Raw genomic sequence first — 57,671 nt, 5'->3', positions numbered from 1 at the left:
CGATCGCAAGGTGCAGATCGGGATTCTTGGGCCATTCGAGATCCGCTCGGAGGACGGCACTTTCGCTGAAGTGCCGGGTGCGCGGCTGCGCGGATTACTGGTCGCCCTCGCGCTGGATCCGGGACGAGTGGTATCGAAACCGGCTCTCGTCGACTGGATCTGGGGCGAGCATCCGCCCGCGGGAGCGGCAGGCGCCTTGCAGCGCTTGGTTTCCCGGCTGCGGAGGGTGCTGCCGGACGGATCGATCGAAGGGCGGGCGGGCGGCTACCGAATGCGGGTGGAGCCCGATGCGGTCGACGCGGTGCGGTTCGAACGCCTTGTCGCCGAGGCTCGCGGTGCGGAAGGCCCACGCGGAGTGCGTTTGCTGCGCGAGGCCCTCGGGCTGTGGCGTGGCGCGCCATTGCAGGACATCGGTGTGCAGGGGAGTGAGGCATTCGATGCGGTGGTCACCCGGCTCGAAAGACTGCGCCTGGCGGCCCTGGAGGACCGGTTCGAGGCGGAGATCGGCCTCGGCAACGGTGCGAAATCGGTCGCGGAGTTGACCGAACTGGTGGCCGCGCATCCGGTGCGGGAACGTCTGGTCGCCGCATTGATGCGGGTTCTCGCGGCCGATGGTCGTGACACCGAGGCGCTGCTGGTGTACGAGCGCACGCGCCGAATCCTCGCCGACACACTGGGTGTCGACCCGTCACCGGATCTGTCCGCTCTGCACGTGGCATTGCTGCGGGGCGAGGTGGGTCGCGGGAGGGAGGTCCGAACGACCAATCTGCGAGCCGAGCTGACCAGCTTCGTCGGCAGGGAGGCCGATATCGCTGCGGTTCGTGAACTCGTCGATGAGCATCGTCTCACCACCCTGATCGGCTCCGGTGGATCGGGGAAGACCAGGCTGGCCACGGAAATCGCGCACACGGTGCACGGCGATCTGCCCGATGGAGTGTGGGTGGTAGAGCTCGCGGGCATCGGCGCCGACGGTGAACCGGTGCAGGGGCGCGGAAACGCTGTGGCGCAGACGACGCTCGCCGCGCTCGAGCTACGGGATGCGCTGCTCGGTGAGGCATCGGCTGCGGAGCCGGCGGATCGAGTCATCGCGAGTCTCCGCGAGCGGTCGATGCTATTGGTTCTGGACAACTGTGAGCACGTCATCGAGTCGGCCGCGGCCTTCGCCCACCGCGTGCTCGGCGAATGCCGGCGGCTGCGGATCCTCGCGACCAGCCGCGAACCCCTCGGCATCACCGGCGAAGCACTCTGGCCCGTCGCACCGCTGGCCCTGCCGGGCGACGACGCCGCCCCGAGCGAGATCGAATCCGCGCCCGCCGTGCGGCTTTTGCGCGACCGCGCCGACGCGGTGCGCAAGGATCTCCCCGCCGACGACGCCACCCTGGCAACCCTGGCGCGAGTCTGCCGGGCCCTGGACGGCATGCCATTGGCCATCGAACTGGCCGCCGCCCGCTTGCGCACCATGTCCCTCGAACAGCTCGCCAATGGCCTCGACGACCGCTTCCGCCTGCTGACCGGCGGCAGCCGCACCGCCCTGCCGCGACACCGCACCTTGCGCGCGGTGGTCGACTGGAGCTGGGAACTGCTCACCGACGCCGAACGCGCGGTACTGCGCCGCCTGTCGGTGTTCTCCGGCGGCGCGAGCCTGGAAGCCACCGAACGAGTTTGCGGTGATCCGAATCAGGAGAACGCGCTGGTCGACGCTGATCAGGTGCTGGAGTTGCTGACCGCGCTGACCGAGAAATCACTGGTGCTCACCGAGGACGGCCCGGCCCCGCGCTACCGCATGCTCGGCACCATCAGGGAATACGCCCGGCGGCGTCTCACCGAAGCGGGGGAAGCGGATCGGGTGCGGCGTGCGCATCTCGGGTATTTCACCGACCTCGCCGAGATCGCCGACCCGCATCTGCGCCGCGCCGAGCAAATGGAATGGCTCGCCATCCTCGAGCCCGAGCACGACAATATCGCCGCCGCCATGCGCGGTGCGCTCGTGGCCGAGCACGCCGACGCCGCCATGCGGCTGGCCGCGGCCGCGGCCTGGTACTGGTGGCTCGGCGGTCACAAGGCGGAAGGCGGCGAGCTGATCTCGGCGGCCACCACCCTGCCCGGCGAAGTGTCCGACGCGAGCCGGGCCATTGTGTACGCGTTCGTCGTGCAGTTCGTGACGTCCGGGCGGCAGGGTGACGAATACCAAGTGGAGCAGTGGATCCGCAGGGCCGGCGCCATCGCCCGCCGTATCCGGGTCCGTCATCCGGCGGTGCGGTGTATTGCCCCGCTGGAGCGCATGCTGCAGGGCCCCGGCGCCTTCCTCCCCGCATGGGAATCCCTGCTGTGCGACGACGACCCCTGGGTGCGCGCGCTGGCACGCTTGCATATCGGCAGAATGCGGGTCCAGCTCGGTCACGGCGGCAGCGCTGCCGACGCTTGTCTCGAGCAGGCGCTCACCGAGTTTCGCGCCATCGGCGACCGATGGGGAATCTCTTTCGCCCTGACCGAGCTGGCCGATCGCATTGCCGTGCGCGGCGATTTCGCCGCCGCCTGCGAGTACTACGACGAGGCGATCGCGGTCGTCACCGAGGTCGGCGCCTTCGAGGACGTGGTGCCGATGCGCTCGCGGCAGGCCCAGTTGTACTGGCTGCTGGGCGATTCCGAGTCGAGTGCGGCGGCCATAGCCGAGGCGCAGCGCGCCGCGGAGCGAGTCGCCTGGCCGAACGTGCTGTCCGAGCTGGCGCTGGCGCGCGCGGAGCTCGCCCGCTGGCGCGGTGATTTCGAGCAGGCGCATCGGCAAATCGACGTCACGACAACACTATTGAGCGCCGGCGGCGAGCGGGCATACGTTCGCGCGATGACACAGGACCTGCTCGGCTACCTCGCCGAGGATCTCGACGAGGCTCGGGCGCACCGCATCGCCGCCTACCGCGCCGCAGCGGAGGCGGGGCACGCGCCGCTGATCGCCCAGGTGCTGGTAGGGACAGCGGATCTCGCACTGCGTGCGGAGCAGTTCGAGCAGGCCGCGCGGCTGCTCGCGGCGAGCGAGGACGTGCGCGGTCTGCCGGATCGTGCGCAACCCGATGTGGCCAGGATCGAGCACGCCCTGCGAAATAGATTGGGCGACAAAGCGTTCACGGACGCGTTTCAGGCAGCGGCGCGAATGAACCGGGCGGGGCTGGTCCAGGCCACGCTCGGATCCTGAATCCGCGTCTGCGGGATGTCTGCCCGGTGTCTGGGCGACGGTCGATCGTTGCTGCCATGAGAACGATCAGAGACAACGGAATCCGGGTGCCGCGGGCCTTCCGGCGGGTGGCGGTCACCGCCTTGGCGGCCGCACTGCTGACCGGAGCGGGTGCGACCGGGATGGCTGTCGCGGACGGCGCGGATCGCCCGCAGCTGCGAAAGGCCCTCCAGGACATCGTCGATGCGGGTATCACCGGAATACAGCTGCGCGTGCACGATCAGCACGGCGAGTGGGTGGGCAGCGCCGGAGCGAGCGAGCTGGGCGGGGCCGAGCAGCCATCGACCGACGGGCATTTCCGGATCGGCAGCACCACCAAGACCTTCTACTCGACCGTGGTGCTGCAACTGGTGGGCGAGGGCAGGATCGGACTGGACGCCCCGGCGGCCGACTACCTTCCCGAGTTCGATCTGGACCGGCAGATCACGGTGCGAATGCTGTTGCAGCACACCAGCGGCGTCTACGACCACACCGGCGAGTATTTCCCCGGCGGGAGGTACGAGCCGGGGATCCCCTGGCAGGGCAAGGAATGGGTGGACAACCGATTCCACACCTATACCCCGGAGGAGCTGGTGCGGCTGAGCCTGTCCAAAGGCCCGAAGTTCGTGCCGGGCACGGACTGGAGCTACTCCAACACCAACTACGTGCTGGCCAAGCTCATGATCGAGAAGGTCACCGGCCGCTCCTTCGCCGAGGAATTGGCGACGCGGATCCTGCGACCGCTCGGACTGCGGAACACCGTGACGCCGGAATACTCGCCGGAGATCGCCGAGCCGCACGCGCACGGCTACTACAAGTACGACGTCGGCGCTGGGCAGTGGACGACGGTCGACGTCACCCGCCAGAATCCCTCCTGGATCTCCGCCGGCGGTGACATGATCTCGACCACCGCGGACCTGCACACGTTCTTCTCCGCGCTCGTGGGCGGAAAACTCCTCCCGGCCGCGCTGCTGACCGAGATGACCAAGGCGCACCCGACACCCGATCCGAAGATGAGCTACGGCCTCGGGCTACAGGTGCGCGACGTGGGCTGTGGCACCGTTCTCTCCTCGGACGGCGGCGTCCAAGGCTACGGCACATTGGTGTACAGCACACCCGACGGCGGCACGACCATGGAAGCCTCGCTGACCTACGTGGACGCCGATCAGAAGAACGCTCCAGTGCAAGCGCAACTGATGGCGAAGGTGCGGCTGACCGGCGAGGTGCTCTGCGGCGAGCAAGCCTGATCCCGCCGGGACACCGCGAAATGCGTTGTGGGCGCGGAGCTCGATGCTCCGCGCCCGCAACGCGTTCGGATGGGGATCCGGGGTTACTTCTTCTCGCCGTCTCCGGTGAGGACGATGTCCATGCCCGGAGGGGCCGCCGTGAGGGTGGTGTCGGCGGGGAGGGCGCGGCCGCCGCGTTTGCGGGTGCGGAGCCAGCGTTCCAGGCGGGTGGCGAAGACGGTCAGGGCGTAGTTGAGGGCGATCATGATGACCGCGATCACCAGCAGGGCGGGGATGATGTTCTGTTCGGCGGCGCCCAGGCGTTGGCCGGAGCGGACGATTTCCAGGTAGGTGATCTGGTAGCCGAGGGCCGAATCCTTCAGGGCCACGACCATTTGGGAGACCAGGGCGGGGAGCATGGCGGTGATGGCCTGGGGGAGCAGGATGGTGGTCATCACCTGGGTCTTGCGCATGCCCAGGGCTACGGCCGCCTCGGTCTGGCCCTTGGGCAGCGAGCGGATGCCGGAGCGGACGATCTCGGCGATGACCGAGGCGTTGTAGATGGTCAGGGCCGTCACCACCGCGGCCAGCGCGAGCTGGGTGGAGGGGAAGACGTTGTAGTCGGAGAAGACGGCGAACAGGAAGATCATCAGGATCAGCACGGGGATGGCGCGTGCGAATTCCACGATGGTGCCCGCGACCAGGCGCACCCAGGCGTGATCGGAGAGGCGGAGGACGCCGAAGATCATGCCGAGAACGAGCGCGAAGACGATGGAGATGACCGCTGCCACGATGGTGCCGCGCAGGCCGGGCAGCAGGTAGGTGCTCCAGATTTCGCCTTCCACGAACGGCTTCCACTTGTCCGCGGTGAACTGGCCCTTGTCGGCCAGGCCCTTGTAGGCGACCCCGGCCAGCACCGCCAGCGCGACGACCACCAGCACCGAGTAGAGGCGGTAGCGCAGTTGCGCGCGGGGGCCGGGCGCGTCGTAGAGAACCGAAGCCGCGGTCATCGTGCCACCTCGTATCGTTTGGCCAGCCAGCCGAAGAACAGGCCGGTGGGCAGGGTCAGCACCACGAAGCCCAGCGCGAAGATGGCGCCGATGGACAGCAGCGCCGCCTCGTTCTCGGTCATCTCGGCCATGAGCAGTGCCGCCTCACCGACACCGATGGCGGCGGCGATGGTGGAGTTCTTGGTGAGCGCGATGAAGACCGAGCCCAGCGGCGCGATGACCGCCCGGAAAGCCTGCGGCAGCACGATGAGCCGCAGATTCTGGGTGAAGGTCAGCCCCAGCGAGCGGCCCGCCTCGGACTGCCCCAGCTGCACGGTATTGATGCCCGACCGCAGCGATTCGCAGACGAAAGCCGCGGTGTAGATGCTCAATCCGACGATCGCCCAGCGAAAGTTGTTGTCCGCGATATCGGTCGGCCCCTCCGGCGCGAGCTTGAACCCCAGGGTGGAGTACAGGCCCAGCGAGCAGAACACGATGATCAGCGTGAGCGGGGTATTGCGGAACACGGTCACATACGCGGTGCCCAGCCAGCGCGCCACCGGCACCGGCGACACCCGCATGGCGGCGACAAGCGTGCCGACGATCAACGCCCAGAACGCCGAATACAGCGTCAGTTTGATGGTCACCCAGAATGCGTCGAGCAACCGGTCGTCATACTCCGAGATCAAGTCGAACACGACTGTCGCGTCCCTCCGATCGAAATGCCATGCGGGCCGGACGGTGTCATCGGGATCGCCGTGACCTGCCGCCCAGCCCGCGTTGTCAACTCAGTACCGATCAACCTTCGGCGGCTCCGGAGCCGTGAATCCGGTGCCGGCGAAGTTCTTCTCGAGGGCCGACTTCCAGGCGCCGCTGGTGATCATGGCCTCGATCGCGTCGTTGATCTTGTTGCGCGATTCGGTATCGCCCTTCTTCAGGCCGATGCCGTACTTCTCGGTGGTGAACGGCGTGCCGACGACCTTCAGCACACCCGGCGACTGCGCCGCGAAACCGCGCAGAATCGTCTCATCGGTGGTGAGCGCATCCACCGAACCCGACTTCAGCGCCTCCACGCACAGCGAGTAGGTGTCGTACTCCTGCAGCTGAACGTCCTTGGCGTACTTCTCCTTGACGTTCTGCGCCGGGGTGGAGCCCTTCACCGAGCACAGCTTCTTGCCGCCGGTCAGCGACTCCACACCGGTGATGTCGGTGTTGTCCGAGCGCACCAGCAGCGACTGACCCGTGATGTAGTACGGGCCCGCGAAATCGACCTTCTCCTTGCGCTTGTCGGTGATCGAGTAGGTGCCGACCACATAGTCGACCTGCCCGTTCTCGATCAGCGTCTCGCGCTGCGGGGTCGGCGCCTCGACGAACTTGATGTTCTCCGGCTTCACACCCAGCTGCTCGGCGACGTACTTGGCGACATCGACGTCGAAACCGCTGTAGGAGCCGTCCTTGTTCTGCAGACCGAGGCCGGGCTGGTCGAACTTGATGCCGATGGTCAGCTTGCCGTCGGCGGCGTTCTGGCTCGCGGTCTTGTCGCTGCCGCCGCCGCACGCGGTGGCGGCCAGCGCCAGGGCGATCGCCCCGACAGCGACCCGGAGCGCTTTGTTGAACCTCATCGGGAGTCCTTATCTCTCGTGAAACGAACGGTCAGTGGCTGAGGATCTTGCCGAGGAAATCCTTGGCGCGATCGGATTTCGGTGCGGTGAAGAACGAGTCCGGATCGGTGTCCTCGACGATCTGGCCGTCGGCCATGAACAGCACCCGATTGCCGGCGCGGCGCGCGAAGCCCATCTCGTGGGTGACCACGACCATGGTCATGCCGTCCTTGGCCAGCTGCACCATCACCTCGAGCACCTCGGACACCATTTCCGGGTCGAGGGCGGAGGTGGGCTCGTCGAACAGCATCACCTTCGGATTCATGGCCAGCGCGCGGGCGATCGCCACGCGCTGCTGCTGACCACCGGACAACTGAGCCGGATACTTGTCCGCCTGATTGGCGATGCCGACCCGCTCCAGCAGTTCCATACCGCGCTTACGGGCTTCGTCCTTGCCCTGGCGGCGCACCTTCACCGGCGCCAGCATGACGTTCTCGATGATGGTCTTGTGCGCGAACAGATTGAACGACTGGAACACCATGCCCACGTCGGCGCGCAGCTTGGCGAGCAGCTTGCCTTCGTCGGGCAGCTTCACCCCGTCGATTGCGATATCGCCGGAGTCGATCGTCTCCAGTCGATTGATGGTGCGGCACAGTGTCGACTTGCCGGATCCGGATGGTCCCACCACGATCACGACCTGCCCCTTGGGCACTTCGAGATTGATGTCACGCAGAACGTGCAGCGAGCCGAAGTGCTTATCCACATTCCGCATCGAGATCATCGGCGCGGACTTGTCCACGGAAATGGCAGCGTCGGTCATGACCAGTGACCTTAGAGGGCTCATGCCCGAAATGCTCAACTTTCGCCTGTCGAACGAAACTGTGCCGCGACCCGACACTCGTCCGTAACCCCGGATTGACGCGGAAGTGATGGGAGAGACGCGGGTCACCTTCCGGTTAGGAGCGGGCGATGGTGGTTGAGGAGCACTCCGGCGCAGCCATTACCCTGGTTGGGTGAATTCGTTGGGGCAGGTTTCAGCACGTAGCGCGGTCGTCGACGCGGTGGTGGGCGCGCAGGATGCCCGGACCTACGAGGTCCGCACCTACGGCTGCCAGATGAACGTGCACGATTCCGAACGCCTCTCGGGTCTGCTCGAGGACGCCGGATACGTCAAGGCGGCTCCCGGCGATACCGCCGACCTGGTGGTTTTCAATACCTGCGCGGTGCGCGAGAACGCCGACAACAAGCTGTACGGGACGCTCGGGCACCTCGCGCCCATCAAGGCCGACCGGCCGGGCATGCAGATCGCCGTCGGCGGCTGCCTCGCGCAGAAGGACCGCGACACCGTCGTCAAGAAGGCGCCCTGGGTGGACGTCGTCTTCGGCACCCACAACATCGGCTCGCTGCCGGTGCTGCTGGAGCGGGCCCGCCACAATGAGCAGGCCCAGGTCGAGATCATCGAGGCCCTGGAAGCCTTCCCCTCCACCCTGCCCGCCAAGCGGGAATCCGCCTACGCCGGCTGGGTGTCGATCTCGGTGGGTTGCAACAACACCTGCACCTTCTGCATCGTGCCGTCGCTGCGCGGCAAGGAAGTCGACCGCCGCCCCGGCGATGTGCTCGCCGAAGTGCAGGCCCTCGTCGACCAGGGCGTCATGGAGGTGACCCTGCTCGGCCAGAACGTCAACTCCTACGGCGTCTCCTTCGCCGACCCCACCGAGGAGCGCGACCGCGGCGCCTTCGCCAAACTGCTGCGCGCCTGCGGCGGCATCGAGGGCCTCGAGCGTGTCCGCTTCACCTCCCCGCACCCGGCCGAGTTCACCGATGACGTCATCGAGGCCATGGCCGAGACCCCCAACGTCTGCCCGCAACTGCACATGCCGCTGCAGTCCGGCTCCGACCGCGTGCTCAAGGCCATGCGGCGTTCCTACCGCAGCGCGAAGTTCCTCGGCATCATCGAGAAGGTCCGCGCCGCCATGCCGCACGCGGCGATCACCACCGACATCATCGTCGGCTTCCCCGGCGAGACCGAGGAAGACTTCCAGGCGACCCTGGATGTGGTCCGGCAGGCGCGGTTCACCAGCGCCTTCACCTTCCAGTACTCGATTCGCCCCGGCACGCCCGCCGCGACCATGCCCGATCAGCTGCCCAAAGCGGTTGTGCAGGAACGCTACGACCGGCTCATCGCGCTGCAGGAGCAGATCTCGCTGGAAGGCAATCAGGCGCTCATCGGCACCGAGGTGGAACTGCTGGTCGCCGAGGGCGCGGGCAAGAAGAACGCCGCCACCGCCCGCATGAGCGGTCGCGCCCGCGACGGCCGCCTGGTGCACTTCCGCCCGCCCGCCGATTTGGCTCCCGGCTCGGAGATCCGCCCCGGCGACATCGTCACCGTCACCGTGACGGGCGCGGCCCCGCACCACCTCATCGCCGACAGCGAGGTCCACACCCACCGCCGCACCCGCGCCGGCGACGCCCACGAACGCGGCGTCACTCCGAAGACGGCCCCCATCGGCGTCGGCCTCGGCCTCCCGCGCATCGGCGCCCCCGCCCCCGAACCCGTGTCCTCCGGCTGCGGCTCGGAATGCGGAGCATGATGAGACCCGCCCCCCGGGCATGACCATGCGACTCCAGCTGGACAGGCGATCACCGGGAACTGGTGGCGGCATTGTGCGAGTAGGGTCCGCCACCAGTGCCCGGTCGATGATGTTTCAGATGGTGCCCGCCCCGTTGCAGGATTCCTGCCCGACTCAGGAACACGCCCTATGACCGAGCAACACCCCAATGGCCCGGACGACGCGCGCCGAAAGGACGATCCGGTGACAGGCAACGACGACGCCCCGGCTCAGGAGACCGGCGGATCGCCGAAACAGCCGGAGGACAAGGCGGTTCGATCCGGTGGATCCGGCCCGGCATCGGACCGGCCGGGTGGGGCCGAGGCGGGGGAGGGGCCGGGAGAACCGGCGGGACAATCCGATTCGGCGTCCGAACAGGCGCCCGAGGCGAACGAGGAGAGTATGAAGGCGGCCGAGAGCAGTCAGGACTTCGACCAGTTCCGTGCGGATCTCGAAGCCGTGGAACGCAGGATCGCGGGGGAGATCGATCCCGGCGTGCGGGCCATGGTGGTCGCGGGGGCGGTGTTCGTGCTGCTGCTGTCGCTGGTGCTGCCGCATACGGGGGAGGCGCGGGGGTTCGATGTGCTGCTGTACGACGCGGCGGCGATCAAGGAGCACATCGGGTTGCCGTCGCGGGTGTTCGAGTGGTTCGTGACCGTGTTCGGGATCGGGTTCTCGCTGGCGGCGCTGCTGACCCGGCGGTGGGTGCTGGCGTGGATTGCGGTGGCGGGGACTGCGATTGCGAGTGTGTTCGGGGTGTTGTCGATCTGGCATCGGCAGACTCCTGGGCTGGGGAACTATGAAGGAGCGGGGCCGGGGATCGGGCTCATTCTGGCGACTGTTGCGGCGATGGTGCTGACATTCCACTGGGTGCGCGTGGTTTGGAGTCGGACGGCGGTGCATCTCGCTGCTGAGGAGCAGCGCCGGATTGCGGCGGCGCAGGCGGAGGAGCACGATCACCGGAAGCTCTTCGGCGAGAAGTAGTCTTGTGTGAACAGGCCCGGCGGCACCGGATTCGGTTGCCGCCGGGCCTGTTTCATGGTCAGCCTCGGGTGAGGATGTATTCGCCGAGCAGGTCGTACTGTCTCTCGGCGATGCCGTCGTCGAGGGGGACGGCCACGGCGACGGTGCCCTCGTCCTCGCCGGCGAACAAGGCGGGGTCATTGCAGTCGGCGAAACCTATGGCGTCGAGACCGGCTTGGGCTGCGCCGCCGCACCAACCGTGATCGGCGACAACGAGATCCGGCATGGGGGCGCCGCGGGCGGCTAGGTCGGACAGGACGAGTTGGATGGGGAGAGGGGAGTGGGTGTGGATCGGGGCGCCGCCGTCGGCCAGGATTCCCACGCCCATGAAGGACTCGACTTGTACCCGGCGGACCGTGCCGTAACGGTTCTCGGCGGCGTAGCCCAGGCCCTCGGGGAGCGGGACGACGGTGCCGCCTGCCTCGGTCAGGGCGGTTGCGAGTTGCTGGTAGAGGCGGGCGAGGGTGCGGGGGTGGCCGGTGGCGAACAGGACTCGCTGCTTGGCTTGCAGGGCTTTTCCGAATCGGGCGGCGTAGCGGTCTAGTGCGTCGGCCGTGAGTTCTGGATCTATGGTGTCCTGGCCCCGGCGGTGGTTGAGGCGGGGGTCTACGCCTGCTTTGCGGACCATCAGGTCGAGGACTGTGTCGGGGGTCCAGATGCCGAGCTCTAACCCGAACTGGTAGTGCGGATCTCGGCGCGCCATGCGGGCGTAGTGCTCGAGATTGTTCTCGCGTGGGGTGGCTACGGTTCCCGCCATGCCCGTCGCCAGCAGGTGCGCGATGAGCTGTTCGCGATTCGGTGCCATGGAACCGAGACTAATCGGGCGGTGGGGCGGCCTGTCTCTATCTGGCCCACAGCTACTCGAACTCCGAAATGCCGTCAGGGCCTTCGCCTATCCGAGCCCCGTCCGACGCAGGTGAACTCCGATTTGCCGTGGCGGGTTTGGTCTATCCGAGCCCGTCCGCCGAAGGCGAACTGTCAATTAACGGCAGGGATGACAGTTGGTGCACTCGCTGTGTGGGTTCGGGGCCGTCTCGATTTTGGACTGAGTGGAGCGTGCGTCGGAGCGGGGGAGCGAAGCGGAGGAGCTCCGGCGTGCGCGGAGGGAGGGAAAAATCGAGACCGTCAGGCCCCGAACCCCGCCGGAGCGAAGCGGAGGCAAATTAAACACAGCCACGAGCGGTCCTGGTTGGAATGCCTTCACCACAAGCGGTCCCGCCGACCACCGGTTCGCTGCGGGACCGCGCAATTCAGCGTTGACCGCGCAATTCAGCGTTGGCTGACCGCGCCCTCAGCCGCTTCGGCCCATTCCCGCCATTGCTTGGCTTGTTCCCGAGCCTTTTCAGCATCCCGGGTCTTGCCCGCAGCCTCGGCCTTGGCCGCTTGTTCCTCGAATTGCGCGACCCGTTCCCGGAATTGGGCGGCGCGGGCCATGGCCTCGGGGTCGGTGCGGCGCCATTGGGCGTCTACGGCGTCGCGGACGCGCTTTTCTACGGCGCGGAGGCGGGCTTCCAGGTCGTGGATGCGTTCGCGGGGGACCTTGCCGATGGCGTCCCACTTCTCCTGGAGATCACGCAGCGCAGCCCGAGCGGCGTCGAGGCCGGCTTCCGGGTCGATGTGCTCGCAGTGCTTCAGCAGTTCTTCCTTGGCCGCCGCGTTGTGCTCGAATTCGGCGTCGCGTTCCGAGGCGTGGGCATTGCGTGCCGCGAAGAAGATGTCCTGGGCGGCCTTGAAGCGCTTCCAGAGTTGTTCGTCGGCCTCGCGGGGGGCGCGGCCGGCGGCTTTCCATTCGGCGAGCAGGTCGCGGAAGACGGCGGCGGTGCCGGACCAGTCGGTGGAGCTGGAGAGGTCTTCGGCGCGGACGCAGAGTTCTTCTTTGCGGGTTTTGGCGGCGGCGCGTTCGCGGTCGAGTTCGGCGAAGTGGGCGCCGCGGCGGCGGTTGAAGGCCTCGCGGGCCTTGGAGAAGCGGCGCCAGAGGGCGTCGTCCACCTTGCGGTCGACGCCGCGGATGGTCTTCCACTCGTCGAGGATTTCGCGCAGGCGGTCGCCGGCGACCTTCCACTGGGTGGATTCGGCGGCGATCTGCTCGGCCTCGGCGGCCAGGGCTTCTTTGCGCTCGGTTTGCTCGTGCCGGGTGCGTTCCTTCTCCTCCTTGGCGTGCGCGGCCGCCTCGTCGGAGTGTTCGATGATGGCCTGCAGCCGCTGGGCCAGACCCTCGATATCGCCGATGACGGCGGCGGTCGGCAATGTTTCGGCAAGCGCGGTGGCGGCGGCCTTGGTCTTGCGGGCGTCGGTGCCGGCGGCGAGGCGGGCCTCCAGCAGGGCGACCTCGGTGGCCAGGTCGTCGAAGCGGCGGCCGAAGTGGGCGAGACCCTCGGCGGTGTCGCCGGCCTGCCAAGAGCCGATGACGCGTTCCCCGTCGGTGGTCTTGACCCAGGCGGTGCCGTCCTCGTCGACCCGTCCCCACTGGCTGGGGTCGCTCACGGTGGGGACCACGACCGGGTGTGGATGCGGGGTCGCCGGGCCGGGAGTGGGCTTGACGGCATGTGGTTTCGGAGATTCCGGTTTCGGACCCGGGGCGCCCGGGCGGGGGCCGGCGGCGGCTGCCGGGGAGGGTCGCTTGGCGGCGCCGGGCTGCGGCGCGGGGGCGGACTCCGGGTGGGTCGCCTTCTCGTTTCCGCTGTTGTCGGTCATTGCTCCTCGTCCCTGCCGCGCGTCACGGCTGCCTGGTTACGCCCTAGCTCATCGGTCTAGCTCATCCCATTCAACCAGGCTGAGATGGGAAATGCTGTCTTTGAGCACACCTCGGCGGCGCGGTGTTCGGGCGGGGTGGGGCTGGTGAGGTGCGTTAGCGCTACGGTTGACGGCGTGTTCTGTGTTGCGTCGCTGGTTCCCTCGCCGCCCGTGCTGGTACCCGAACTCGGGGGCGCGGCCGGCGACGGCGAGGTGGCGGAGTTGCGGGCGGCCGTGTTGCGTGCGGCGACAGAACTGCGGGCGGCCCCGACCAGGTGGTTTGTTCTAGGCGCGGATGACAGCGTGGCTGCGGGGCTGCACGCGTTCCCCCCGCATACGGTGGGCACATTTCAGGGATACGGAGCCGATATCCGGGTCGGTTTGGCTCCCAGGTTGCGATCCGGCGACATTGGCAACGATTTGGTCACCACCGCGGCCGATCCCGTCGCGGCGCCCGAGCCGGCCCTCGTACCGTTACCCCTCTTGATCGCCGGTTGGTTGCGCGAGCAGGTCGCCCCGGACGCCGTCGCGGTGGCCTGGGTGGTCGCCCCCACGGCCACCGCCGACGAATGCCTCCTCTTCGGGTCGAAGCTGCGGGCCTGGTTCGATGCGGACCCCGAGCCATATGGCGTGCTCATCGTCGGCGACGGCGCGGCGACCCTGTCCACGAAGGCCCCGCGCTACTTCGACGAACGTGCCGCGGACGTGCAGGCGGAGATCGATCGAGCCCTGACGGCGGGGGACCGGAAGGCCCTGATGGCTCTGGATCCGCAATTGTGCGCCGAACTCGGCGTCGCGGGCCGCCCGGCCTTTCAGCTGCTGGCCGCCCTCTTCGACGCCGACGCCGCCGACCCGCAGGTCGAAACCCTCTACGCCGCAGCCCCGTTCGGCGTCGGCTACCACGTGAGCGTATGGCGTCCGGGAGGCGCGGCGTGATCACCCCCGTCGCGGTGGTCGGCCCCACCGCCACCGGAAAATCGGATCTGGCCCTGGATCTGGCCGAACGCCTGCACGGCGAGATCGTCAATATCGACGCCATGCAGCTGTATCGCGGCATGGATATCGGCACCGCGAAACTCCCGCTCTCCGAACGCCGCGGCATCCCGCATCACCAGCTCGACGTCCTCGACGTCACCGAGACCGCCACCGTCGCCGCGTATCAGACCGCCGCCCGCGCCGATGTGGAGGCCATCATGGCGCGCGGCCACACTCCGGTCATCGTCGGCGGCTCCATGATGTACGTGCAAGCGCTGCTGGATGATTGGGATTTCCCGGCCACCGATCCCGGGGTGCGCGCCAAGTGGGAGGCGGTCCTCGAGGAACGCGGTGTGGTGATCGTCCACGAAGCCCTGAAGCAGGCCGACCCGGTCGCCGCCGCCACCATCCTCCCCACCGACGGCCGCCGCATGGTGCGCGCCCTCGAAGTGGTCGAGCTGACCGGCAAGCCCTTCGCCGCCTCCGCACCCCAGATCGGCGAACCCCGGTGGGGCACGGTCATTATCGGCGTCGACCGCGAGACCGCCGAACTCGATGCCCGCATCGAACTGCGCACCGCGAAAATGTTCGAATCCGGCCTGCTCGACGAGGTGCGCACGCTCATCGGCCAGGGCCTGCTGGAAGGCCAAACCGCCCGCCGCGCTATCGGTTACGCACAAGTCCTCGCCCACTTCGATAACGAATACGACCTGAACGAAGCACAGGAGCGCACCTTCATCGGCACGCGGCGCTATGTTCGACGACAGCGCTCGTGGTTCCGCCGGGATCAGCGGGTGCGATGGGTGGACGGCGCCGATCCCGAGCTGGCGGCGACGGCGCTGGCGCTCATCGGCTCCTCGACGACGAGGGACGAATAGGACATCCGCGCAGTGGCACGCCGCTCGAACACCGCCTCGGTCCAGGTTTGGCAGGCATATCTGAACAGCCGGGCCAAACGCCTGCGCGATCAACGCTTCCTGGTGCACGGCCGGCGGCCCATCACCCGGGCGCTGGAATACCGGTGGCCGCTGGAAACCCTCGTCTACCGGCTGGGCACGCCCGAACCGTCCGGGTGGGCGCGGGAGATCCTGGACTCCAGCGGCGTGCCCGGCGTCGGGCTGGTGCCCGAGGTCATGGCCGAACTGGCCGAACCCGCCGAGCCGGTGCCGGAACTGGTGGCCGTGGCCATGACCCGGCGCGCGGAACTCGACGACTTCGCGCCCGGCGCATCGGATGAGCCGCCCACGGTGGTGGTCATCGACCGGCCCGCCTCGGCCGCGGGCCTGGGCGCGCTCATTCGTTCCGCGGTCGCCTTCGGCGCGGGCGGGGTGATCATCACCGGCGCGGGCGCCGACCATTACGACCCGCAATGCGTGCGCGTCTCCGAGGGCGCGCTGTTCGCCGTCCCCATCCTGCGCGCCTCGGGTCCCGCGCAGGTGAGCGCGTTCCGGGACCGCCAGCGCGCCCGCGGCATCGACACCCGTATCGTCGGCAGTGACGACCACGGCGGGATCGCCCTCGATGATTTCGAATTCGGCGGCGCCACCGTCCTGGTCCTCGGTGACGACAGTGAGACGCTCGCCCCCGCCTGGCAGCAGGCGTGCGACGAGCTGGTGTGCATCCCGACCGATGGCACGCTGGGCGCGCCGTCCGCGGCGGCGGTGGCGCTCTACGAGATTTCCCGGCAGCGCCGGGCGATACGGTGAGGACTATGGAGAACGAGCGCGCGGCGGATATCGAATTCACCAAGGGGCACGGCACCCAGAACGATTTCGTGATCCTGCCGGATCCGGATGCGTGGCTGGAGCTGACCGAGTCGCGGGTGGCGGCGCTGTGCGATCGCCAGCGCGGGCTCGGCGCCGACGGCGTGCTGCGGGTGGCCCGCGCCGGGGCGCTGTTCGAAAACGGTGCGATCGCAGCGCTTCCCGAGGGCGTGAGCGCCTCCGACTGGTTCATGGACTACCGCAATGCCGACGGCTCCATTGCCGAGATGTGCGGCAATGGGCTGCGCGTGTTCGCGCACTATCTGGTGGCGAACGGGTTCGAACAGCGCACGGAGTTCGTGGTCGGCAGCCGCGCCGGGGCCCGCCCGGTGGTCGTCCACCACGCCGATCCGGTGCACGGTGAGGTCACCAACACCATGGGCACGGTCAAGGTCCTGGGTGATTCCACCGCCGCCGTCGACGGCCGGCAGTTCACCGGCGTCGGCATCGATGTCGGCAACCCGCACCTGGCCTGCGTCGATCCCACTCTCACCCCGCAGGATCTGGCGGCGCTGGACCTGACCCGTATGCCCGGCTTCGACCACAGCCTGTTCCCGCACGGCGTGAACGTCGAGATCCTCACCGCCCTGACCGTCGGCTCCGATGGCCGCAAGGGCGTGGATATGCGCGTCTACGAGCGCGGCGTCGGCGAAACCCGTTCCTGCGGAACCGGAACCGTCGCCGCGGCGGCGGCCGCACTGCTGCGCGACGGCTTCGACCTGGCGAGCGATACCGGGCATGTGGAAGTCCGCATCCCCGGCGGCGAAGTCACCGTGAGCATCGAGAACGGCGTCGCCTTCCTGCGCGGTCCCTCGGTGCTGGTGGCCACCGGCCGCATTGCCGCCAAGTGGTGGCAGGACGCCTGAGCAGGCACGCCCAGAAATAACCGAATGCGGCTTCTCGTTGGTCCGTGGGACCATGGAGGCGTATGAGTAAATCAGAAACGTACGAGTTCACTCCCGCCGAGGAGATCAAGGACGACGCCGCGACCGGTTGGTCCGCGGCGCCCACTCGCGGTGAAATGCAGCTCGAGGAGCGCAGTTCGCTGCGCCGTGTGGCCGGGCTGTCCACCGAACTCACCGACATCACCGAGGTCGAGTACCGGCAGCTGCGACTGGAACGAGTCGTGCTGGTCGGCGTCTGGACCGAAGGCAGCGCCGCACAGGCCGAAGCGAGCATGTCCGAGTTGGCCGCGCTCGCCGAGACCGCCGGTTCCCAGGTCCTGGACGCCCTGATCCAGCGCCGCGACAAGCCGGATCCGGCCACCTACATCGGCTCCGGCAAGGCCGACGAGCTGCGCGGCGTGGTCCTCGACACCGAAGCCGACACCGTCATCTGTGACGGTGAACTGACCCCCGCCCAGCTCAACGCGCTGGAAAAGGTCGTCAAGGTCAAGGTCATCGACCGCACCGCCCTGATCCTGGACATCTTCGCCCAGCACGCCACCTCGCGTGAGGGCAAGGCCCAGGTCTCGCTGGCCCAGATGGAATACATGCTGCCGCGCCTGCGCGGCTGGGGTGAGTCCATGTCCCGCCAGGCCGGCGGCCGCGCCGGCAGCAATGGCGGTGTGGGCCTCCGCGGCCCCGGTGAAACCAAGATCGAAACCGACCGCCGCCGCATCCGCGAGCGAATGGCCAAGCTGCGCCGCGAAATCCGCGAGATGAAAACCGCCCGCGACACCAAGCGCGCCCGCCGCACCTCCAGCGGTATTCCCCAGGTCGCCATTGTCGGCTACACCAACGCCGGCAAGTCGAGCCTGATGAACACCCTGACCAATGCCGGAATCCTGGTGCAGGACGCCCTGTTCGCCACCCTCGATCCCACCACCCGCAAGTCCGCCCTGGAGGACGGCCGCGAAGTAGTCTTCACCGACACCGTCGGCTTCGTCCGCCACCTCCCCACCCAACTCGTCGAAGCCTTCCGCTCCACCCTGGAAGAGGTCACCGGCGCCGACCTGCTCCTGCACGTCGTCGACGGCTCCGACCCCCTCCCCGGCGAGCAGATCAAGGCCGTCCGCGAGGTCATCACCGACGTCCTCCGCGAAACCAAGACCCAGGCCCCGCCGGAACTGCTGGTAGTCAACAAGATCGACGCCCTGGACCCCATGGAGCTCACCGAGATCCGCGGCTGGCTCCCCGACGCAGTCTTCGTCTCGGCCCGCACCGGTCAGGGCATAGACGAACTCCGCGACCGCCTGGACCACGTCCTCGGCGGCCTGGACGTCGAGGTCAGCGTCCTGCTGCCCTACACCCGCGGCGACCTGCTGGCCCGAATCCACGCCGACGGCCGCATCATCAGCTCCGACCACGACGAGTCCGGAACCCTGGTCCGCGCCCGCGTCCCCCGCTCCCTGGCGGGCCCGCTGGCCGAATACGCCCACGCGGGCGCGGATCCGGTCGAGTAAGCAACACACGAGGCGGAGGCCCCAGCCTGCCGGTCCGATCATCGGCCGGTCCGATGGCCGACTGATGCGGGCACCGGCCGGTCCGGTCGCCAGCCGGTGCGGTCACGAGCTGGTGCGGTCGTCTGCCCGTCCGATTGCCAGCCGGGGTGGTTGTCAGCCGGTGCGATTGTCGGCTGGTCCGGGCTCCGGCTGGTCCGGTCGCCAGCCTATGCGGTCGCCAGCTGGTGCGGTTGTCAGCCGGTGCGATTGTCGGCTGGTCCGGTCGCCAGCCGGTGCGGTCGCCAGCTGGTGCTGTCACGAGCTGGTGCGATTGTCGGCCGGTCCGTGGCACCAGCCCGTCTGGTCCCCAGCCCGTGTGCCTGGGTGTTTGTCCGCCGTAGGCGAACTGTCAATTAACGGCAGGGATGACAGTTGGTGGACTCGCTGTGTGGGTTCGGGGCCGTCTCGATTTTGGACTGAGTGGAGCGTGCGTCGGAGCGGGGGAGCGAAGCGGAGGAGCTCCGGCGTGCGCGGAGGGAGGGAAAAATCGAGACCGTCAGGCCCCGAACCCCGCCGGAGCGAAGCGGAGGCAAATTAAACACAGCCACGAGCGGGCCTAATCAGATTCCCGTGGTGTGTCACTGTCCCCCCACCCGCAAATATCGCGTAACACTCGCCTAATGGCTGACCCCGCATTGTCTGCTCGGCTCTTGGCGGCACTGCGCGCCGCCGAAACCGCCGTGCGCCCGAACTACTTCGGCCTGCTGGTAGCGGCCATCTTCTTCGCATGGTCCGTCTCCCCGTCGCTGCTGCCACGCAGCTGGATCTTCCAGGGCTTGGTCAGCGGCGTCACCGCCGCCATCGGCTACGGCGTCGGCTGTGTACTCGAATGGGCATTCCGCCGCTGGATCCGCCCACGCCTACCCGAAACGCCCGCCCGCATAGCGGCTCTGGAGAACCAGCCCCAAGCCGTGCGCGATGCCATCAAGGCCGTCATCGTCCTAGTCTGCATTGTCGGCGCCGCAATCATCCTGGCGCGCTCCGCCCGCTGGCAGCGTGATCTCGAAGTCCTCATGGGCATGGACCCCACCACCACATCCGGATATCTCCGCACCGAACTGGTCGCGGCAGCGACGGTCGCCTTCGTGGTCGGGCTATTCCGCTTGGTGCGCTGGGCATTACGGTCGGCGATCCGAATCCTGAATATCCGCTGGCGCCTCCCGCGCGTGGTCGCGGTGCCCACCGCCGTCGCCATTGTGGCCGTGGCCGCCGTCCTGCTGTTCCAGGGCGTCCTGGTGAAACTGTTCTTCGACGCGGCCAATTCAGCGTTCAGCCTGCGAAACGGTCACACCTCGGCGGCGGCGCAGCAGCCACAGCTGCCCGAACGGTCGGGCAGTCCCGAGTCACTCGCCCCCTGGGACACCCTGGGCTCAGAGGGCCGCTGGTTCGTCTCCTTCGTCCCAACAAAGGACCGAATCGCGCAGGTCACCGGCAAACCCGCACTCGACCCGATCCGCGTCTACGCCGGTCTGCAATCCGCCCCGACCCCCGAGGACATCGCCAATCTCGTAGTCCGCGAATTGGACCGCACCAAGGCATTCGAACGCGAAGTCCTGGTAGTCGTGACCACCACCGGCACCGGCTGGGTCGACTCGACCACCGCCGAGGCCATCGAATTCATGTACGGCGGCAATACCGCGATCGCCGCCACCCAGTATTCGTACCTCCCGAGCGTCCTGTCGTTCCTCTCCGACAAGAACAAGGCGACGGAAGCCGGCCGACTACTGGTGCACGCGGTGCACGCCCGCTGGGCGCAACTACCTCCGGACGCCCGCCCGAAGCTGCTCGTCTACGGCGAAAGCCTCGGATCCCAGGGCTCGGAGGGCGCTTTCACCGGCCTCGATGACATCCGCTCCCTGGTCGACGGCGTCCTGTGGGTCGGCCCGCCGAATTCCAATCGCATCTGGAGTTCTCTCGAAATCCGCCGCGATCCCGGCACCCCGGAGATCCTCCCCATCTATGCCGACGGCCTCATCGTCCGTTTCGCCGCCGACGCCGCGGATCTCGAGCGCCCGCCCAGCACGTGGCTGCAACCGCGCATCGTCTATTTGCAGCACGCTTCGGACCCCATCGTCTGGTGGTCCCCGGATCTCCTGTTCGAACAACCCGATTGGCTGGCCGAACCCCGCGGCCCCGATGTGTCGAAATCCATGCGCTGGTGGCCCATCGTCACCTTCTGGCAGGTGAGCGCCGACCTCGCCCACGCCCAGAAGGTCCCCTCCGGCCACGGCCACCGCTACGGCACCCTGGTCCTGGACGGCTGGGAGGCGGTCGCCCCGCCACCGGAATGGACCCCGGACCTGGAAGACCGGATTCGCCAGGCCCTCAACGAGGATTCGGAGTGGGAGATAGCCCACAAGTAGGCTGCGCCACCCACAGTCGGTGCCCCGCACTGAATTTCGTTACGATGCCGTTATCGAATTCAGTGCAGGGAGGGTGTCTTGACTCGAACCGACAATCAGTCGTCCGCAAATGAGACTCCGCAGCGGCTCACCGATGGCGCGCCGCTGCACGTCGAGTTGTCCGCTACCGATCGGCGCATCATCGATGTGCTGACCGCGCCCTCGCGCGCCTGGTTCAGCCCGCGCTTCTACGGCATGGACAACATCCCGGACGACGGCCCGGTGCTGCTGGTCGGCAACCACACCCTCGCCGGCGGCACCGACGCACCGCTGCTCGCGGCCGAGGTGCTCGCCAAGCGTGACCGGCTGGTGCGGGGGCTGGCCGAGAACGTGCTCATCGATGTGCCGGGTCTGCGAGATGCCCTGCACCGCTTGGGAATCGTGCGCGGCAACCGGCACAACTGCACGACCTTGTTGCGGCAGGGCGAGGCCGTGGCGGTCTTCCCCGGCGGCGGCCGAGAAGCCATGCGCGGCAAGGGGCAGAAGTACAAGCTGCTGTGGGAGGGCCGCACCGGCTTCGCGCGCATGGCCATCGACACCGGTGCGCCCATCGTGCCCACCGCCATGATCGGCGGCGACGACATCTACGACATCATCTTCGACGGCGACGATCCGGTCATGCGCCCGCTGCGCAGCCTGGTCGTCGGCCTGGGCCTGCGCGCCAACCTCACGCCCCCGCTCATTCGCGGCGTCGGCCCCACCCTGCTGCCCAAGCCCGAACGCTTCTACTTCTCCCTCGGCACGCCCATCGACACCAGCCCGTGGCGCGATGCGGCCGATCCGGAAGAGGCCGCGCTCGAACTGCAATCGGTGGTCCGCAAGGCCCTGGAAGGCGAACTCGACTTCCTGCTCGCCGAGCGCGACAAGGACCGCGGGCGCAGCCTGCTGGGCCGCACCCTGTCCGCCGTCGGCTGGTAGGACCCGCCGCCCGATCACATGGTGACGCGCAGGTCCGGGGCCAGATACATACGGTCGGCGGGCTGGACTCCGAACGCGGTGTGGAACTCGGGCATATTGCGGGCCACCTGGTTGACGCGGAACTCGGCGGGGGAGTGCGAATCCAGCGCCACCATGCTGGCGGTGTATTCGCCGGTCGCGGCGTGCCGCCACATGCGGGCGTAGGCGAGGAAGAGCGGGCGGTAGTCGGGATCGGTCACGCCGCGCCGCTGTTCGGCCAGCCGGAACGCGGCCAGTGCGGTGGTGAGTCCGCGCAGGTCGGCGAGGTTCTCGGTGACGGTGAGTTCGCCGTCGACGTGCTGTTCGGGCGTCAGCCCTTCCGGGACGAGCGGATTGTATTGCTCGATAACGAGTTTGGTCTTGGCCTCGAACGCGGCCTTGTCCTGCGGTGTCCACCAGTCGCGCAGGGTGCCGTCGGCATCGTATTTCGAACCGCCGCTGTCGAATCCGTGGCCCATTTCGTGGGCGATGACCATGCCGATGCCGCCGTAGTTGACGGCCGGTTCGGCCTCGGGATCGAAGAACGGCGATTGCAGAATGCCCGCGGGCAGCAGAATCCGGTTGAGTTCCCAACTGTAGCTGGCGTTCACATCCGAGGGCGTCAACATCGACCATTCGGTGCGGTCGGCGGGGCGCGTGAGTTTGCCCAGCTCCCAACGGAATTCGTGGCTGTCGACGGCGCGCAGGGCGGCGATGAGCGAGTCGCGCGGCACCGTCAGGCCGGAGTAGTCGCGCCACCGCTCCGGATAACCGGTCACCGCGACCACCTTGTCCACCTTGGCGACCGCGGCCCGGCGGGTGGCCTCGGACATCCACGGGGTCTCCGACAGCGCTGTCCGATAGGCGGCGAGCAGATCCCGCACCAGCTCCTCGACGAGCTTCTTGGTGCCGGCCGGGAAGTACTTGTCCACGTACTGGCGGCCGAGGGCGTCGCCGAGCCGCTCCCGCACGATCCGGACCGCCCCGCGCCAGCGCTCCGGCTGCTCCCGGGTGCCTTGTATGGCCTTGTCGTAGCAGTCGAAGTGGGCGTCGGCGAAGGGTTTCGCCAGCGCGGGCGCGTAGCGCGCGATGAGCCGCAGCCGCAGGTAGTCCCGCCAGACGGCGACATCGGTCTCGGCCCAGACGCGGGCGAGGGCGGTGGCATAACCGGGCTGATCCACGAGCACGGTGCCGAAATCCCCTGGGCGGTCGGTCAATCCGGACAGCCAGGCATCCCATTCGAATCCCGGCGCCAGCTCGGCCAGCTGCCGCCATTCGTACGGGTGATACGACGACAGCGATTCGATCAAGCGCGGCAGATCCACGTGCCCGGCGGCGATCCGGGTCTCCAGCTCCAGCGTCCGGGCGGCGACCTCGCCCGCGGCGGGTACCCCGGCCGCCTGGGCGATGCGCTCGAGATAGGTGCGGTAGGCGTCGCGCAGCTCGGCGTACTGCGGTTCCCGGTAGTAGGACTCGTCCGGCAGGCCGAGTCCGGACTGCATCAGATACGGTCGATGCCGGGTCGAATCCATGCGATCGGGCCAGATCCACAGCTGGAAGAGCGCGGGAACCCCGAGCGTGGTCAGCCTGCCGGCAATGCGCGCGAGGTCGGTGCGGGTGCCGGCCTGTTCGATCTCTCCCAGTAGATCGGCCAGCGGCGCGATGCCCGCCCGATCGAGCGCGGCGGTGTCCAGGAAGCCCTCGTAGAGAGCGCGCAACCGCTGCTGATCGGTGCCGGGCGCGGCATCGGAGAGGGATTCGAGCACGGTCTTCAACCGCTCCTCGTTGCGGTCGATGAGTTCCTCGAAGGCCCCGTAGGAGGGTTTGTCCGCGGGCAGCTGGAAGTCCCGCAACCAGGCGCCGTTGACATGGCGGTACAGGTCGTCCTGCGGGCGGATGGCCGGGTCCATGCCCGTCAGATCGGGGCCGGTGGCAGGTGTGGGCGCGCTGTCCTTCGTGCACGCGGCCAGCGCGACGACCAGCGGGATCGCCGCGGTTCCGGCCAGGAACCGCCGCCGGCCGAACCGGCCGTGGGCAGTGCGTTCGTCTCCCGTATTGCGTTCGCTCCCAGTCATATTCGCGACGCTACGGGACCGGGAGCGGCGCGTGATCGGGCTGCGTGATGATCATCGATGCGCCTGCGGGGGTACCCGGCCCCTGAACATCACCCTGACGCGTCCCTGAGCCATCGGCCGCGCGAGTCGGCGCGGCCGCCTCCGCCGATACTTCCCGACTATCGAGTAGGTTTACTCGGGTTCAGAGGGTCCCCTGGAGGAATGATCCAAGAAAATTCCCAGTTCGAGGCGGTTTCCAGTGATTCGAAGTGAACGACCATTCGGGTTCCGTGTACGGTATGGGGCATAGGCGATGTGCCGATGTGGTCACTTCAGGAGGTTGGCGTGGAGCGCACTCTTTTCGAACCCGAACACGATCTTTTCCGGGAGTCGTTCCGAAAGTTTCTCGATCAGCATGTGGCGCCCCACCACGAGGAGTGGGAGAAGGCGGGCATCGTCGATCGCGCGGTGTGGCTGGAGGCCGGTAAGCAGGGCTTCCTCGGCATGGCCGTGCCGGAGGAGTTCGGCGGCGGCGGGGTGAAGGACTTCCGCTACAACGCCGTGGTCACCGAGGAGACCACCAAGGGCCAGTATTCCGGCCTGGGCTTCGGTCTGCACAACGATGTCATCGCGCCGTACCTGCTGGAGCTGGCGAACGAGGAGCAGAAGGCGCGCTGGCTGCCCGGCTTCTGTTCCGGCGAGATCATTACCGCCATCGCTATGACCGAGCCCGGCACCGGCTCGGACCTGCAGGGCATCAAGACCCGCGCGGTTCGCGACGGCGACGACTGGATTCTCAACGGCGCCAAGACCTTCATCACCAATGGCATCAATGCCGATATCGTCATCGTGGTCGCCCAGACCGATCCCGAGAAGGGCGCGATGGGCTTCTCCCTGCTCGTCGTCGAACGCGGCATGCCCGGCTTCGAGCGCGGCCGCAATCTGGACAAGATCGGCCTCAAGGCGCAGGACACCGCGGAGCTGTCCTTCACCGATGTCCGCGTCCCCGGCAAGAACCTGCTCGGCACCGAGGGCCAGGGCTTCATCCACCTGATGCAGAACCTGCCGCAGGAGCGCCTGTCCATCGCCGTCATGGCCGCCGCCGCCATGGAGGGCTGCCTGGAGACCACCATCCAGTACGTCCGCGACCGCAAGGCCTTCGGCAAACCCATTGGCGCCCAGCAGAACACCCGCTTCGTGCTGGCCGAGCTGGCCACCAAGACCACCGCCGTCCGCGTCTTCACCGACCGCTGCATCGAGCTGCTCAACCAGGAGAAGCTCACCGCCGAGGAAGCCGCCATGGCCAAGATGTGGAGCACCGAGGAACAACTCGACCTCATCACCAAGTGCCTGCAGCTGCACGGCGGCTACGGCTACATGCGCGAATACCCGATCGCCAAGGCGTACATGGACGCCCGCGTCCAGACCATCTACGGCGGCACCACCGAGATCATGAAGGAGATCATCGGCCGCAGCCTGAAACTGTCCTGACAGAAGGCGGCTTTCCCGCTCGGAGGCGGCCGGATTCGTTCCGGCCGCCTCCGGGTTTTCGGCGACCGGGATGGGTTGGCGCAGAGCCTATGTCGCGCGAAGCCGGGTGGGTGGGCAGACTCGACGGCATGGATCGTAGTTTTTATGCGGGCGGTATCGCGGTTGTCACCGGGGCGGGGGCCGGGATCGGGCGTGAGCTCGCGGTGCGGCTGGCTCGGGCGGGGGCCGCGGTGGCGCTGGTGGATATCGACGAGGCGGCGTTGGGGGAGACGGTGGAGGTGGTGCGGCGCGGCGGCGGGGAGGGCGTCGGGTTGGTCGCCGATGCCGCCGATGCCGCGCGGATGGGCGAGGTGGCGGGGGAGGTCGGTGGACGGTTCGGCGGGGTCGATTTTCTGATCAACAATGCGGGACGGCTGTACTACGGTGGTGTGGCCGAGTCCGCGCCGGCCGATTTCGATGCGGTGATGCGGGCGAATTTCGGTGCGACAGTGGCGAGTACGAAGGCGTTCCTGCCGGCGGTCGTGCAGTCGTCGCGGGGGCGGATCGCGAATCTTTCCTCCGCGTACGGGCTGATCGGGCTGGGCGGGGCGGCCCCGTATACCGCGGCCAAGTTCGCGATCCGGGGGTTCACCGAGTCGCTGCGATCGGAACTGCGCGAGCATCCCCAGGTGGCTGTGACCTGTGTGTATCCGGGCGGGGTGAAGACCGGGATCGCGTGGTCGGCGCTGTCGGCCGCGGGGGTCGACGCGCATCGGGCGGCGGTTCGTTTCGACCGCCATGTCGCTCGCACCCACCCGGAGCAGGCCGCGCGAATCATTCTGCGCGGTATCGCACAGGGTAGGAGTCGTGTTCTGATAGGACCCGACGCGATCCTCGCCGATACCGCCGCCCGGATGGCAGGCGGCCAGTACGAGCGGCTGATTCGGCTTGTGGTCAGGGGATAAAAGGGGAATACGGCGATGGCTGGCACGCGGTGGCTGCTGATCGAAACCTTCGGCGGCGGCGAACCCACGGTGATCGGACTCGGCAGTGCGCCAAGGAAATTCATTTCGCTGGCGCAGCTCTTCCGGCATCGTGAGACGCTGGCGACGATTCGCGGGGCGATAGCGGCGACCGCCGGCACGCTGGCGCCGGTGGAGATGATCAGCGACGATGGGCGCCGCCGCACCGTGACGGTGCCGAGGCTGATCACGCCCGAGCGAATGCACGCGGTCCTGGTGTGGTCGGGGCCGGTCGAGGAGCAGGTTCCGCCGCGAGATCCGGTGGGGGCGTGGTACTTCAACCTTTCCACCTCGAAGTCCACCCGCTCCGACGAGCTGCTGGACCTGTACGGCGTACCCCCGGAGCAGCGGGCCCGCGAACACGCCATCGCGGGCGTCTTCACCCGCGTCATCACCAATAGCGACGAGTCGGACGCGCTGGCCAAGGTGGTCAGGTCGGCGCCGGGCACCGAACACCAGGCGGTGTGGACCGTCCGCCGCGACGACGGGGCCCTGCGCGCGGCGCACTTCTCCTGCCGAATGCTCGAAGAACGCAGTGCCACAGGAGAATCCGAAGTGCTCCTGCGCGGGGTCACCCACGATATCGGCGATGCGACCGATATCAGCGCCGCGCCGCCGCCGGTGATTCTCGAGCACCGCGTGCTCGACGCGGCCGCGGCCGACGGCGAGTTCCGAGCCATCGTCGACCTGCGCACCCTGCGACTGCTGCGCTGGATGGGACCCGCCATGCCGGAGATCGCCTGGCAGGCCCTGGCCGGGGAACCCGAGCCGGCGATCCATCCGGACGACATCACGGCGGCGAAGACCATGAGCCGCGACCTCGCGCACACCCGCACCGCCGGGCGGCTGCGCCTCAGGACGCTCGACGGCGGCTGGAAACCGGTCCATGCCCGCGCCGTCCTCATGGCGCTCGATCAGTACACCACCGCCGCGCTGGTCACGGTCCGTGAGGTCGATGGTTAGCGGGTGATTCCGCACGGTCAGCAAACAGACCATCGGAAATGTTTGTCGTGTAGGTAACACCGGCTGAATCCGCACCCCAGGTCACCGCGGACGGCTGTGAAAGACGCAGCGCAACAATGGATTTGCTCGCTTGAAGGCGGGACTCCGGATCATTAGAGTGCGACCGGTACGCACCCGCGTGAGCGGGAATCTTGTCGGTGATCCCCATGATGCCGCCTGGCGCGTCGTTGACAAGCCCTGCCCGCAACGCTGACGGCGTTCGCCCGGGAAGCAGGGCTGTTCGGCGTAGGAGGGCGGCAGTCATGCTCGGACGGGGGAAGACGCGGAGGGCTCACCCTCTGGACGCGAATCATCCTGTTCTCGATACGGTTCCCTCGGCATTCGTGCGAATTCCCTTGTACCGATTGCGTATCGAGAGCATGGTCCGGAAAGCGGGTGAAGTCGCACGGCATATCGACGCACTCTCGGATGTCGCGGCGGCGCTGCCGCCGATAGTCGTGCACCGCCCGCGAATGACGGTCATCGATGGCCTGCATCGGGTGCGCGCGGCGCAAGCCTGCGGCGCGCAGTGGATCGACGCGGTCTACTTCGACGGCGACGATGGTCAAGCGTTCCTGCTGGCGGTGCAGCTGAACAACGCGCACGGCCTGCCGCTGTCCACCTCCGACCGCAAAGCCGCCGCCGAGCGCGCGCTGACCTTCTATCCGGCATGGTCGAACCGGAAGCTGGGCGAAGTGGTCGGTTTGCCCGAGCGAGTCATCGCGGATATTCGGAAACGATCGGCGGAAGCGGCACAGCGGAGGTTATCCGGTGTGTCGGCAATCTCTCGGCGAATGGTCGCCGGATAATTCGACGGTGGAACTGAGCCGAAGATCCGTGCTGGCTCTGGCGGCGGGGCTGCCATTGCCCTTTCTCGTGTCCGGGCGGGCGGCGGGGGCGCCGACGGCCGCTCCTGCGGTGGAGCCGAGCGTGCGGTACACCATGACGGCATTCACCAATGCCAGTGAAACCGATTTGTATGTCTACGAATCCACGGATGCGACCACATTCCTGCCGGTGCGGGGCCCGGCGTACACGCCGCCGGGGGGATTGCTGCGGGATCCGAGTCTGATCCGGCACCGGGACGGGCGTTTCTACCTCACCTATACGACCGGGTGGGAAGGGCAGACGATCGGGTTCGCGCGCAGCGACGACCGGATCAACTGGACGCACCTGTACGACTATCAGGTGAAGGTGCCCGGGGTGACCTCGACCTGGGCTCCGGAATGGTTCGCCGATCCCAATGGGGAGATCAATGTGGTGGTCTCGCTGTCGGACGGGTATCGGTTCACTCCGCATCTGATGACGGCCACCGATGCCGAGCTGCGGTCGTGGACGCCGCTCACGCCGATGGCGGGGCTGGCCGCGAAGGACGAGGTGAGTTACGGCTATATCGACACCACCGTGGTGCATCACCTGGGGAAGTATTACGCCTTCACCAAGAACGAGAGCACCAAATATCTGGAGCTCGCGGTCGCCGAGCAGCTCGCCGGGCGGTATTCCTTTGTGCAGACCGATGATTGGGCCGGATGGGGGACGCCGCGCGAAGGGCAGTCCGTCATTCGATTGCCCGACGGGGGCTGGCGCGTTTTCTTCGACGCCTATGACGACGGCAAGTATTTCTACAGCGACAGCCACGACGATTTCCGGACCTGGACGCCGCCCGCGGAGCTGCCGGGCCTGTCCGGCACCGTCCGGCATTTCACGGTGCTGGCCGAATCGCGGGGTGCGGGTCCAGCGCACAACGGCTGAGATTCGGCATGGTCGAACGAAGGAAATCGCAGGTGAACAAACCGTGACCGAAATCTGAGCCGACTCAGTTTTTCCACGCGCCGACCGGCCGTTCCCGTGCGGCGGACGGGAGCTCCCCGCACTGCGTGACAGTGCACACGGCGAATTTTCGGCAAATGAGTTCTAGCGTTTGCCTCAGCTGATCGCACGAGGTGGTGCGGCAGCCGATCCCATTCACTGTGTGCCCACAGCACTCTCGCTCCAGGGAGCAGCTCGAAATGAACAGAATTCTGCGTTCGCCGCGCCGCGCGGCAGTGGTCACGGCAGCCGCGTTCATTGCCGCGGCCTTGACCACCGGGGTCGCCGTCGCCGATCCCGGCCCGGCGGCGGACACGCATTCCTCCGACACCGTCGGCTACGGGCCCGAGCTGACCGACGAGGCGGCGGCCTTCGTCTACGGGCTCGCCAATCCCGATGCGGCGCCGCAGGGATCCAATAACTGGGACTGCAAGCCCGATGCGGCCCATCCCCGCCCGGTCGTGCTCGTGCACGGCACCTGGGCCAGCGCCTTCGGCGCGTACTCGTACATGTCGCCGGAGCTGGCCAAGGCCGGGTACTGCGTGTTCACCTTCAACTACGGTCGCGCCAATGTACCGGGGGCCGGACTGGTGCAGCCCACCATCGGCGCCACCGGCGATATCGACGAGTCCGCGGGCCAGCTGGCCGCCTTCGTCGACCGGGTGCTGGCCGCCACCGGCGCGAGCCAGGTCGACACCATCGGCCACTCGCAGGGCGGCGTGGTGATCCGCGAGTACCTGAAATTCCACGGCGGCGCGGATGCCGGCGACCCGTCGCGCAACAAGGTGAATCACGTGATCACCTATGGCGCAACGAATCACGGCACCACCCTCAGTGGCCTGGGCAGCCTGCTCGGCCCGCTCGGCGGCGCCCTGGGCGTGGATCTGACCAACCCGACCGCGGACCTCATCGGCCAGGCGGGCGTCGAGCAGCTCATTGGATCACCGCTGCTCACCAGGCTCAATGCGGACGGCGACACCATGCCCGGCATCGACTACACCATCGTGGCCGACCAGTACGACGAGGTCTCCAGCCCCTACAGCCGCACCTATCTGGACGCCGGGCCCGGCGCGACCGTGAACGACGTTCTGCTGCAGGACGGTTGCGGCCAGGACACCTCCGACCACAATTCGATGGTCTACTCCCCGCGGGGACTGTCCATCGCGCTGAACGCCCTCGACCCGGTGGCCCACCCCACCCTGACCTGCTCCGCCAATCCCTGGCTGCTCTGAGCCCGGCACCCGAATCCGCCCGTCGCCCTGCGGCGACGGGCGGATGTCGATCGGCGCCTAGAGGTCGAGCCGCACGTCGGTGAGCGGGTAGGCCACGCACGAGTGGGTGTAGCCGAACCGGTCGTCGGACAGGCGTAGTCTGGCCTCCTCGGCGGTGTGGACCTCGCCTTTGACGACGCGGACGCGGCACAGGCTGCATTCGCCGGAGCGGCAGGCGGCCTCGGGGCGAATACCGTTGTCCTCCAGGGCATCCAGGAGTGGCCGGTGGCGTGGCGTGCGAAAGGACGCGGCTCCGACGGTGACCGTCACCTCGGCGGCCGGATCGACTTCTGCGGGCCAGTGTTCCTGGGCCGCGGGGTCGCTGGGCGCGCCATTGGCCTCGAATCGAATCCGCTTGCGCGGCTGGCCCAGTGCGGTCAGCTGTGCCAGCGCGTAGGGGTAGAGGGCCTGCGGGCCGCAGACGTACACCATGCGATTGTTCAATTGGCCCGCAAGGGATTCGATGATCTCGGCGGTGAGGAACCCGGAGTGCCCGGTCCAGCCGGGCTCGGGCGCGGCGATCACATGATCGACGCGGATACCCGGATGCCGCGCGGCCAGCGTCTCGAGCTCGCTCCGGAAGATGACATCGGCGGCGTCGCGCGACCCGTAGATCAGGTGGAAGCTGCGATCCAGCCCGAGATCGACGATCTCGCGAATCATGCTCATGGCGGGCGCGACACCCGAACCCCCGGCCAGGAACACCAGGTCGTCGCCGTGGAAGAGCGGATTGTGGTGGAAGGTCCCCATCGGCCCCGTCGTGGTCAGCACCCGGCCCGGCACCAGCTCGTCGATGAGCAGATTGCTGATCCGCCCACCGGGGACCCGCCGGACGGTGAGGTCGTAATGGTCCAGGCGCGTCGGGCTGGAGGAGATGGCGAACGGGCGGCTGGTGCCGTCGATGAAGACATTGACGTACTGACCGGCCAGGAACGGCGGCAAGGACTCCCGGTCCGGACCCTCCATCCGGAAGGTCTTGGTGCTGAGGGTCTCGTCGATGATCGCGGCCACGGTCAGCCGCAGCCGCTTGGGGTGATAGGCGTCGATGGTGGCCCGGGTCTCGGCGAGATGATCGCGGGCATCGGGCGTACGCGCGCCGATCTCGGCGATGATCTCGGCCGCGCCGTCGAATCGCGTTGCGAGCGGGTGGTTCACGGTGTTCTCCGTTCAAGCGGCCTTGGTGCGTAGCAGACGGCGGGCGACTCTGGCCCCCGCTTCGAGGGTGGGCTGGAAGCCGCCCATTCCGGCCCAGGAACCGGCCAGATGCAGTCCGGGAACATGGGTCCGGCGTTCGCTGTCGCGGAACAGCCAGCCCTCGGTGGCGTCCTGGTCGTAGCCGTAGATGGTGCCGCCGGGATGGCCGAGGTAGCGCATCATGGTCAAAGGCGTTGCGACATCGACCTCTTCGATGGCATCGCGAATGCCCGGGGTGACGGTCTCGCACAGATCGAGCAGGGTCTCGGCATAGGCGAACTTGGTGCGCGCGTACTCGCCGGGCGGCACGTCCCGCCAGACATCGGCGTACTGCAGGGTCAGCAGGCTCACATGGGTGGCCCCGGCCGGCGCGAAGCCGATCGGCGCGACATCGTAGGAGCTGACACAGATTCCGCGCGCGGGCTCGAAGGTCCGCCAGGCCGCGTGGGTGCGGTCGTCGTCGGTGTCCATATTGACGAATGTCGTGCTGCTGGTGAATCCCAGCTCCGCCGGCGTCGCGTCCAGCCCCAGGTGCAGCGCGAACGCGGAGACGCCGATTCGCCTGCTGGACAAGTCGTTCCGCACCTGCGCGGGTACGTCGACGCCCTCCACCATCCCGTAGGTGACCGGCAGCGCGGCATTGGACACCACATCGGGCGCGGTCACCTCGGTGCCGTCCTCGAGCCGCACGCCCAGTACCCGCCCGCCGGCGGCCAGGATGGCTTCGACGGCGGTGTTGAACCGGACCTGCCCACCCGCCCGCAGGAACGAGTCCAGGATCGCGGCCGACATGGCCTGCGATCCGCCGTGCACGTGCCACGGCTTGAACTCGAAGTAGGCGAACAGCGTCAATGCCAGATCCTGGAACGGCAGCTTCGACGGCGGCTGCCCGAGGTAGCTCCAGTACATCCCGAGCGCGACCTTGATCCGATCGTCGTCGAAGAACTCGTCCAGCACGTCCTTGACCGGCCGCAGCCCGTACCGGAACAGCATCGGGTCGAGCTGCTCGACCGGCATGCCGCGCATGGCGGCGATCTGCCAGAACGTCACCTGCTTCAGCAGGTCGAAGAATTTCGCCACCCGGTCGCGATTGCCCGGGAACTCGGCCTCGACGGCCGCGATCGCGCCGTCCCAATCCGCCGGCAGCGTCAGATCCAGCTGTCCGGGAATCACCGCCCGGTACAGGTCGTGCTCCCGCACGAACTCCAGCTTGTCCGCGATCCCGAGCTGCTCGAACAGCCCCTCGCGCAATGACATCGGCTGGCCGTCCACGCCCACGCCGGACAGCTGGTGCAGCGCCACCTCGAACTCGAAACGCCCTCGGCGGAACGAGGTTCCGCACCCGCCGGGAATATTGTGCCGCTCCAGCAACAGGGTTCGGGCACCGGCGCGCTGCAGGGTCGCGGCCGCGGTCAGCCCGGCATTGCCGGCGCCGATGACAATGGCGTCGAAATCGCTCATGCCCCGGCCGCCTCGCGCTGCGCCTGCGCGATGGCCTCGGCCTTGATCTGCTCGAACTGCGCGCCCATGGCCTCGGCCAGCGCGGTCGCCGCGGACAGCGGCCGCACCATGACCATGAAGTCGTCGATCCTGCCGTCGGCGTCGAAGTGCAGGAAATCGCAGCCGGTCAGCTGCTTGCCGGCGACCTCGGCCTCGAACACGAAGGCATGATCGCGGCCATTGGCGTCGGCGATCTCGCGCACGTAGCGGAAGTTCTCGAACACCCGCATCACCCCGCGCAGGATGGCGGCGGTAATGGCCTTGCCCGGATACGGCTGGAACGCCACCGGACTGGTGAACACCACATTGTCGGCCAGCAACTCCTCGATCGCCGCCGCGTCCCGTGCCTCCACGGCTGCCCGGAAGGGGTGCATAACGCCACCTCGCATAGTCAATTAGTTGAATAGGTGACTCGAACCGTAGCGTCGAGAGTCCGTTGATGTCCAGGGTTGAATAAGCAAAAAATTGAATACTCACCTCGGGTGGTAGCCTGACCCGATGGCGCTACGACACGCGGTGCTGGCCGCCCTGCTGGAAGGCGAGGCGTCCGGCTACGACCTGGCGAAAGGCTTCGATGCCTCGCTGGCCAACTTCTGGCTGGCCACGCCGCAGCAGCTGTACCGCGAACTCGATCGCATGGCCGCCGACGGCCTCATCGACACCCGCGTCGTGCAGCAGGAGCGCCGCCCCAACAAGCGCCTGCACGCCATCACCCCGGCGGGCCGTGCGATGCTGCACGAGTTCATTGCCGAATCCGCCAAACCCACCACGATTCGCGACGAGCTCATGGTGAAGGTGCAGGGCATGGACACCGGGGACGCCCCGGCCGTGCGCGCCGCGGTGGCTGAGCGGCTGGCGTGGGCGCAAGCGAAACTGGCGCGCTACGAACGGCTTCGGGGCCGCCTGCTGGACGGCCGCAGTGAGCCGGCCTACCTGGCGGAGGTCGAACGGGTCGGCCCGTATCTGACCCTGCTGCGCGGTATCTCCTTCGAGCAGGAGAACATCCGCTGGGCCGAATTCGCGCTGTCGGTCATCGACAAGCGTGCTGCGGCGCAGCCGGTACCGGACGGCCAGTTTGCTGAGTAGTTGCGGTTTGGTTGCGGTTCGAGGCGGCCAACTGATAGCGAACTAGCATCGCGGGTAGGTCGGGGTTGTCCCTGGAGGCCCCAGATGCGTATCAGTCGAAAAGCTCGTCTATCTGCCCCGATGCGGTGGATCGCTGCCGCGGGACTCGGGGCCGCACTCGCTCTCGGCCCGCCGGCCGCGCCCGCCGCCCACGCCGACGCCGATTACGGCGGCGGCTGCGTGCTGTACAGCGGGAATCGGGCGGCGACCATCGATTCCCTGCGCTTCCGGTGCAATCCGGCGCAGCAGGACGCCCTCTTCCGCGATGCCTCACCCGGCGCGGTGCCCATGGGCGTGAAGAACGGGTGGGTCATCCGGCCGGTCGACATGCAGGCGTGGGCGCCGGCGCTCTGGATCGGCAAGACCTTCTACACCGGCCCCGACGGCGGCTATCTGATGAACCGGATCACCGGAGCCGGAATCGAGGGCTGGCCCGCGGACGTGTACCGGGGTCCGGCGCTGTTCGACGGCGGCCCGGCCTGGGTGCTGGACTACCGGCCGTCGCCGAGTCCGCAACTGTACGACGAGATTCGGGAGATCACGCCGGGCGTGTGGTTCGGCTACTCGTGGTCGCGGGAGCCGGGCGGACCGGCCCAGCTGCTCACCTTCGCACTGGCCTGAGTGATACGCGGTTGATCGCAAGGTTATTCGGCGCGGCGTCGCGGACCTATCCTGTTCGGAGTAGGAGCGGGCAGGATTCGACTCTAGGGCGTGGCAATGCGGATCGAGCAGGTATCGGAGTCGGTGTACGCCGTCGCCGGAACGAATGTGAACTGGGCCTTGGTGACCGGCGATTCCGGAGTGACGGTCGTCGACGCCGGTTATCCCTCCGACGCGCACGATGTGCTCGCCTCGGTGCGAGAGATCGGGCACGACATCGCCGATATCGCGGCGGTGCTGCTGACTCACGCGCATCTCGATCACATGGGCGGGATTCCGCTGCTGGTCGAGAAGGTCGGCATGCCCGTCTACACCGGGGCGGCCGAGGTGCCGCACGCGCACCGCGATTTCCAGCAGCAGATCACTCCGGTCGAGATGCTCGAGCAGCTGTTCGTCCCGGGCGGGGCCAAATGGGTGATGCAGACCGCGTGGGCGGTCAAGGGCGGGCTCACCACCAAGGTGCCGACGGCCACCGCCGTCGAGGAATCGGTGCTGGCGCAGCTGCCCGGCGGCTTCGTCGCCATTCCGACGCCGGGGCACACAATCGGTCACACCTCCTACCTGATGCCTTCGGAGAAGGTGCTTTTCAGCGGCGACACCCTGGTGACGGGGCACCCCATCGCCGAGCACGACGGTCCGCAGGTGCTGCCCACGGTGTTCAACCATGACGAGGAGGGCGCGCGCACCGCGGCCCGCTCGCTCGCCGCCTACGATGCCGAGATCCTGGTTCCCGGACACGGGCGGGTCGCCCGGCAACCGGTAGCTGTGCTCGCGAATTCGCTACTGCAGGACCGGGATATGGAGTAGGTGCCAGCGGTCCGCGTCCGGCGCTTGCGCATCGAAACGGACGGAACTGCCGCAATGGGTTTCACGGCACCCGCGTGCCTTCCCGGAGCCGCTGATCCGCGGTCGGTTCGTCGGATTCCGTGAGCCGGCCGTCGCGCAGGATCAGCCGGTGGTGGGCGCGCAGTGCGGCCTCGCGATCGTGGGTGGCGTGCACGACGGTGACGCCGCTGTCGGCCGCCGCGTGCAGGGCCGCCGCGATCTCGCGCTGGGAATCCGCGTCGAGTCCGGTGGCCGGTTCGTCGAGCAGCAGCAGGTCCGACTCCTGGGCGAGAGCCTGTGCGAGCAAGGCGCGTTGACGCTGACCGCCCGATAGCGCGGTCAGGGGGCGGTGCGCGAGATCGGCGATGTTCATGCGCTCCAGGCAGTGGTTCACGATGGCCTTGTCCGCCCGGGTCAGTCGCCGCCACGGGCCGCGCTCGGCCCAGCGGCCCATGGCCACGGTCTCGCGGACGGTGATCGGCAGCGTCGGCGGGACGCCGGCCTGTTGGACGGCCAATGCTGGTCGGCGGGTTCCGGCATGTTCGATCGTCCCGGCCGTGGGGGTGATGACTCCGGCGAGCACGCTGAGCAGGGTGGTCTTGCCCGATCCGTTCGGGCCCACCACGGCCGTCACGCGTCCGGCCGGAATCTCGGCCGTGACCTCGTGCAGCACGATGCGGCCCGCGTAGGCGGCGCACACCCGGCTGATTCGCAGTGCCTGGTTTGTCCGGTTGTGCACCTCATCACCTCACTTGTATTGAAATTCATTTTCAATATATCGTCCCGGCCCATGGAATGGCTCATCACCCCCTTCGAGGTCGGTTTCGTGCAGCGCGCGCTGTGGGGTGGTCTGCTCGTTTCGTGCGTCTGCGCCATCGCCGGGACATGGGTTGTGGTGCGGGGCATGGCATTTCTGGGGGACGCCATGGCACACGGGATGCTGCCGGGAGTGGCGGTGGCCTCACTGCTGGGTGGAAATCTGTTGCTGGGAGCGGCTTTCAGCGCGGCGGCCATGGCGTGGGGCGTGTCGGCGCTGGGGCGGAATCCGCGGTTCTCGCCGGACACCTCCATCGGCTTGCTGTTCGTGGGGATGCTGTCGCTGGGTGTGCTGATCGTGTCGCGGTCCGGGTCGTTCGCGGTGGATGTGACCGGGTTCCTGTTCGGGGACGTGCTGGCCATCCGGACGCGGGACCTGGTGTATCTGGCGGTCGCGGTGGTGCTGGCCGGGGTGATCGCGGTGCTGGGGCATCGGGCGTTCGTGGCGCTGGCCTTCGACGCGCGCAAGGCGCACACGCTCGGATTGCGGCCGCAACCGGCGCACGCGGCGCTGCTGGGACTGGTGACGCTCGCCATTGTGGCGTCGTTTCATCTGGTCGGGACGCTGCTGGTGTTCGGGTTGCTCATCGCGCCGCCCGCGGCGGCCGCGGTGTGGGCCAACCGGATTCCGGTGATCATGGCGCTGGCGGCGGTGCTCGGGTGCTTCGCGACCGTGGCGGGGCTGCTGGTGTCCTGGCACGCCGGAACCGCGGCCGGGGCGAGTATCGCGGTGATCGCGGTCGGGCTGTTCTTCGTCTCGATGCTCGCGGCCTGGCTGCGCGAGCAAGTGCGGCTGCGTGGGGGAGGGGCGAATACCGTTGTCGCGCTGGCCATCGTGGCGATCGTGCTACCGCTCGCCGGATGCGGCGGCCCGGGTGATGAGGAGAAGGCCGACGACGTGCCGCACGGGTATGTGCCCGGCGCGGAGGAGGCGGCGGAGGAACAGCCGCGAGTCGTGCTGGCCGACAAGGAAACCGGGCGGATCCAGGTCCTCGACCTGATCACCGAGCAGATCACCGACCTCGGCGCGCTGCCGGGCGTGGAGGGCATTGCCCGTGATAACCGGTACGCGTATGTGAGCGCCGGTGGGCGGCTGCATGTCGTGGACGCCGGTGCGTGGGTGGTCGACCACGGCGATCACCTGCACTACTACCGCACCACGCCCCGGGAGATCGGCGCGCTCGACCGCACCGGAGTGACCGCGGTGCACGGTGATGTGGCGCTGACCGCCGTGCAGCTCGGCGCGCGGACCGTGCTGCTGGATCGGGTCGCGCTGGACGCGGGCCAGATTGTGGAGAAGCGGGTGGTCGACGGTATCGCCGTGCCCTACGCCGAGAAACTCGTTGTGGTCCGGCCGGATTCGGGCCGGGCGGAGATTCGTGACCGTGACGACGCGGCCGTGCGCGCCCTGGGCGAAACCTGCCCGGTCCCGCGCGGGTCGGCGGTCACGCGGCGCGGTGTCGTATTCGGTTGCGCCGATGGGGCGCTCGTGGTCTCGCACACCGAGGAAGGCTTCGCGGCGGCCAAGATTCCGTACTCGCAGCCGGTGCCCGATACCGAGCGCGCCGCCGCCTTCACCCACCGGCCCGGCAGCACCACCCTGGTCGCTCCGGCGGGTGCGCGTGGTGTGTGGGTGCTCGATATTCGCGCCAGGACATGGACTTTGGTGGAATCCGGGCCCGCGGTGTCGGCGAATACGGCCGGTGAGGGATCCGCGCTTCTGGTGCTGACCCGCGACGGAGTCCTGCACGGCTACAACCCCGCGACGGGAGCGCCGACCGGCGAGCTGCCGTTGTTGCCGGGGCCTGTTCCCGACGGCAGCGCTCCGGTGATCGAGATCGACACCGATCGCGCCTACGTCAACGACCCGCGAGCCCGGGTCGTGCACGAGATCGACTACCGCGACAACCTGCGTGCCGCCCGGAAACTCCCGGTCGAGGGCACGCCGAGCTACCTGGTGGAGACGGGCCGATGAGAACCGCGATCAGAGCCGTCCTGGCGGCGCTCACCCTGACCCTGTCGCTGACCGCGTGCTCGGGCGGCGACGGCCGCGGCACCGAAATCATGGTCACCACAAATATTCTCGGCGATCTCACCAAGGCGATCGTCGGCACCGCCGCCGAGGTGACCGTGCTCATGCCGCCCGATGCCGATCCGCATCAGTTCGCGCTCACCGCGCAGCAGGCCGCCGGGCTGGAACGCGCCGGGCTGGTGGTGCACAACGGGCTCGGGCTCGAAGAGGGCGTCGGGCGCGCGGTGACCGCCGCCGCGGATGCGGGCGTGCCGACCCTGGCGGTCGGTGAGCACGTCGATCCGATCAACTACCGGGCCATCGAGGATGCGGCCACCGCCGACCCGCATTTCTGGACCGACCCGGTCCGGGTGCGGCGCGCGGTCGAGGTGATCCGCGACGAGGTCGTCGACCGCATCGACGGCATCGACGCCGCCGCGGTGCGCGCCAATGCCGACCACTACCTGGGCGAGCTCGACCGGCTCACCACCTGGATGAGCGAGCGCTTCGCCGCCATCGCGCCCGAGAAACGCAAGCTGGTCACCAACCATCACGTATTCGGTTACCTGGCACAACGATTCGATTTCGACGTGATCGGCGCGGTCATCCCCAGCGGCACCACCCTGGCCTCGCCCAGCGCCACCGACCTGGCCGGGCTGGCCGACACCATTCGCGCGGCCGGGGTGAACGCGGTCTTCGCCGACTCCTCCCAGCCCGACAAGCTCGCGCGCGTGCTGGCCGAACAGGTCGGCCTGCACGTGAAAGTCATCGCCCTGCACACGGAATCGCTCACCGAGCCCGGCGGCGGGGCCGGCACCTACCTCGACATGATGCGCGCCAATACCGACGCCATCGTGCGCGGTCTCACCGCGCCCAATCCCTGAAGAGTGCCGTGAGGGCACGAGAGATGGAGCAGCACATGCAACTACGTTCGCACGCCACCAAGGCGGCGGCCGGCCTCGCCACCGTCCTGCTGGCCGTGACCGGTTGTGGCGCAGACGATTCCAAGTCCGGTCACGAGTCCGGCCACCAGGACATCGCGAATCCGCTCGCGGTCACCTATGACGGCGGCGTCTTCCTGTTGGACGGCAATACCCTCGCCCAGGCGGCCGATGTGAAGCTGGACGGCTTCAACCGCCTCAACCCCGCCGGCGACGACCACCACGTCATGGTCACCCACGGCGAGGGCTTCAAGGTGCTCGACGCGGTGCACGGCGAATTCACCGATATCGAATTCCCGGCCGCCAAGCCCGGGCACGTGGTGCGCCACGCGGGCAAGACCGTGCTGTTCGCCGACGGCAGCGGCGAGGTCACCATTTTCGATCCGGCCGAGCTCGAGGACGGCAAGCCGCAGACCGACACCTACAAGTCGGCCGCACCCCACCACGGCGTCGCCGTACAGCTCGCCAACGGGAACCTGGTCGTGACCCTCGGCACCGAGGAGAAGCGCACCGGCATCGCGGTTCTGGACAAGGACCGCAAGGAGATCGCCCGCAACGAGGACTGCCCCGGCGTGCACGGTGAAACCATCGCCGCCGACGAGGCCATCGTCGTCGGCTGCCAGACCGGCGCCCTGATCTACCGCGACGGCAAGATCACCAAGGTCACCAGTCCCACCGCCTACGGCCGCATCGGCAACCAGTCCGGCACCGAGATCTCCCCGATCGTCCTCGGCGACTACAAACAGGACAAGGACGCCGAACTGGAGCGCCCCCAGCAGGTCTCCCTGATCGATACCCGCACCGGCGCCCTGCGCCTGGTCGACCTCGGCGGAGCCAGCTACACCTTCCGCTCCCTCGGCCGCGGCCCCGCCGGCGAAGCCCTGGTCCTCGGCACCGACGGCAAGATCCACGTCATCGACCCCGTCGCCGGTACCGTCACCCGCACCATCCCGGTCATCGGCGTCTGGGAAGAGCCGCTGAAGTGGCAGTCCCCCCGCCCGGCCCTGTTCGTCCGCGACAACAACGCCTACGTCACCGAACCGGCCACCAACAAGGTCCACAAGGTCGACCTGACCTCCGGAACCATCACGGCCACCGTCGCCCTGCCCGGCGCGGTGAACGAGATCAGCGGCGTCATCGCACACTGACGCCCCTGATCGGCAAGGGCTCGCGGCCCACCCCGGACCACGAGCCCTTCGCCATGGACGGGCTCGGTCGCAACCACCGGGCCGCGTGCAATCGCAATCACCGGGCCGGGTGCAATCGCAATCACCGGGCCGGCTGCACTGTGACTGGAGTGAGCCGGTGATGTCGTGAGCAATACCCTCGTCATTCCGGCGCGCTTTTGGCCGGAATCCACAGCCTGCCAGGGTGGATCCCGGCCAAAAGCATGCCGGGATGACGACGGGATGGCTGGCACCATGCGCGTGCACAGGGGTGGCCGGGCAGGGTATTCGTGCACGTGTGCGTTCGGTGTGAAGCGGGCTGGGTTCGGTGTGGAGCGGGGTGGGTTCGGTGTGAAACGGCATCGACCGGGAACTGGTGGCGGGGGCTACTCGCACGATGCCGCCACCAGAGCCCGGTGATCAGTTGCCCAGATCGGCGGCGCGTGGCGCATGACGGCGTGGCGGGTTGCGGGGCGGGAGCTTTGGGCGTGGGGTCCGTTGGTGCGGCGTGGCCGGGGCGGCATGCCGGAGGGGAGGTGTGGCATGGCGAAAGTCGGCTTGTGGGAAAGGGTTCGGGCCTACCATCTGACGCATGTCTGACCGCCGGGACGACTCGATGATGATCGAGGGGCGGGTGGCGCCTGGATTGGGTGCTTCCAGGGCCCTGCACATCACGTTTTCCGTGGGGCCGGATGAGCCGCTGGCGGTGGGGGTGCAGGGGGCCGGGAACGGTGTGGGGGCGCGGGCGGCGATCCTGTTCGGGTTGCAGAACGTGGGGGTGGGCCGGCATCTGCTGACCTATACGGATGGGTCGGTGGTGTGGGTGGACTCGCATCGGGATATGCCGACCGTGGTGTCGCGGGGGGATGGGGCGGCGATCGGGAAGATCGTGCGGGCCGAGACTTCGACGGCCGTGGGGGCCACGGCGGGAACGCTTTTCCACTTCGTGCCGGATCCGGAGCATCGGGATACGGCGGATCTGTTCCACCTGCTGGTGCTGGATCGGATGGGGGAGGAGGCCGGGCGGCTGGATGTGGTGCGCACGGTGGCGGGGTGGTCGGCGGGGCGGCTCGCCAATGGGGCGGGGGGCACCTTTCTCTGGTGGGATCGGACGGGGCCGCCGCTGCGCGTCCCGATTCTCGGGACGCGGTTGGTGATCGGGCACGCGCTGGACAAGACCGAGCGGGATGTGCTGCTCGCGGCCTGTGTGGATATCGCCCTCGGACTGCGGCCGTATGTGGGGGCGATGAAATAGCCCACACGGCGAGCGCGGGTGAACGAGCGGCTTGACAGACTTAGGTCCGCCTAACCTAAGCTGTCGGCTCGTGACTTTGGTTGACGCGACACGTACTCGTGGCGTGCGTAGACGAATACCGTTGCTCGGCATCGGATTGCTCGCGCTGCTGGTCGTCGTCGTGCTGAGCCTGGCCCTCGGGACGCGGTCGGTGCCGGTGTCGACGGTGCTCGCGGCGCTGTTCGGCGATGATCACAGCCGCGATGCGCTGGTGATCACGGGGATGCGGCTGCCGCGCACGGTGGTCGGCATTGCCGTCGGTGCGGCGCTCGGGCTCGCGGGCGCGGTGGTGCAGGGCATCACCCGCAATCCGCTGGCGGCGCCGGTCACCCTGGGCATCAATGCCGGGGCCGGATTCGCCGTCGTCGTCGCGATTTTCGCGCTGGGGCTGTCGCATCCGGTGCAGTACATCGGGTTCGCCTTCGCGGGCGCGGCCGCCGCCGCGGTGTTCACCCTCGCGCTCGGCCGGCGCTCCGGCGATCTCGATCCGGTGCGCCTGGTGCTCGGCGGTACGGTGCTGCAACTGGTGCTGGTGTCGTGGACCTCGGCGGTCATGCTGTTCAGCGAGCGCACCCTGGACGAGGCGCGCTTCTGGCTGGCCGGTTCCATCTCGGAGCGGAACTTCGATGTGCTGGTGCCGATGCTGCCCACGCTGATCATCGGCGCGGTCGTGGGACTGGTGCTGGGTCCCGCGCTGAACGCGCTGGCGCTGGGCGATGAATCGGCCCAGGCGCTCGGCGTGCCGGTGGCGCGGATCCGATTCGCCGGCATGGTGGCGGTGGTGCTGCTCGCCGGTTCGGCGGTCGCCATCGCCGGGCCGATCGCATTCATCGGCCTGGCCGCACCGCATCTGGTGCGCCTGGTGGTGGGCAACGATCACCGTCTGCTCATTCCCGGCTGCCTGATCGCGGGACCGCTGCTGCTGCTCTCGGCCGATATCCTCGGCCGGATCATCGCACGGCCGTCGGAGGTGGAGGTCGGCATTCTCACCGCCTTCCTCGGCGCGCCGCTGCTGGTCGTGCTCGCCAAGCGGGGGAGGGCACGATGAGCGATCTCGCAACCGTCGAGCGGGGATCACGAAAAGTGTTCCGCGGCAGCGCGAAGCGGCGCACCGGCGCGCCGACCATGACCGCCCGGCGGCGACGGCGCACGATGGCGCTCGGCACCGCCTCGGTGGTCGCCCTGCTGACCCTCACCGCGATCGCGCTGACCTCCGGCGAAATGAACATGCCGGTCGGTGTCGCACTGCGCGCCGCCTTCGGATTCGGCGACGCCGGTGACGTTTTCGTCGTCCAGGAGTTCCGGATGCCCCGGCTGGCGGCCGGCGTGGTCGCCGGCGCCGCACTGGCCATCGCCGGTTCGGTGCTGCAACGACTGCTGCGCAATCCGCTGGCCTCACCGGATGTCATCGGTGTCACCGGCGGCTCCTCGGTGGGCGCGGTCGCGGTGCTGGCCCTCGGCGCCGGGCAGACCCTGGTGCCCTTCGGGGCGGTCGGCGGCGGCCTGTTCGCCGCGCTGCTGCTCGGCGTGCTCGGCCGGGCCGGGCTGCCGATCACCCGCCTGATCGTGGTGGGGCTCGCCGTGCAGGCCGGATTGCAGGCCGCGGTGAACCTTTTCATCGTGCGCTTCCCGGCGGAGCTGGCGAGTGCGGCCAAACAGTGGACCACGGGCTCGCTCTACGGGCGCACCTGGACCGAGGTGGCGGGCGCCGCCATTGCCTGCGTGCTGGTGATCGCGCTGCTGTTCCTCCAGTACCGCACCCTCGCGGCCCTCGACCTCGGCGACGAATCGGCGGGCGTGCTCGGCATTTCCGCGTCCCGGGCCCGAGTGTGGCTGCTGGTGACGGCCGTGGTGCTGGCCTCGCTCGCGGCGGCCCTCACCGGCCCGATCGCCTTCGTGGCCCTGGCCGTCCCGCAGCTGGTGCGCCTGCTGGTCGGCCCGCCCACCGCCGCCACCATGGCCGTCACCGGACTCGTGGGCGCGACCCTGCTGGTGGGCTGCGATCAACTGGCGCAGCACGTGCTGCCCGGCGGGGTGCCGGTGGGCGTCGTCACCGCCACGGTCGGCGCACCGTGGCTGCTGTATCTCATGCTGCGCGAGAGCGGCCCGGCCCATCGGAGGACATCGTGAGCGACAACGTGCTGGCCACAAAGGATCTGGCGCTGCACTACGGCGACCGGGCGATCATCGACGGGCTGGACCTGGAACTGCCGGGCGGCGCGGTCACCGCCATCGTCGGACCCAATGCCTGCGGCAAATCGACGCTGCTGCGGGCGCTCTCGCGCCTGCTGCGTCCCTCCGGCGGCACCGTGACCCTGGATGGCGCGGACCTGCACCGGATGTCGGCGCGCGCCCTGGCGCTGCGGCTGGGATTGCTGCCGCAGCAACCCATTACGCCCGAGGCGATCACCGTGGAGGCGCTGGTCCGGCTGGGCCGCTATCCGCATCAGCGCATGCTGCGGCCCTGGTCGGAAGCGGATCAGGCGGCCGTCGAGGAGGCCATGCGCCGCACCGGGACCGACGGCCTGCGCGATCAGCAGGTCGATCAGCTCTCCGGCGGTCAGCGCCAACGCGCCTGGATCGCACTGGCTCTGGCGCAGGACACCGATCTGCTGCTGCTCGACGAGCCCACCACCTTCCTCGATCTGCGCCACCAGCTCGATGTGCTCGATCTGGTCTCGGAGCTGCATGCCGAGGCGGGCCGCACCGTCATCATGGTGCTGCACGATCTCGGGCAGGCGGCGCGCTACGCCGACCATCTCGTCGTCCTGCACGACGGCCGGCTCGCGGCCGCCGGACCGCCCGCCGACGTGCTCGACGCCGAGCTCGTGCGCACCGTCTTCGGCGTCGACTGCCGGGTGATCCCTGATCCGGAAACCGGTACGCCCCTTGTCGTTCCGCGCAGCAACCGCCGCAAAGCCGTGTTCTCCGGCTGAGCGCGCCGTCGGAGTTCCCGTCATTCCGGCGTGCTCTTGGCCGGAATCCACCCCCGTTGTCAGAGATCCCGGCCAAAAGCACGCCGGGATGACCGAGAGGATCATCATGTCCACACGCCGATTCCGCATGCGCGGATTCGCCCGCGTCACCGCCGCGATCTGCGCGGCCGCCATCGGCATGTCCGGCATCGCGGCCTGCGGAAACGGCTCCAGCACCGGTGATTCGCCGGTGTCGGCGGCCGATTCCGCGAGCTTCCCGCGCACCCTCGACACCGTGATGGGCCAGGTGACCATCCCCAAGGTGCCGCAGCGCGTGGTCGTTCTCGATACCGCCGAACTGGATTCGACCACCCTGCTGGGCATCAAGCCGGTCGGCGCGGTGATCCCGCACACCAAGACCAAGGGCGGTTTCCCGGACTACCTGGCCGACAAGCTCGCCGACGTCACCGATGTGGGCCCGCTGCTGGAGCCGAATCTGGAGCGCATCGCCTCGCTGAAGCCGGATCTCATCCTGTCCTCGAAGGTCCGCCACGAGAAGATCTACGACAAGCTCTCCGGCATCGCGCCCACCGTCTTCACCGAAACCACCGGCGGCCCTTGGAAAGCCAACCTCGCCGTGCACGGTAAGGCGCTCGGGCTGGACCAGCAGGCCGCCGACGCGCTGAGCGCCTACGAGGCCCGCGCCCACGCGCTGGGCGAGGCCATCAAGACCAAGAACAACGGCGCCCTGCCCACCGTCTCGGTCATCCGCTTCCTGGCCGGCCCGACCCGCCTGTACCAGAGCAACTCCTTCAGCGGCGTGGTGCTCGCCGATATCGGCCTGCCGCGCCCGGCCTCGCAGATCTCCAATGACCCCAAGAAGATCATGACCGAGGTCAGCGCCGAGCAGATCGATCAGGCCGACGCCGACATCATCTTCGTCGCCACCATCGACGATCCGGGCAAGACCGAGAAGAACGCCGTCACCACCAGCCCCGTCTGGAAGGACCTGCGCGCGGTGAAGGGCAATGGCGTGGTCGAGGTTCCGGACGAGACCTGGATGTCGGGCATCGGCGTGCAGGCCGCCGGCCAGATGCTGGCCGACGTGGCCAAGGCGACCGGCGTGGACCTGCCGAAGTCCTAGCGATCAGTCCGCGACCGAGCCGACAGCAGCAGGCGTCGACGGCCTTGTCCCGGGCCGTCGACCTGCTCGCTAGCTCGATTCGTCCCGTTCGGGCACGCCGGGATCGAAGATTTGCTCGGCGGAATCCACCACCAAGGCCAGGTCCAACCAGCGCGTCAACTGTTCGAGATCTGCGCAGGCGGTGACACGTGCGCGGACAGTGCCGTCGACAGCGAGTCCGCGGCGATCCAGAACTCGCAAGACGGATCCCGCCAATGCTTCCGCCCGACCTTCCGCCCGGCCTTTCGCCCGGCCGATGGCCTGGTGTTCGTGCGCGAAGTCGCTCTCCCAGTGGTAGTTCTCGATCGCGATGGCCACGAGTTCCTCCCACTCCTTCCGGTACCGGGCGGGTACGCATTTGCTGATGTAATCATGATAGTGGACGCGCCAATCCGGCTCGAGGTGTCGCATTGCCTCGAGGACCATGGTCAACACGGTATGGCGCTCGGCGTCGCCAAGGTGTCCCGGCGCGGCGAGCAGGGCCAGCTCTGGCCAATGATCGGCCTCGGCGACGGTGGTTACCGCGGGCAACATGCCCGGCCAGTAGGCCCGGGGCCGGAAAACAAAGTCGGGGTGGCCGGTTTCAATGGGAGCCGCGACTCTGCGGGCGGTTGATTCATCGGGACAGAACGCCAGCAATATCACCGGGCACCCCAACCGTTGGCGCACATGGGTGACGTAGGCGGGCCAGCTCATCGCAATGCGTTCGAGTTCTGATGTGCCGCACGAATTCTGGACCTCATGGATGATCGCGAACTCCGGTTTGTCGGCAGCCGTTCCGATCAACACGACATCCAGGTGCAACTCACCCGGCGACAGTAGGGTGACCGTTTCCGGCCCCGGCCGCCAGCATGGCAGATCAGGGACCGGTAATCCGAGTACCGAGCGAGCGATCCGGGGTGCGACTTCGGCGCGGTTGCGCAGTAGTTGCAACGGAATCTCATGGCGGATGGACGGCACGCGTAGACCGTAGCGACCCATTCGAACGCGTGTTCAGGGGTTTCTCGGACATGCCCGATTCTTCCTACCTGGGCGTGTCCCGGTCAGCGGTCCTGCGGCAGCCCGCCGCGCCAGATATCGAAGCTGGCCATGATGTGGTTGCGCACGGTGGTCCACTCCGGGACGAGCCGGGAGGCTGCGGGGACCGAGGTGGTCAGCAGGACGCCGGCGACGGTGATGAGCGTGATGCGCATCCAATCTCGGGCACCCGGCCGGTCGGCCAGCTCGCCGAGCACCTGGCGCGCCACCGAGAACACGGTGGTTTCGATGTGGGCGACGAGATCGGCGACGGTGCTGGCCATATCGGGATCGGTGCGGGCGGCGGTGAGGAATTCGAATCCCACGCTGATGGGGGCGGCCTGCGCCAGCGCCCACAGCGAGTCGACCAGCTCGACGACCTGCTCTCGTTCGGATCCTGTTATCCCGGAATGGGTTTCGACCACTGCGCGGGCGGTCTGATCGGCCAGCCGCCGGATGGCGGCGTCCAGCAGGGCGGCGCGAGTGGGGTAATAGTGCTGTACCGCACCTTGACTCAGTCCGGCGAGTTCGGCGACGCCGCGGGTCGAGGTGGCCGCGTGGCCGTGTTCGACGAGGCTGGCCACGGTGGCGTCGAGGATGGCGATGCGCGTGTCCTCCCGCTGGTCGGCCCGGCTGCGTTTGGCTTTTCCCGTTGAGACCGGCACGCCGCCCACGATACCGGTCCGGATACGAACAAGTCACATGACTTGTGAAGTCTCACGACTGGTCAATACGCTTGCTGGACAGCCGATATGGAACACGACGAGGTGATCTTCGGTGGCGAAGCAGGATGTCCGCATCTGGCGGCGCGGCCCCGCGCCCACGCCCGCGGGACTCGATGACAATCACGACTACGGATACTTCGGTCCGGGATCACAGGTGTGGCGGGTGCTGTTGCATCCGGTGGCCGCCACCTTCATCGGGCAGGTCACCGCGCTGCTCGAGCTGCCGCACATCCCGTTGCAGGCGGTGCTCGTCGACCACGATCCGCTGGCGGTCCAGGGGCGCGCCCAGCGGCGGATGAGCCCGATCATGGCGGTGCGCCGCGCGCAGCGCACGGTCGGCGTACCGGTGCCGATCATCTTGGGCGACAAGGCGACCGCCGATCGCGTGGCCGCGCATCTGCGGCGCTATCACCGATCCATGACCGGCACCATTCCCGGCACCGGTGAGCCGTATTCCGCGCAGAGCGAGGAACTCGTCCTGTTCGCGCATGTGACGATCCTGCAGGCCGCGCTGCTGGTGTACGAGAACCTCGCCTTCGAGGGCCTGCGCCCGCCGCATCGCCTTCCGCCCGCCGAACGCGACCAATTCTGGCTGGAGGCAAAGCAGTTCGGCATTCTCATGGGTGCGCGGCCGGAGCAGATCCCCACGACCTGCGCCGAGGTGGCGGAGTACTACGCGGGCATCGCCCACCGTTTCGGAGTGATCGACAGCTTCGGGCCGGATCTGGTGGTCGCGCCGACCGTGGCCATGCTGCGCGGCTTCTCGCCCTCCCAGCTGCGCGAACTCGCCCCTATCCTGTTGACCGCCTTGATCTTTCCGCAGCTGGTGGCCGTCGTGCCCCGGCCCGCCCGCCGCAATCTCGGCGTTCCGGCTATCGCCGACCCGCTATTGATGCTGTCGCTGTGGTTGACGCGACCGGCCATGCTGGCCTTCGCCTTCCGTCCCTTCGCCGATGCCATGAACCGGTATTTCGGCGGCCCGGATGCCATGCGCCTGGCCGCCCACGCCCGGGAACTGCAAGAGCGCGTCGCGTAATCCGCGCCGGGGCAGCCTGATTCGCCGCCCCGCCGGGATACGTCAGCCGCGCGCGGCCGTGCGCCGAGCCGGGCGCGACCGCGCGGCGGGCTGCGGAAGCAGCTTCTCCAAGCCCTTGCGCAGATGCTCGCGCGCCGTATCCGTCTCCAGTTCGCCGCACAGCCAGCGCGAGGACAGGCCCTCCGTCAGTGCGGTGGCGATGAGCCCGGCCTCATCCGGATCGATCTCGTCGGCCACCTCGCCGACCGCCTGCGCCAAGCGGATGGTGTCGGCGATCTCCTGATTCCAGCGCCGCGCGGTGCGGGCCAGCGGATCCCGCAGCGCCGGTTCGTAGACCGCGCAGGCGCGCAATTCGTTCCAGGCCAGGGAGATCTCGCGGACCTCCGGATTCTCCTGGATCTCGCCGAGCATCTGGCTGATGAGCCGCTCGCGGGCGGACTCGGAGTGATCGGAGGCGGTGCGATAGGCGCGGGCCCGGTCGTTGATGTAGGTCAGCGCGGCCGCGAGCAATCCGTCGCGATCCTTGAAGTGGTAGTACAGCAGCCCGGGCGACACCCCGGCCACCTCGGCCACATCGCTGACCCGCAGGCCGCGCACCCCTCGCTCGGCGATCGCTGTGGCGCTGGCCTGCAGGATCGCTTCCCGCCGGCTCGTCATGCCACTACTCCTCGTCCGTTCGCAAAGCTGCGGTCATGCTAACGCAGCGGGTTGCTGCTGGGTGATGCAGTGGATGCCGCCGCCGCGCGCGAAGATCTCCCGGGCGTCGACCGAGACCACCCGGCGGCCCGGGTACGCCTCGGCCAGGATGTCGCGGGCCTTGGCATCGTTCGGATCGTCGAAACCGCAGCAGATCACGCCGTCGTTGACGACGAGGTGGTTGATGTAGCTGTAGTCCACCCAGCCCTCGTCATCGCGAAGCACCTGCGGCGCGGGCACTTCCATAATGTCCCAAGTGTTCCCGTGAGCATCCCCGGTCTCCCGCAGCCCCGCGATGATGTCGGCGGTCACGGCGGCATCCGGATGCGCGGCATCGGTCTGGGTGTGCACCAGCAGTTTCCCGGGCGACGGGATGGCGGCCACGATGTCCACGTGCCCGCGCGTGCCGAAGCGCTCACTGTCGCGGACCAGCCCGCGCGGCAGCCAGATCACCTGTGACACACCGAGAGTGCGCGCCAGCTCGGCCTCCACCGCGGCCTTGTCCAATCCGGGATTGCGGCCGGGATCGAGCTGCACCGTCTCGGTGACCAGCACCGTGCCCAGCCCGTCGACCTGAATGCCGCCGCCCTCGTTCACCAGCGGCGAGTCGATGAGCTCCGCACCCGCCAGCCGCGCGACGGTGGCGCCGATGTGCCGATCGTGCTCCCAGCTCGCCCATTCCTGCGCGCCCCAGCCGTTGAACACCCAGTCGACCGCGCCGAGGCGGCCGTCGTCGTCCAGGACGAAGGTCGGCCCGATATCGCGCATCCACGCATCGTCGAGGGGAGCTTCGACCACCTCGATGGACGCGGAGAGGTACTTGCGGGCGGCGTCGCGGTCGGCCGGATCGACCACCATGGTGACCGGTTCGAAGTCCAGCACCGCGTGCGCGACCGCCGACCAGGCCGTCCGGGCCGCGTGCACCGAGTCCGCGTCTTCGAAGGCGGTCGCCCCCAGCGGCGGGAACGCCATCCAGATCCGTTCCTGCGGAGCGGTTTCCGCGGGCATCCGCCAGGTCACGACGCCACCGCCCCGTGCGGCCGGTCGGCGTCCACCGGCGCGGTGAGCGCGGCATAGGTATCGGGCCGGCGGGTGGTGAGGAAGGGGAACAGGTCCAGCCAGTCCCCGCGCTGCGCCAGGTCCAGATCGGCCACTAGCACCGCCGCCCGGTCCCGCGGCGCCTGCACCAGCACCCGGCCGTACGGATCGGAGATGAACGAGGACCCGTAGAAGTTCACGCTGCCCTCATCGCCGAAACGATTGGGCACCACCATGAACGTCCCCGCCGTGATGCCGTTGCCGACAATGACGTGCTGCCACAGCCGCTGGGTGTCGAACGCCGGGAACGAGGGCTCCGAGCCGATGGCCGTCGGATAGACCAGGATCTCCGCCCCGCCCAGCGAGTAGGCCCGCGCCAGCTCCGGGAACCACTGGTCCCAGCAGGTCGGCAGGCCGATCGCGGCGCCGTCGAGGGCGTCCGGGCGGTACACCGGGTAGGCGTCCTGCGCCGGTCCCTGCCGGAAGTAGGTGTCCTCGTAGTAGCCGTCACTGATCGGAATGTGCAGTTTGCGGGTGCGCCCGAGCAGCTCGCCGTCCGGCGCGACCAGAATCGCGGTATTGAACCCGAGCCCGTCCTCGGCCTCCGACCGTTCGTAGAGCGAGGCGTGCACCAGCACCCCGTGCGCGCGCGCCGCCGCGGCGGCGAACCGGAAGGTCGGCCCGGTCAGCAGGTCCTCGGCGGTCGCGCCGGGATTCTCGGCGGCCCGCACATCGGCCGGGTACCGCGACAGCGTCAGCTCCGGCAGGAACACCGCGCGAGCCCCCTGCGCCGCCGCCAGACCGATGCCCTCGACCAGCTGATTCTTCAACGCCTCGGCATCGGGCAGCCACTGATGCTGCACCACGCCGACCCGCAGCGGTACGCGATCGGGCTCGCTCGCCCGCGCGAACGACGGCGGCGGGGTGAGCGCGGTGGCGAGAACAAATTCCGGCTTGACCATGGAGCTTCGTGCCTCCCGTGTGGGGGTGTGGGTACGCAGCCACCATAGAAACTGAAAGTTCAGTCAGTCAAGTGTCGATGTTTCTAGCGGTTAAGGCGGCTATGTCGATCTAAAACTGAAAACCAAGTCAGACAGCGCGTGGGGATCGTGCGGTGCAGTCGCGGTGTGTTGGAGGTGATGCAGCCCTGGGTGAACAGGTGGGTTTGCTTGGCGCGCTTGTCCATTCGGGCGAAGTAGCGGTCGTGCGCCTGCTCCAGGGTGAGCCTTCCATGAACGCCGCGGGCAGCCACGGCGGCATGGGCGCGGCGCCGCAGAGCGCCATCTGCAGGCTGTCGGTGGCGTAGTCGCGCCGCACGTCCTCCGGCAGATCCATGATGCGTTTGACCATGGTCGGCACCAGCATGGCGATGTGCACGCCGTGGCGTTCGATATCGGCCAGCACCTGCTCGGCGTCGAACCTGTCGTGCACGATCGCGGTGGAACCCATGAGGAAGGTGAGCAGCAGGCCGAAGAATCCGTAGGCGTGGTGCAGCGGCGGCGCCACGATCACGGGCGCGCCCAGCCGCGGAATCGGTTCCAGCTCGGCGAGATTCGCGAGGGCCGGCAGCATGCGCGGATTGATGCCGGTCACCATCGCCATCGCCGCGCGCAGCCCCAGCTGCCGGGGCGCGCGCCCTTGGGCACGCCGGTGGTGCCGCCGGTGAGCAGCACGATCGCACTCCCGTACGCGGGTCCGCGCACGGGCGCACCACCCTCGGCGATCAGCTCGTCCACCGTCGGCAGCCCACCGGCCGCGCCCCGGACCACCACGCGATGGCCCGAGTACCCGGATCGCTCTATCTCGGAATGGAATTCGGCATCGTAGAAAAGCACGTCCACGCGTTCGCGCCGCAGCACCTCGCCGATCTGGGGACCGGCGAAACCGTAGTTGAGCGGCACCAGATCGGCCGAGAGCCGCGCCCCGGCATAGATGGCCTCGGCGAAACCGCGGTGATTGCGGCACAGCACCCCGATTCGGTTGCCGCGCCGGACATTCCACCGGGCACGCAGCGCCGCTGCCAGCCGCTGCACGCGCCGGTTCAGTTCGGCGGCGGTCACGACGCCGTCATCGTCGATCATGGCGGGCCGATCCGGGAACCGGGCCGCGAAGCTCGCCGGCAGCGTCGCCAGGCCCAGCCCGCCGCGCAGCGACAGCACCAGCTGCGGAATCCGGCTGGGAGGCAGCGCATTCAGCACGCCCGCCTCCGGTACGCGGGCGAGAATCGTGATCGAGTCGTCGAACAGATTGGCGGCCTTCTCCAGTCGCGCGAGACCGCGAGCCCAGTCGGTGGGCCGGTTGTCCCAGTTGCCCGCCTTGGCGTAGAGGGTCAGCGCGCGCTGCGCCGCCCGGGAGGAGTCCAGCGCGTACAGCACAGGGGCGCCGGCCCGTTCGAACCACGGCCGGATGGCCAGGGGACGATCCACAATGGCCCGGCACACCGCGCTCGCCGCCTCCTCGGGGGTATTGCCGGGCGTGTACCGGTAGATCCGATACGGCCCCAGCATGTCCGAGCGCACCAGTTGCAGATGCACCGAGGTGGTCGTGATGCCGTCGGCGCGCAATTCCGGTCCCGCACCGCGTAGCCAGGACAGGAACGCCGCCTTGGTGGCCACGTAATTGGTCCAGCCCACGCCGGGCACGTGCACCCCGGCGGTGGACACGTTCACGATGTGACCGCTGTGCCGGGCCCGCATGGACGGCAGCAGGCTCATGATCAGCCGGATCGGACCCAGATAGTTGATCCGGGTGGTCTCGTCGACATTGTCCCAGCGGTCCACCGAATCGGTCAGCCAGCGGCGAATGGACTTGCCCGCATTGCTGACCAGCACGTCCACCTGCCCGTGGTCGGCGAGCACCCGCTCGATCAGGGCGGCGCAGGCGTCGATGTCGGTGAGATCGGCCGGGTAGGGGTGAATCGATCCCGGCGCGCCGGCGAGTTCGTCGCGCAGCTCGTCCAGCAGCCTGGCGCGCCGCGCCACCGCGAGCACGGTGGCGCCATTGGCGGCCAGCCGTTTCGCGGTGGCCCGGCCGACGCCGGAGGAGGCGCCCGTCACCAGGATGATCCCCCGGTCACGGCCGGCGCCAGCCGCCGGTCGCTGATGCCGTAACTGCTTGCGCCGAGCGCCATCCGGAGTGATTTCGGCAGTTCCATCACAGACTCGTTTTCCTTGTCGAACGATCAGGCTGTGACGCCGGCCGCACGATTGCGCCGCGGCTTGGCCTTGGCGCCATTGGTTTTCACCGCCGCCTCGGCCGGAACCGGTGGCAGCACGTCGAACTCGTAGTCGGTGAACGGGAACCGCCGGTGCCCGCGCCGCGCCGCGAAGAATCCGGTGGGGCGGATATAGGTGCTGTCGCCTTGGGAATTGCGGTAGTAGGTCGGCACGTGCGCATTGAGCTCGGCCAGATAGAACCGCATGGCCGCACCATGGGAGTAGATCGCGCGGTGATAGGCGTCGTGCGCCTCCCGCCGCACGGCCGCGAACGTCGCGCCGCGGCGGCGGGCCTCGGAGATGGCGCGCACCGCGTGGTCGGCGGTCATCTCCACGAACGCGTGCCAGCCGCTGCCCGACCACGAATACGGCCCGACCAGAGTCCAGCGATTGGGCAGGCTCGGCAGCGCCACGCTCTGGTAGGCCTGCAAGCCGTGCGCGGTGTAGAACTCGCCGAGGTCCAGTCCGTTTCGGCCGATCACCATGCCGGGCGTGTAGGTCTCCGGATCGGAGAACACGTGATAGCCGGTGGCCAGCACCACCATGTCGAATTCGCGCTCCTCGCCATCGGTGGTGCGGATGCCCTGCTCGGTGAACCGCTCGATGGGGGTGGTGACCAGCTCGACATTGTCGCGGTTGAAGGTCAGCAGATAGCCGGTGTTCGCGGTGGGGCGCTTGGCGATGGGACCGTAGTCCGGGGTGAGCCCGTCCCGGGTCCGCTTGTCGCGCACCATCATCCGCAGCAGCCCGCGATAGCCCAGGATGGCGGCGCTGTCGACGGTGCGCATGGTCGGGCGCACCACGGCCATCGGCGCGTTCGACATGGCCCGCAGCAGCGCGTCGACGACCACCAGCACGCCGCCGTGCACCGCCGCCTGCACGCCCGGCACGGACAGCATCACCTGCACCGAGCGTGGAATGCGCGGATTCGGCTTGGGCACACACCACACCGGCGTGCGCTGGAACACCGACAGGCTCTGCACCTGCCCCGCGATGGACGGGGTGATCTGCACCGAACTCGCCCCGGTGCCGATGACGGCGACCCGTTTGCCGGTGAGGTCGTAGTCGTGATCCCAATCCGACGGCCGCTGCACCTTTCCCGCGTAATCGGCGAGCCCCGGAATGCCGGGATCCTCGCGCGGGCTGATGAACGCCCCCACCGCGCTGATGACGAAGCGCGCCGTGATCACCCCGCCGCCCGCGAGATGCAGATTCCACCGATGGCCGCCCTCGTCCCACTCCTCGCTCACCACCGTCGTCCCGAACCGGAGGTGCGGATACAGCCCGAACCGCCGGGCGACGTCCATGTGGTACTGCTTCACCTCGGCCCCGGGCGCGAACAGCCTGCTCCACTTGGGATTCCGCGCGAACGAGTACTGATAGGCGAGCGAGGGGATATCCACTTCCAGTCCCGGATAGTGGTTCTCGTGCCAGCTGCCGCCCACCTCGTCGGCCCGCTCGATGATCACGAAATCGGTGACGCCGGCCTGCTTCAGCTTGACCCCGGCGGCGATCCCGCCCGGTCCGGCGCCGATCACCGCGACCTCGTGGTCCGGGACCGAATTGTTCGATGGTGGTGTGCGATTCGACGCTGTGGCCACGATGCTCAGGACCTTCCGAAGCGGGCGGCTGGCAGGGTGCCCAGCCGTCGGCGGCCTGATGTCGAGGCCGCCATGGACTCGACCCGGTGTATGTCGGGTGTCACCCCAGAGTAGATCTGTCTGGGACAGTGATCAAGGCCCGAGAACTATTGCCGCAGCGCGCTGCCCGCCACCCACTGCTCCCAGGGCACGCCCCAATCCCCGTTCTGCCATATCTCGAGCGGATCGCCGCCGGTATTGCGGACCTCCACCACATCCCCGATCATCGAGAACTCGTAGAACCACGCGGCATTGTCGCTGCTCAGATTGAGGCAGCCGTGCGAGACGTCGGTGGAGCCCTGCGCCCAGACGGTGGAATCCAGAGCGTGCAGGTAGATGCCGTCGGTGCTGATGCGGGTCGCCCAGTAGATCTTCTCCTTGTACCCGAGGCGCGAATTCGACGGCAGGCCATAGGTGGAGGAGTCCATGATGACCGGGCTGGCCTTGCCGAGCACGGTGTAGACGCCGGGCTGGGTCCAGAACGAAATGGTGCGTCCCCCAACGGTCGTGCTGCCGCCCATGCCCATGGAGGTGGGCATGGTGCGCACCAGATTCCCGTTCTCGTAGACCTCGACCCGATGGGTGTTGTCATCGGCGATGGACACGTGCGACGGTCCGATGACGAAGCTGGTCCGGGCGTCCTCCTGCCCGAACAGTCCGGGCCCGAGCTCGGCGCCGTAGACGTCGGCCGCCACCGTCACCCGGGTGCCGGGCGCGTAGTACTCGCGCGGGCGCCAGTGCACATTGCGGTTGTCGAGCCAGTGCCAGGAGCCGGTCACCGGGGGAACGGTGGTGACGTGCAGGCGTTTCTCGGCGGCCGCGCGGTCGGGGATGTCCTCGTCGAAATGCGCGACGACCACCGTCCCGACGCCGTAGGTGCCGCCGTCCTGCAGCGGATCCGCGCCGGTGTTGCGCAGCGTCACCTTGGTCTGATTGTCCGGCGTGAGCGTCGAGAAGGTGGAGGTGATCGGCCCGGTCGGCCCGGTGACCGCGAGGCCTTCGGCGGTGAGGGTGTAGCTGCGCCCGTAACCGAGTTGCTCGCTGGGACTCCACGCGGTCTGGTCGGGGGTCAGCGTGCCGTCGATGACCCGGCCTTCGTCATTGGTGAGGGTGACCCTGGTGAGAATGCCGCTGCTGGTGTTGACCGAAACCGGTGCGGCCGGATCGACCTGTTGGGCGCCCGGCGGCGGCAGCACGGTGATGAGCGGCGGTGGCGGCGGGACGATCTCGGGCGTCCCGCTCGTCGTCGAGGGCGATGAGCAGGCGGTATTCACGAAGATCAGCGCCCCGAGAACTCCGGTGGCGGCGGTGGATCGAAACCGGTGGGGTGGCATGAGCGCTCCCTTCCGTATTCGCCGTGCACCGCACTGCAGCACAGCTCTTGTTACGGCTCAGGCTAGTAGATCGCGCCGGATTTCCGCTGATACGCGCCGTGCTCACCGGGCCGGGCGGAGCAGATTGCCGCGCAGCACACCGTGGGCGGTGCGCACCGAGACCACCGACCAGGCGGCCACCAGCAGGGCGTAGAGGGCCACGGCGACGACGGCGAACAGATCGGCCCCGGTGTGGGCGAACAGCACGGTGCTGCCGGTGACGCAGGTGCCCAGCGGGAAGGTGAAGCCCCACCAGGTCATATTGAAGGGCATGGACTTGCGGGCGTGGGCGGTCACCGCAATGGCCAGGGCCAGCCACAGCATGGCGAATCCCCAAGTGGGAACGCCGAACAGCAGGGCGAATTCGTCCAGGCCGCGAGCATCCTGACCGGGCAGGGCCAGCGGGGCGACATGGGCGAGCTGCCCGGCGGCGGTGACCGACTGGCCGAGCGGGCCCAGCACCAGCCACACGGTGGCGACCATGCCGGCCGGGGGCAGGCCGTGGTGCAGCAGCCGCGACCAGATCAGGGTGATGGTGACGACGGCGGCGATCAGGGTCAGGCCGAACATGGCGAGGCAGGCGAACAGCAGGGTCAGCCGAGCCTGGCCGGCGGGGGCGTAGGGCACCAGCAGCGCGCCGGTGGCGGCCGACACCATGGGCGGCACGACCGGCATGAGCCAGCCGCCGAAGGCGGAATCGGCGTCGAAGTTGTGCCGGGTGATCATGCGGTAGGGGATGGCGGCGGCGGTCATGAGCCCGAGCGC

The 57,671-nt window shown here is 68.4% G+C and carries 50 protein-coding genes (1 of these 50 only partly in view); 29 read left to right on the top strand and 21 right to left on the bottom strand.

Annotation, left to right across the window (positions count from 1 at the left end; all coding sequences use genetic code 11):
* The first annotated feature begins 10 nt into the window (after window positions 1–10).
* Together ACFVIV_RS19570 and ACFVIV_RS19565 are read left to right on the top strand one after the other, a co-directional pair.
* Complete coding sequence (locus tag ACFVIV_RS19570) at window positions 11–3,190, top strand: BTAD domain-containing putative transcriptional regulator (protein WP_379198170.1); 3,180 nt, start codon at window positions 11–13, stop codon at window positions 3,188–3,190.
* A 56-nt stretch (window positions 3,191–3,246) separates the two neighbouring features.
* On the top strand, window positions 3,247–4,455 hold the full coding sequence (locus ACFVIV_RS19565; protein WP_379198168.1) for a serine hydrolase domain-containing protein: 1,209 nt from the start codon (window positions 3,247–3,249) through the stop codon (window positions 4,453–4,455).
* 83 nt (window positions 4,456–4,538) lie between these two features.
* On the opposite strand, the gene ACFVIV_RS19560 is transcribed toward ACFVIV_RS19565, so the two are convergent.
* The 4 genes from ACFVIV_RS19560 to ACFVIV_RS19545 form a co-directional block, all read right to left on the bottom strand.
* Window positions 4,539–5,444 carry an amino acid ABC transporter permease gene (locus ACFVIV_RS19560; RefSeq protein WP_379198166.1) on the bottom strand — a complete coding sequence of 302 codons (906 nt, stop codon included), beginning with the start codon at window positions 5,442–5,444 and terminating at the stop codon, window positions 4,539–4,541.
* On the bottom strand, window positions 5,441–6,121 hold the full coding sequence (locus tag ACFVIV_RS19555; protein WP_379198164.1) for an amino acid ABC transporter permease: 681 nt from the start codon (window positions 6,119–6,121) through the stop codon (window positions 5,441–5,443). The genes ACFVIV_RS19560 and ACFVIV_RS19555 overlap by 4 nt, the downstream gene beginning before the upstream one ends.
* A 90-nt stretch (window positions 6,122–6,211) precedes the next feature.
* Complete coding sequence (locus ACFVIV_RS19550; protein ID WP_379198162.1) at window positions 6,212–7,045, bottom strand: glutamate ABC transporter substrate-binding protein; 834 nt, start codon at window positions 7,043–7,045, stop codon at window positions 6,212–6,214.
* 31 nt (window positions 7,046–7,076) lie between these two features.
* Window positions 7,077–7,805, bottom strand: a complete 729-nt coding sequence (locus ACFVIV_RS19545) for an amino acid ABC transporter ATP-binding protein (protein ID WP_379198246.1) — start codon at window positions 7,803–7,805, stop codon at window positions 7,077–7,079.
* Window positions 7,806–8,085: 280 nt separating this feature from the next.
* Between ACFVIV_RS19545 and miaB the strand changes: the two genes are divergently transcribed.
* Together miaB and ACFVIV_RS19535 are read left to right on the top strand one after the other, a co-directional pair.
* On the top strand, window positions 8,086–9,615 hold the full coding sequence (miaB, locus tag ACFVIV_RS19540; protein ID WP_379198244.1) for a tRNA (N6-isopentenyl adenosine(37)-C2)-methylthiotransferase MiaB: 1,530 nt from the start codon (window positions 8,086–8,088) through the stop codon (window positions 9,613–9,615).
* A gap of 420 nt (window positions 9,616–10,035) precedes the next feature.
* Window positions 10,036–10,617 (top strand): hypothetical protein, encoded by a 582-nt coding sequence (locus tag ACFVIV_RS19535; protein WP_379198242.1) that lies wholly within the window; start codon window positions 10,036–10,038, stop codon window positions 10,615–10,617.
* 58 nt (window positions 10,618–10,675) lie between these two features.
* On the opposite strand, the gene ACFVIV_RS19530 is transcribed toward ACFVIV_RS19535, so the two are convergent.
* Entirely contained in the window at window positions 10,676–11,461 is a 786-nt protein-coding gene (locus ACFVIV_RS19530) for a phosphatase (RefSeq protein ID WP_379198160.1), read from the bottom strand.
* Between the two features lie 464 nt (window positions 11,462–11,925).
* Window positions 11,926–13,350 (bottom strand): DUF349 domain-containing protein, encoded by a 1,425-nt coding sequence (locus ACFVIV_RS19525; RefSeq protein WP_379198158.1) that lies wholly within the window; start codon window positions 13,348–13,350, stop codon window positions 11,926–11,928.
* 522 nt (window positions 13,351–13,872) lie between these two features.
* Between ACFVIV_RS19525 and ACFVIV_RS19520 the strand changes: the two genes are divergently transcribed.
* The 7 genes from ACFVIV_RS19520 to ACFVIV_RS19490 all read left to right on the top strand — a co-directional run bounded on the left by ACFVIV_RS19520 (window position 13,873) and on the right by ACFVIV_RS19490 (window position 21,890).
* Window positions 13,873–14,325 carry a hypothetical protein gene (locus ACFVIV_RS19520; RefSeq protein ID WP_379198156.1) on the top strand — a complete coding sequence of 151 codons (453 nt, stop codon included), beginning with the start codon at window positions 13,873–13,875 and terminating at the stop codon, window positions 14,323–14,325.
* The gene (gene miaA / locus ACFVIV_RS19515; RefSeq protein ID WP_379198154.1) at window positions 14,301–15,242 is read left to right on the top strand and encodes a tRNA (adenosine(37)-N6)-dimethylallyltransferase MiaA; all 942 of its coding nucleotides are present in this window, start codon (window positions 14,301–14,303) and stop codon (window positions 15,240–15,242) included. The genes ACFVIV_RS19520 and miaA overlap by 25 nt, the downstream gene beginning before the upstream one ends.
* A 12-nt stretch (window positions 15,243–15,254) precedes the next feature.
* A complete protein-coding gene (locus ACFVIV_RS19510; protein ID WP_379198152.1) occupies window positions 15,255–16,070 on the top strand; it encodes a TrmH family RNA methyltransferase in 816 nt (271 codons plus the stop codon).
* A gap of 5 nt (window positions 16,071–16,075) precedes the next feature.
* A complete protein-coding gene (dapF, locus tag ACFVIV_RS19505) occupies window positions 16,076–16,993 on the top strand; it encodes a diaminopimelate epimerase (RefSeq protein ID WP_379198150.1) in 918 nt (305 codons plus the stop codon).
* A gap of 62 nt (window positions 16,994–17,055) precedes the next feature.
* Window positions 17,056–18,531, top strand: coding sequence for a GTPase HflX (hflX, locus tag ACFVIV_RS19500; protein WP_379198148.1), 1,476 nt, complete (start codon window positions 17,056–17,058; stop codon window positions 18,529–18,531).
* 659 nt (window positions 18,532–19,190) lie between these two features.
* Window positions 19,191–20,933, top strand: a complete 1,743-nt coding sequence (locus ACFVIV_RS19495; protein ID WP_379198146.1) for an alpha/beta hydrolase — start codon at window positions 19,191–19,193, stop codon at window positions 20,931–20,933.
* A gap of 78 nt (window positions 20,934–21,011) precedes the next feature.
* A complete protein-coding gene (locus tag ACFVIV_RS19490) occupies window positions 21,012–21,890 on the top strand; it encodes a lysophospholipid acyltransferase family protein (RefSeq protein WP_379198144.1) in 879 nt (292 codons plus the stop codon).
* 14 nt (window positions 21,891–21,904) lie between these two features.
* On the opposite strand, the gene ACFVIV_RS19485 is transcribed toward ACFVIV_RS19490, so the two are convergent.
* On the bottom strand, window positions 21,905–23,983 hold the full coding sequence (locus ACFVIV_RS19485) for a M13 family metallopeptidase (RefSeq protein WP_379198142.1): 2,079 nt from the start codon (window positions 23,981–23,983) through the stop codon (window positions 21,905–21,907).
* Window positions 23,984–24,307: 324 nt separating this feature from the next.
* Between ACFVIV_RS19485 and ACFVIV_RS19480 the strand changes: the two genes are divergently transcribed.
* The 6 genes from ACFVIV_RS19480 (at window position 24,308) to ACFVIV_RS19455 (ending at window position 30,497) form a co-directional block, all read left to right on the top strand.
* Window positions 24,308–25,453 carry an acyl-CoA dehydrogenase family protein gene (locus ACFVIV_RS19480; protein WP_379198140.1) on the top strand — a complete coding sequence of 382 codons (1,146 nt, stop codon included), beginning with the start codon at window positions 24,308–24,310 and terminating at the stop codon, window positions 25,451–25,453.
* A gap of 128 nt (window positions 25,454–25,581) precedes the next feature.
* The gene (locus tag ACFVIV_RS19475) at window positions 25,582–26,397 is read left to right on the top strand and encodes an SDR family NAD(P)-dependent oxidoreductase (protein WP_379198138.1); all 816 of its coding nucleotides are present in this window, start codon (window positions 25,582–25,584) and stop codon (window positions 26,395–26,397) included.
* Window positions 26,398–26,412: 15 nt separating this feature from the next.
* Window positions 26,413–27,417, top strand: a complete 1,005-nt coding sequence (locus ACFVIV_RS19470) for a GAF domain-containing protein (protein ID WP_379198136.1) — start codon at window positions 26,413–26,415, stop codon at window positions 27,415–27,417.
* Window positions 27,418–27,800: 383 nt separating this feature from the next.
* Window positions 27,801–28,265: a ParB N-terminal domain-containing protein gene (locus tag ACFVIV_RS19465; protein WP_379198134.1), complete on the top strand. Its 465-nt coding sequence runs from the start codon at window positions 27,801–27,803 to the stop codon at window positions 28,263–28,265.
* A gap of 7 nt (window positions 28,266–28,272) precedes the next feature.
* Window positions 28,273–29,208 (top strand): glycoside hydrolase, encoded by a 936-nt coding sequence (locus ACFVIV_RS19460; protein WP_379198132.1) that lies wholly within the window; start codon window positions 28,273–28,275, stop codon window positions 29,206–29,208.
* Window positions 29,209–29,465: 257 nt separating this feature from the next.
* Entirely contained in the window at window positions 29,466–30,497 is a 1,032-nt protein-coding gene (locus ACFVIV_RS19455; RefSeq protein WP_379198130.1) for an esterase/lipase family protein, read from the top strand.
* Window positions 30,498–30,554: 57 nt separating this feature from the next.
* Here ACFVIV_RS19455 and ACFVIV_RS19450 read toward each other — a convergent pair whose 3' ends face one another.
* The 3 genes from ACFVIV_RS19450 to ACFVIV_RS19440 are packed head-to-tail and all read right to left on the bottom strand — an operon-like array spanning window position 30,555 to window position 33,604.
* A complete protein-coding gene (locus tag ACFVIV_RS19450; protein WP_379198128.1) occupies window positions 30,555–31,691 on the bottom strand; it encodes a 2Fe-2S iron-sulfur cluster-binding protein in 1,137 nt (378 codons plus the stop codon).
* A 12-nt stretch (window positions 31,692–31,703) separates the two neighbouring features.
* A complete protein-coding gene (locus tag ACFVIV_RS19445; protein ID WP_379198126.1) occupies window positions 31,704–33,191 on the bottom strand; it encodes a phytoene desaturase family protein in 1,488 nt (495 codons plus the stop codon).
* The gene (locus tag ACFVIV_RS19440; RefSeq protein ID WP_379198124.1) at window positions 33,188–33,604 is read right to left on the bottom strand and encodes a nuclear transport factor 2 family protein; all 417 of its coding nucleotides are present in this window, start codon (window positions 33,602–33,604) and stop codon (window positions 33,188–33,190) included. Before ACFVIV_RS19440 ends, ACFVIV_RS19445 begins: the two co-directional genes overlap by 4 nt.
* Window positions 33,605–33,728: 124 nt before the next feature.
* On the opposite strand from ACFVIV_RS19440, the gene ACFVIV_RS19435 reads away from it, so the two are divergent.
* From ACFVIV_RS19435 to ACFVIV_RS19425, 3 genes are all read left to right on the top strand, one after another.
* Window positions 33,729–34,316, top strand: coding sequence for a PadR family transcriptional regulator (locus ACFVIV_RS19435; RefSeq protein ID WP_379198122.1), 588 nt, complete (start codon window positions 33,729–33,731; stop codon window positions 34,314–34,316).
* A gap of 120 nt (window positions 34,317–34,436) precedes the next feature.
* Window positions 34,437–34,976: a hypothetical protein gene (locus ACFVIV_RS19430; protein ID WP_379198120.1), complete on the top strand. Its 540-nt coding sequence runs from the start codon at window positions 34,437–34,439 to the stop codon at window positions 34,974–34,976.
* A gap of 96 nt (window positions 34,977–35,072) precedes the next feature.
* A complete protein-coding gene (locus ACFVIV_RS19425; protein ID WP_379198118.1) occupies window positions 35,073–35,822 on the top strand; it encodes an MBL fold metallo-hydrolase in 750 nt (249 codons plus the stop codon).
* Between the two features lie 61 nt (window positions 35,823–35,883).
* Here ACFVIV_RS19425 and aztA read toward each other — a convergent pair whose 3' ends face one another.
* On the bottom strand, window positions 35,884–36,579 hold the full coding sequence (aztA, locus tag ACFVIV_RS19420) for a zinc ABC transporter ATP-binding protein AztA (RefSeq protein WP_379198116.1): 696 nt from the start codon (window positions 36,577–36,579) through the stop codon (window positions 35,884–35,886).
* Window positions 36,580–36,630: 51 nt separating this feature from the next.
* On the opposite strand from aztA, the gene aztB reads away from it, so the two are divergent.
* The 8 genes from aztB (at window position 36,631) to ACFVIV_RS19380 (ending at window position 46,127) form a co-directional block, all read left to right on the top strand.
* Window positions 36,631–38,631 carry a zinc ABC transporter permease AztB gene (gene aztB, locus ACFVIV_RS19415; protein WP_379198114.1) on the top strand — a complete coding sequence of 667 codons (2,001 nt, stop codon included), beginning with the start codon at window positions 36,631–36,633 and terminating at the stop codon, window positions 38,629–38,631.
* Window positions 38,628–39,551 (top strand): zinc ABC transporter substrate-binding protein AztC, encoded by a 924-nt coding sequence (gene aztC / locus ACFVIV_RS19410; protein ID WP_379198112.1) that lies wholly within the window; start codon window positions 38,628–38,630, stop codon window positions 39,549–39,551. Before aztB ends, aztC begins: the two co-directional genes overlap by 4 nt.
* 35 nt (window positions 39,552–39,586) lie before the next feature.
* Entirely contained in the window at window positions 39,587–40,756 is a 1,170-nt protein-coding gene (gene aztD / locus ACFVIV_RS19405) for a zinc metallochaperone AztD (protein ID WP_379198110.1), read from the top strand.
* A gap of 610 nt (window positions 40,757–41,366) precedes the next feature.
* Window positions 41,367–42,029: a hypothetical protein gene (locus ACFVIV_RS19400; protein WP_379198108.1), complete on the top strand. Its 663-nt coding sequence runs from the start codon at window positions 41,367–41,369 to the stop codon at window positions 42,027–42,029.
* 103 nt (window positions 42,030–42,132) lie between these two features.
* The gene (locus ACFVIV_RS19395) at window positions 42,133–43,116 is read left to right on the top strand and encodes a FecCD family ABC transporter permease (RefSeq protein WP_379198106.1); all 984 of its coding nucleotides are present in this window, start codon (window positions 42,133–42,135) and stop codon (window positions 43,114–43,116) included.
* Window positions 43,113–44,198, top strand: coding sequence for a FecCD family ABC transporter permease (locus ACFVIV_RS19390; RefSeq protein WP_379198104.1), 1,086 nt, complete (start codon window positions 43,113–43,115; stop codon window positions 44,196–44,198). The genes ACFVIV_RS19395 and ACFVIV_RS19390 overlap by 4 nt, the downstream gene beginning before the upstream one ends.
* Window positions 44,192–45,004 (top strand): ABC transporter ATP-binding protein, encoded by an 813-nt coding sequence (locus ACFVIV_RS19385; RefSeq protein WP_379198240.1) that lies wholly within the window; start codon window positions 44,192–44,194, stop codon window positions 45,002–45,004. Before ACFVIV_RS19390 ends, ACFVIV_RS19385 begins: the two co-directional genes overlap by 7 nt.
* A gap of 106 nt (window positions 45,005–45,110) precedes the next feature.
* Complete coding sequence (locus ACFVIV_RS19380; RefSeq protein WP_379198102.1) at window positions 45,111–46,127, top strand: ABC transporter substrate-binding protein; 1,017 nt, start codon at window positions 45,111–45,113, stop codon at window positions 46,125–46,127.
* A 69-nt stretch (window positions 46,128–46,196) separates the two neighbouring features.
* On the opposite strand, the gene ACFVIV_RS19375 is transcribed toward ACFVIV_RS19380, so the two are convergent.
* Together ACFVIV_RS19375 and ACFVIV_RS19370 are read right to left on the bottom strand one after the other, a co-directional pair.
* Window positions 46,197–47,126 carry a hypothetical protein gene (locus tag ACFVIV_RS19375; RefSeq protein ID WP_379198100.1) on the bottom strand — a complete coding sequence of 310 codons (930 nt, stop codon included), beginning with the start codon at window positions 47,124–47,126 and terminating at the stop codon, window positions 46,197–46,199.
* Between the two features lie 83 nt (window positions 47,127–47,209).
* Window positions 47,210–47,848 carry a TetR/AcrR family transcriptional regulator gene (locus ACFVIV_RS19370; RefSeq protein WP_379198098.1) on the bottom strand — a complete coding sequence of 213 codons (639 nt, stop codon included), beginning with the start codon at window positions 47,846–47,848 and terminating at the stop codon, window positions 47,210–47,212.
* Window positions 47,849–47,960: 112 nt separating this feature from the next.
* Between ACFVIV_RS19370 and ACFVIV_RS19365 the strand changes: the two genes are divergently transcribed.
* Window positions 47,961–48,944 (top strand): oxygenase MpaB family protein, encoded by a 984-nt coding sequence (locus ACFVIV_RS19365; protein ID WP_379198096.1) that lies wholly within the window; start codon window positions 47,961–47,963, stop codon window positions 48,942–48,944.
* A gap of 42 nt (window positions 48,945–48,986) precedes the next feature.
* Here ACFVIV_RS19365 and ACFVIV_RS19360 read toward each other — a convergent pair whose 3' ends face one another.
* The 8 genes from ACFVIV_RS19360 to ACFVIV_RS19325 form a co-directional block, all read right to left on the bottom strand.
* A complete protein-coding gene (locus tag ACFVIV_RS19360; protein ID WP_379198094.1) occupies window positions 48,987–49,601 on the bottom strand; it encodes a TetR/AcrR family transcriptional regulator in 615 nt (204 codons plus the stop codon).
* 33 nt (window positions 49,602–49,634) lie between these two features.
* Entirely contained in the window at window positions 49,635–50,660 is a 1,026-nt protein-coding gene (locus tag ACFVIV_RS19355; protein WP_379198092.1) for an agmatine/peptidylarginine deiminase, read from the bottom strand.
* Window positions 50,657–51,640 (bottom strand): nitrilase-related carbon-nitrogen hydrolase, encoded by a 984-nt coding sequence (locus ACFVIV_RS19350; RefSeq protein ID WP_379198090.1) that lies wholly within the window; start codon window positions 51,638–51,640, stop codon window positions 50,657–50,659. Before ACFVIV_RS19350 ends, ACFVIV_RS19355 begins: the two co-directional genes overlap by 4 nt.
* 127 nt (window positions 51,641–51,767) lie before the next feature.
* On the bottom strand, window positions 51,768–52,280 hold the full coding sequence (locus tag ACFVIV_RS19345) for an AMP-binding protein (RefSeq protein ID WP_379198088.1): 513 nt from the start codon (window positions 52,278–52,280) through the stop codon (window positions 51,768–51,770).
* Window positions 52,268–53,734 carry an SDR family NAD(P)-dependent oxidoreductase gene (locus ACFVIV_RS19340; RefSeq protein WP_379198086.1) on the bottom strand — a complete coding sequence of 489 codons (1,467 nt, stop codon included), beginning with the start codon at window positions 53,732–53,734 and terminating at the stop codon, window positions 52,268–52,270. The genes ACFVIV_RS19345 and ACFVIV_RS19340 overlap by 13 nt, the downstream gene beginning before the upstream one ends.
* Window positions 53,735–53,859: 125 nt before the next feature.
* The gene (locus tag ACFVIV_RS19335) at window positions 53,860–55,494 is read right to left on the bottom strand and encodes a flavin-containing monooxygenase (RefSeq protein WP_379198084.1); all 1,635 of its coding nucleotides are present in this window, start codon (window positions 55,492–55,494) and stop codon (window positions 53,860–53,862) included.
* A gap of 146 nt (window positions 55,495–55,640) precedes the next feature.
* Window positions 55,641–56,867, bottom strand: a complete 1,227-nt coding sequence (locus tag ACFVIV_RS19330) for an Ig-like domain-containing protein (RefSeq protein WP_379198082.1) — start codon at window positions 56,865–56,867, stop codon at window positions 55,641–55,643.
* A 102-nt stretch (window positions 56,868–56,969) separates the two neighbouring features.
* Window positions 56,970–57,671, bottom strand: the 3' portion of a protein-coding gene (locus tag ACFVIV_RS19325; protein WP_379198080.1) for a TDT family transporter. The gene runs 462 nt beyond the window's last position; only the last 702 of its 1,164 coding nucleotides appear in the window; its start codon lies beyond the right edge, outside the window; it ends in the stop codon at window positions 56,970–56,972.

The sequence above is a fragment of the Nocardia sp. NPDC127526 genome (assembly GCF_042672265.1).
Lineage (GTDB): Bacteria > Actinomycetota > Actinomycetes > Mycobacteriales > Mycobacteriaceae > Nocardia.
The sequence above is the reverse complement of the archived record's forward strand: the minus strand, read 5'-3'. Positions and strand labels throughout refer to the sequence as shown.

Bases quoted from the DNA above. Each gene is read 5' to 3' on its own strand.
- ACFVIV_RS19565 (WP_379198168.1), top strand. From the start codon at position 3,247: ATGAGAACGATCAGAGACAACGGAATCCGGGTGCCGCGGGCCTTCCGG.
- ACFVIV_RS19560 (WP_379198166.1), bottom strand. From the start codon at position 5,444: ATGACCGCGGCTTCGGTTCTCTACGACGCGCCCGGCCCCCGCGCGCAA.
- ACFVIV_RS19550 (WP_379198162.1), bottom strand. From the start codon at position 7,045: ATGAGGTTCAACAAAGCGCTCCGGGTCGCTGTCGGGGCGATCGCCCTG.
- ACFVIV_RS19545 (WP_379198246.1), bottom strand. From the start codon at position 7,805: ATGATCTCGATGCGGAATGTGGATAAGCACTTCGGCTCGCTGCACGTT.
- ACFVIV_RS19535 (WP_379198242.1), top strand. From the start codon at position 10,036: ATGAAGGCGGCCGAGAGCAGTCAGGACTTCGACCAGTTCCGTGCGGAT.
- ACFVIV_RS19530 (WP_379198160.1), bottom strand. From the start codon at position 11,461: ATGGCACCGAATCGCGAACAGCTCATCGCGCACCTGCTGGCGACGGGC.
- ACFVIV_RS19525 (WP_379198158.1), bottom strand. From the start codon at position 13,350: ATGACCGACAACAGCGGAAACGAGAAGGCGACCCACCCGGAGTCCGCC.
- miaA (WP_379198154.1), top strand. From the start codon at position 14,301: ATGGCGTCCGGGAGGCGCGGCGTGATCACCCCCGTCGCGGTGGTCGGC.
- dapF (WP_379198150.1), top strand. From the start codon at position 16,076: ATGGAGAACGAGCGCGCGGCGGATATCGAATTCACCAAGGGGCACGGC.
- hflX (WP_379198148.1), top strand. From the start codon at position 17,056: ATGAGTAAATCAGAAACGTACGAGTTCACTCCCGCCGAGGAGATCAAG.
- ACFVIV_RS19495 (WP_379198146.1), top strand. From the start codon at position 19,191: ATGGCTGACCCCGCATTGTCTGCTCGGCTCTTGGCGGCACTGCGCGCC.
- ACFVIV_RS19485 (WP_379198142.1), bottom strand. From the start codon at position 23,983: ATGACTGGGAGCGAACGCAATACGGGAGACGAACGCACTGCCCACGGC.
- ACFVIV_RS19475 (WP_379198138.1), top strand. From the start codon at position 25,582: ATGGATCGTAGTTTTTATGCGGGCGGTATCGCGGTTGTCACCGGGGCG.
- ACFVIV_RS19470 (WP_379198136.1), top strand. From the start codon at position 26,413: ATGGCTGGCACGCGGTGGCTGCTGATCGAAACCTTCGGCGGCGGCGAA.
- ACFVIV_RS19455 (WP_379198130.1), top strand. From the start codon at position 29,466: ATGAACAGAATTCTGCGTTCGCCGCGCCGCGCGGCAGTGGTCACGGCA.
- ACFVIV_RS19445 (WP_379198126.1), bottom strand. From the start codon at position 33,191: ATGAGCGATTTCGACGCCATTGTCATCGGCGCCGGCAATGCCGGGCTG.
- ACFVIV_RS19440 (WP_379198124.1), bottom strand. From the start codon at position 33,604: ATGCACCCCTTCCGGGCAGCCGTGGAGGCACGGGACGCGGCGGCGATC.
- ACFVIV_RS19435 (WP_379198122.1), top strand. From the start codon at position 33,729: ATGGCGCTACGACACGCGGTGCTGGCCGCCCTGCTGGAAGGCGAGGCG.
- ACFVIV_RS19430 (WP_379198120.1), top strand. From the start codon at position 34,437: ATGCGGTGGATCGCTGCCGCGGGACTCGGGGCCGCACTCGCTCTCGGC.
- ACFVIV_RS19425 (WP_379198118.1), top strand. From the start codon at position 35,073: ATGCGGATCGAGCAGGTATCGGAGTCGGTGTACGCCGTCGCCGGAACG.
- aztB (WP_379198114.1), top strand. From the start codon at position 36,631: ATGGAATGGCTCATCACCCCCTTCGAGGTCGGTTTCGTGCAGCGCGCG.
- aztC (WP_379198112.1), top strand. From the start codon at position 38,628: ATGAGAACCGCGATCAGAGCCGTCCTGGCGGCGCTCACCCTGACCCTG.
- aztD (WP_379198110.1), top strand. From the start codon at position 39,587: ATGCAACTACGTTCGCACGCCACCAAGGCGGCGGCCGGCCTCGCCACC.
- ACFVIV_RS19400 (WP_379198108.1), top strand. From the start codon at position 41,367: ATGTCTGACCGCCGGGACGACTCGATGATGATCGAGGGGCGGGTGGCG.
- ACFVIV_RS19390 (WP_379198104.1), top strand. From the start codon at position 43,113: ATGAGCGATCTCGCAACCGTCGAGCGGGGATCACGAAAAGTGTTCCGC.
- ACFVIV_RS19380 (WP_379198102.1), top strand. From the start codon at position 45,111: ATGTCCACACGCCGATTCCGCATGCGCGGATTCGCCCGCGTCACCGCC.
- ACFVIV_RS19360 (WP_379198094.1), bottom strand. From the start codon at position 49,601: ATGACGAGCCGGCGGGAAGCGATCCTGCAGGCCAGCGCCACAGCGATC.
- ACFVIV_RS19350 (WP_379198090.1), bottom strand. From the start codon at position 51,640: ATGGTCAAGCCGGAATTTGTTCTCGCCACCGCGCTCACCCCGCCGCCG.
- ACFVIV_RS19345 (WP_379198088.1), bottom strand. From the start codon at position 52,280: ATGGCGATGGTGACCGGCATCAATCCGCGCATGCTGCCGGCCCTCGCG.
- ACFVIV_RS19330 (WP_379198082.1), bottom strand. From the start codon at position 56,867: ATGCCACCCCACCGGTTTCGATCCACCGCCGCCACCGGAGTTCTCGGG.